The sequence below is a fragment of the Vibrio sp. LQ2 genome, from assembly GCF_023920125.1.
In the GTDB taxonomy this organism is placed as follows: Bacteria; Pseudomonadota; Gammaproteobacteria; order Enterobacterales; family Vibrionaceae; genus Vibrio; species Vibrio fluvialis.
This window is the reverse complement of the sequence record NZ_CP085308.1, coordinates 1,555,259-1,612,929: the sequence shown is the minus strand read 5'-3', so window position 1 is coordinate 1,612,929 and position 57,671 is coordinate 1,555,259. Positions and strand designations below refer to the sequence as shown.

Genomic DNA, 57,671 nt, shown 5'->3' with positions numbered 1-57,671 from the left:
GACAGCCTCCAGAGCACAGTATGCGTTGCTGCTGGATTGGAATGCATATTGGTGAACGAATGAACCTCTCATCATCAGAGCTCCATGATCTGTATTTTACGTTACTTCTCAAGGATGCCGGCTGCAGCAGCAATGCGGCGCGTATTTGTGAACTCTACGCCACCGATGATCTTACTTTTAAACAACGTTATAAAACGGTCGGTACAAGCCTGACGAGTGCAATTAATTTTGTACTAAAAAATGCAGGCTCAGGAGAACATTGGCATAAGCGTATCTCTACCACGATTGATATTTTGAAAAATGGTACAGATTACGCTCAAGAACTGATTCAAACGCGTTGTACAAAAGGGGCAGAAGTTGCTCGTGAGCTCTTATTCAGTGAAGATGTGGCTCAAGGTATACAACATTTGGATGAGCACTGGGACGGTTCAGGTCGTCCTGATGCGTTAATGCATGATCAAATCCCATTATTTTCAAGAATTGCCCTTCTTGCTCAAGTGATGGATGTTTTTCAACGTGAACATGATTTGAATATTGCATTTTCTGAATTAGAAAGTCGTTCCGGAAACTGGCTGGATCCTAACTTAGTGGCCATTGCTAAGCAGTTGAAAGACAATACTGATTTCATTAAGGCACTTAATGCCCCATCCATAGTCCCTTTTGTGCTCTCTATGTCCCCCGCCCAAGCGATGATTCCATTAGATGATGATTATTTCGATCGAATTGTGACGGCTTTCGGCAAAATCATTGATGCCAAGAGTCCTTTTACCTCCGGCCACAGTTCCAGAGTGGCTATTTTTAGTACGCTCATAGCCGAAGAACTCAAGGTCGACAAAGAGGATCGACTATGGCTAAAACGTGCCGCACTCTTACATGATCTAGGTAAACTAGGGGTAAGTAACACGATCTTGGATAAACCAGGAAAATTGGATGATGACGAGTGGGCAAAAATACAAAATCACGCAGTGTTCACCAGAGAGATCATTGAAAAGATATCCCCTCTAAAACAATTCGCCAAAATGGCAGCTGCTCATCATGAAAAGTTAGATGGCACAGGCTATCCCGATAAACTGGTTGCCGATGAAATCTCGATGATGACACGGATTATTACCACAGCAGATATTTTTGATGCCATTACGGCTGAACGCCCTTATCGAGGTGCTGTGCCAATTCCAAAAACTTTAGAAATCATGGAAGAAAATGTGGGTACAGCCATCGACCCATTGTGCTTTAACGCACTAAAAGCGGCACTAAACAAACTACCTGATAAGTATATGCAAGATATTGGTATGGGTGGGGTTCCCTCGTCACCGATGCTCTAGATGGATTTGAAAAAATAATGAATGAGCGCAAGTGAATACGACTACCTACTTGCGTCAGGCCTTTCCTTTTTACAAGTATGATTTCTTATAGATCAAACACCCATTAACAAAATGCGAACTAATGTTTACGCAGGCACACAATGGGACAAAGAAGAGTCAGCATAAAGCTGGACATTTGTGATAAAAATGCCTGCTTAACGTATGATACTTGAAGAATTTATCGAACAAAAACAACACAATGTCTAACATCACTACAAACACCACAATTCGCCAGCTCTGTTTCGGTCAACCGCAAGATTCATTGACGATTGAACAGGTACCTTTGAATTCGCTTGAAGAAGATAAAATCAGAGTAAAAATCGAAGCAACTAATATTAATCCAAGCGACTTGTTGTCTATACATGGTGTAGGTCAATACAGGCATAGTCATCAGCCGCCCCGAGTACCCGGATTTGAAGCTGTTGGACAAATCATCGTCTCCAACCATGCAGAATTTACCGTAGGGCAAAGAGTTGTCGTGGCTACCAGCGGTACTTGGCAGAAATATATCGATGTATCACCAGATAACCTCTTCATCATTCCGCCGCATCTGGACAACGGCTATGCGTGCCAGTTGTATATCAATGCGCTAACAGCGTGGGTTTTAACCACCGAAATTGCTCAGTTGAAGCAAGAAGATGTACTGATTATCAACGCTGGAAGTTCTGCAATAGGTAAAATTTTTGCACAGCTATCTTCATCGCTAGGGTTCACTCTTATTGTCGTAACGTCGAAGCCTGAAAATTATCCATATGATTCAAACCATGTAATAGATGCAAAAGTAGACCTACTCACTCAAATACAGCAACTTGATTTGCCTAGCCCAAATATTGCATTCGACGCTATTGGAGGCAAAAAAGGAACAGAACTGATTCATACCATCGGCGAGAATGGACGGTATATCAACTATGGAACTCTTTCTCTGGAGTTCTATCAGCCTCATTTCTTTGAGTATGCGAAGAACCTAAACATTGAATTCAGTACATTTTTCTTACGTTACTGGGAGAATGCTGTTGGTAAAGATATCCGACGTGAAAAATTTTCGATGATGCTAGACCATTTCATCACCAATGGAATACAACTAGATGTAGATCGTTGTATTCCATTGGAACAAATTCAGGACGCTATCAAGCTAATCGAGTCTAATTCTACGAACTTACATGGAAAAATCATTTTGCTACCAATGTAGTAGAGATATGACCATTTACGGCTAGTTATCATAGGAAAAAGTACTTTAAATTCAGAGGCGAGCCCCCGCCCCCATAACTGAGTATTTACGTTAAAACACTAAGGGCAAAAATGCTTTAGAGCGCAAACTTCGAATCGTTTTAATACTTTGAATTACTTCTTCATCATCTTTGCTAAATCAGCAAATGGGTTGTACGTTGCCCCCTGATGTTCATCTTCTCCGGGCTTTATTTCACTACCATGAAGTTCATATTCTAGGTATTTGCTATGCTCATGATCGTGGCAATAGAGGCACAACAACTCCCAGTTGCTACCATCTTCGGGGTTGTTGGTATGGTCATGATCTTTGTGGTGAACGGTTAATTCACGCAGGTTTGAATAGACAAACTCTCTGGCACACCTTCCGCATACCCAAGGGTAAAGTTTGAGTGCTTTCTCTCGGTAATCGGCTTCTTTACGTGCGTAACGGGCACTGGTTCCGTAATGATCTGAAGACATCTTTGCTCCTTAATGTGGTTAGCTACCGCTATAGTAACCACTTTTAGTATGACCCCAAATAGGTCAAATTACCGCTCTCAGAAATAATGATTCAAATAGGCACAACTTAAAATGGACTACAAACGACTCTCCCTCTGAAAACACAAATTCCTAAAACCAAGCAGCCACAATACAGAGAGAAACTCATGAACCGACCAGCGTGACCATCAAACGCTCCCAAAAAGTACATGGTACGCAGCCCCTCGAAGGCAAAGCCACGATGCCGAATTAGTCCGGAACCACAATCACACCCAGCTTCTCTAGCAGTTGCTCTTGCTGCCAATCGCAAATTTTTGCCCCCGTTAAATCCACTCTGCGGGGATCCAGCCCGGTCAGTTCAATATGGGTTAAATCGCACCCTTGGAAGCGCGCTTGTTCCCAGCAGTCCTCTGAAAATGAACCCCGGCTTAAATCAGACTCTTTAAAAGAAACCCCGTGCAAGTTGGCGCCAATCCAGCGGTTTTCAAACAGATCACATTTTTCGAGGCACTGACGTTCCAAGTTGGCATAGGATAAATTACATCCCGTGATGTAAGCGGAACAAAAAAACATTTTGTTCGAGACCTGATTAACAAAGCGGGCACGAGAAAAATTGGCACCTTTTAAATCACAATCTCTCAGTTCAATTCCAAAACAGTCCGCCCCGCTGAAATGAGCCATCGCCAATCGGCAGTGTTGAAAAGATGCATCTCTGAGATCGGCATACGCAAAATTGCATCCCTCCACATCGCTTTTCTCAATAAAGCTGCAATTGATGAATTTGGAATCACGCATGTCGGCGCGGCTAAAGTTGCATTGATAGAAGCAACAATCGTTGAAAACTAAGTTCGACAAATCCCGATTTGAGAAATCGGTGTGTTGGTAAGTGTGATGGTTTAATTTCATATTTCGCCCCCTAAGCCTGTGGAGTGCGCAGACTACCATGTGGGCATCAGTTCTCAAGAAAAACAACTCCTTGAAAAACAGTCATTTAAAACACCCTAAAATCGCCATTTAAGGCACCAAACTGGCGATTAGAGGCATGAATAAATGAAAACGGAAATGCAATTACCTGAAAAAAAGTTTCGTTCAATACAGGCGGATACAGACGGAATTCGAGTTTGATGTTTGGAGGAAAGGCTGCGCACCAGATCTCTATGGTGAGGTGCTTATCCACTATGTGCTTTTAGTCGTCTGTGTGGAGGGGTCGGTTTTGTGTGATGTGGTTTGTTGCGCTTTGGGTTTAACGAACCACGTGGCTTTGGTTAAAGCGCACCAGATACTCTTTGCTGGCACAAAGAGTATCCAGAAAGTGCCTTTTACTTCGCGGTCGCTGGCCGGGACGGTTTTAGGCGTTCCCGACGCCAAAAACCTAAAAATTCATCCATGAATTTTTCCCTGTTTGGGGGAATAAAGCTAACTCGCAACTGGACATTTTTGAGTTACCAACATTACCAATTCAGTAAAGTACGAATTAGTTAACGTATGGTAAAGAGACACCCTACTAGGGTATCTCTTGCATTGAAGTTTTGCAGGGGAATAAATTAAGTATAAGGGCTATTTCCCATCATCCCATGAGTTCAAAAAATCAGCTAATACATCGCCATGACAAGATTGAGGTTTACAAAAGCATCCTAACCTCTTTCCAGCAAGCTCATAAACTTTTGATTTATCTACGTTTATGAATTTGTCATAATCGAAGTCGTATTTATATTTTCTTATAACTTCATCACGATCATCACCGTCTTCAAACATTGAGTGAGGATTTCCCCAGTAAGATCCCCGACCTATGTATTCATATTTAGGAGTGCTTTTTTCAGCTTGATACTTTGTATCAGACTTAATGTTTATAACTCTTGTGATATTAATATGTATGAGTCTATGAGGAACTTTAGCACTCTTTAATAACTCTATTTCTGAGGGGAACTCTTCTCCGTCATCAAACACAATGGCATGAGTAATGTCATCACATGACCACGTAGACAATTGACGATAACGAATAGAATTAGAGTTAGAGTTCTCTGTGCAAAATATCTCTATAAACTGATTTGGGTCATTTGAGTAAACCAACTCAACATCGTCTAAGTTTGACGTTATTTTGCCCACTTTCCTTGCAAATTTTGCATAACAATTGAATAGTTGAGGGTATAAAACAAGTATCTTAGCCATTAGTACAAGTGCTTAACATTTAAGTTTAAATCAGTATGTTCATTTAAATACTCTACCACTAAGCGCCTATGACATAAATGTGGTTCATGCTCACTACACAATAGACAACCTTGATCAAGTAATGCTGGCTTAACTAAACGCTCAATATTACGTTTAGCCATTAAGTTCAGAAACTTATCCTCATACATTTGCCAAGACATATCCCCTTTTTTATAAGGGTTCAATATCTCCTTAGTTGGAGCAAGTTCAGGAACATGAACATATTTAGCACCGCAAAGCTCTCTTAGGAAAAACTTTAAATCGTCCCTTTTTGCAAAACCAGCAAGTTGAGAGACATTATTGAGTCGAACATCAATAAGAGTTTTAACTTCTGCCTTTTTCAAAAATCCGAAAAATGTTTCTGCTTTCTTTTGAGTAAATCCTATTGTGTAAATATTCATAATCAACCTAAAAAATTGTTGCTACAAGTTTATAGCAGTGCCCTTGAAAAGGTTCACCTAAGCTAACGCATAGAATGCCAGATGCTGGTAGATTATCTCTTACAATATCATCAAAACGAGGATCTGTTGCAGCAAGGTCATAATTTATACCGCCATAAGTAAAGGAAGCTCTCCGCTTACCATCCGCATTATGATAAAGACGTAAATCTTCAACTTGAACTAAATACAGTGATTGAGGAATTTGATACAAACCTGTTGTGATTAGAGCATGGTTAACTCTATCTCCTGCCCCCCAAAGGTTTAGTGGTGTATCTAATAATGTATGCAACTGCCGTATATCAAATGAATAGTGTTGAATCCAAACCTCACCATCGATCAAATAATTTTCAGGTTGATGAGGAAGAGGAGCAGGCTGAGCAAATCCCATCAGAGCTTTTTGAAGAGGTTTAACATTGAAAGTGCCATGTGGGTTTTGTATTTTAGCTTGTTGATGGCTTAACTCTGCTCCTTGGACTGTTGATACAGGTCTTATCCATCGCCTTGTGTTAACACATTTCCCTGCCACACAATGTTGACGATGCTTTACTGAATTAGCCAGTATTACGACTTCTGATTGAGGCATGCTCCCCCCTGATAGGATTAATCAATAGGCCATATGGTTTATTTTTACCATAGGTTTATAATCCTAACGCTGATCACTTTCTAATTTACGCAGTCCAAGAAGATGATTTAGTGGTGAATAGTCATACACAACCTTCTGCATTCAGAACACTTTTAGCTTTTCCCCTGTGGTTAAAGAGCCTTCCAGATATAAATCTTGCCGTTTGGGTATGTAATTTTGTAGATAAGCTTGCTCTTACTGTTCACAGCGACCTTGAGCGGAAGTAGCTGCATACGAATTTCTAGCATTAGAAAATATGGGTCAATATGATCGTAGTTATTTAGTGAAGAGTATCTACTCTGAACAGCTTTGGGGCAGAAACAATTTACGCCCTCTCTGAAACCACAAAATCAGGGTAAAAATTCAGGACGAATTTTTAGGTTTTCGGCGTCGGGAACGCCTAAAACCGCCCCGGCCTGCGACCGTTGAACAACAGGCACTTTCTGGTTACTCTTTGTGCCAGCAAAGAGTAACTGGCACGCTCACACAATGCGGAGCAAAACCACTGAACCGACCAGCGTGACAATCCACCACCTCCAATCACAAAAGAAAAAAGCCAGCACTATGCTGGCTTTCCCATTAGAAAATAACTGGATTACGGTTGCTGCTTAGTCGGCGCTAATGCAATCTCACGAATGCACACATTCTGCGGTTGCTGATACGCAAACACCACGGCTCTTGCGACATCATCAGCGTCGAGCACGCCGCCCATCTCTTGTTTCCACGCATCATAGCCAGTTTTGATCGCATCAGAAGTGATGTGAGACACCAGCTCGGTTTCAACCGCGCCTGGGGCGATGGTGGTTACGCGAACATTCGAGGCCGCCACTTCTTCGCGCACGTTTTCAGAAATCGCATGCACCGCGAATTTAGTGCCACAGTAGGCCGCGTGATCCGGGAAAGTTTTCTTACCCGCGATAGAGCTGATGTTGATGATAGTGCCGGTGTTACGCGCTTTCATCGGCGCGAGTACCGCTTGCATGCCGTTGAGCAGGCCAAGCACGTTCACATCAAACATGCGTTTCCATTCGCTGGCCTCTTGCGTGTCGATCTGCCCCAGCAGCATTACCCCCGCGTTGTTGATCAGTGCATCGGCTGGGCCAAACTCCGCTTCCGCACTGGCAATCGCCGCTTCAAACGACGCTTGCTCGCTCACATCCACGCGAGCGCACAATGTGTTTGGCAGGTTCAATGCTTCCAAACGTTCCACACGGCGAGCCAGCAGTAGCAATGGATGACCTTCCGCGCTCAGGCGACGCGCAATCGCTTCTCCAATACCAGAACTTGCCCCAGTGATGACGACTAATTTTTTCATGTTTGAATCCTCAATAAGACCTTGTGTCGTGTTGGGAGCTAGTCTATGAAAAAGTTTTTTGTTGATATATATCACCCTAGTTGAAACTCTGTTGTTATATAGCAACAATAAAGCGTGAACTGAGAAAAGAGAGCACCGATGCAAAAGCAGATCAATTTGGCGGATATCCGATCGTTCGTCCTGATCGCCCAACTGGGCAATTTCACCAAAGCGGCCGAAGCGCTGGACGTCTCGCGCTCTCACGTGTCGCGCCAAATCAGCCAGTTAGAGCAACAAATGGGGGTGACACTGCTGATTCGAACCACACGTTCGCTCAAACTCACTGAAGCAGGCAAAACGTTTTTCGCGCAATGTGAAGCGGCGCTGCACAGCATCGATCAAGCGGTGTTGGCGGCGGTCGACGACACCGAAGCCGTGCGCGGCCAAATTCGTATCAACAGTGTCGGCGGCTATTTGGGTGAAGAGATCGTCGCCGATTTGATCACGCAGTTTATGGCGCGCTACCCACACGTGCGGGTCGACTTGGATTTAAGCAGCCACCGCGTCGACTTAATTGAAGATGAGTTTGATGTCGCGTTTCGCATGGGCAAACTTGAAGACTCCGGCTTTGTGTCGCGCAAGCTGATGGATGTGGAGATGGGCACCTACGCCAGCCCAAGTTACCTTGATCGGCACGGCCACCCCACGCACCCGAAAGAGCTGGAACATCACCAATGTTTAACCGGTTCGGTCACGCGCTGGGCGTTTCAACACAAACAGAGTCACGAGTCGCTGGAGTGCCATATTCAAGGGCAACTGCGTTGTAAAAGCGGGCGCGTCATGATCAAAGGCGCGCTGGCGGGCAACGGCATCATTCGCGTGCCGGCGCTGTATTGTTTGCACGAAGTCACCAGCGGCGCGCTGCAACCCGTGTTCGATGATTGGAACATTCAAAGCGTCGAGTTCTCCGCGCTCTACCACCGTGACCGCTACCAGCCCAAACGCATTCGTACCTTCATTGAATTCACCAACCACTACTTCAGCGACCTACAAAAAACACTGCGCGATGGGTAAGGTGAAAAACGCTTGGCCACCACACAATAAAAGGTTCAACCGCCACTGAATCAGGTGAAAAATTCACAACGAATGTTTAGGTTTTCGGCGTCAGGAACGCCGAAAACTATCTCCTAGGAAACCAAACCAAACCATCGTCTCGGAAACCAAACTACCGCCGCCATCCCCATCACCGTATACAACAGCCATATCGGCATCATCAATAACCACTTCGCCAGCAACGCAATCGCATCGCCTTTGTAGGCAATTTTCGCCCCGCGCGCGGCCAATTTGGTGAACTTCAACGCCCCCAGATTATCCAGCAAACGCAGCCCGCCTTGGCCAAACGTGGCCGCCAGTTTCATGCTCTCTTTGCCCAGTTGTGCGGCGCGTGGTGTCATCGCCACCACCACATCGCCGCCGAGGTGATAAAGCGTGGCACTTTGTGAGCCAAACGCTTTGGCAAACGCTGCCATGCGGCTCAGTTCAGCGCTGTTTGTTGTGCGGCTGAGCAAACGAAATCCGCCGCGGGTGTTGGCGAGCGTGGTGACATCGCTCAGCATCTCCGTCAGCGCACTGAGGCTTTTCGATTGCTGCGCGATTTTGGCTTCTCGCACTAAGGTTTTCCCCAGCCAAGGCGGCAGTTTGCCTAACCGTTTGGCGGTTTTCAGCGCGACGATTCCGTTTTTGGTCGCGGTGGTAGCGACCAACGTCGGTGCGGCGACACCCGCAGTTTCGACGGTGCCGATGCCACTGGCAATCTGCGCGGCCGTGGCCACGAGGCCGAACGCCGACAATGCTACTAACGTTTCATCCACTTCTTCCCCTTGCAGATGATTCATGCCTTGCAAGGTGAGGTCACGAATATCACCAATCACCAGAAAATCGGTGGTTACGGCCGCAGCCTGACCGATGGCTTCGTCGCTGGTGCCGGTCAGTAAGCCTTCGCTGAGTTTGTCGAACTGATAACGCCAATCGCTGCGAATGCGGGTGATATCAGCATACAGCGCCTGCGCTTTCGGGTTATCACGCACATAGTCGTAATCCATGAAGAAGCCAAGGTAGCTGGCCGCATCGGCGTAACGTTGTTCCGCCAGCATTTGGCGTGTTTCCGGTAGCGGGTCAATGCGCCCCAGCGCGAGCACAGAAAGCTGCGCTTGCTGCCACAGCACGCCCGCTGAGATCAGCGCCAACACCAAAAGCGTGAATTTGAAAAGCCGTTTGAACATCGCGTACCGCCGTGAAAAACCCAGTTCCCCTATCCTAGCAACGATTTCGCTGTAGAGAAAAGCACGTCTGCGTCAGTATTTTTCCGCTGTGTTTACAATGTAAATCGCGTGGCGCGCTCACAGATTTCAGTCGCGGTTTGACGCCAAAGATTGAGCGCTGCGCAGCAAACTGATTGAATATCAGCATCACCTCGGTAAGGGATTCTTACATGTCTGACAAACTGTCGACTTCAGCGCTGGCCAAACTGCGCGGTATCGAAGCCAAGCAACTGTTCGCGGATTTAAAAAAAGCAGGCTACATCAGCCGTCATGACGAGCAATGGATTTTGACCGAACTCGGCGCGAAGTTTGGTGGCGAATACGTCCAGCATGCCAAATTCGGCACCTTTATTGTCTGGCCGGAGAATTTACTCATCGACATGGTGGCCACCAGCGGCAGCACACTCAGCGCAACGCAAGTGGGTGAGTACTTCAAACTCAACCCTAAGAAAATGAATCAGTTGTTCAGCGAACTGGGATGGATAAGCAAAAGTGATCTGGGCTGGGTCGCCACCGCCGCCGGCCTGCGTGCTGGCGCACAGCAGCGTGAAGGCAAAGCCTCAGAGCAAAAGTTTGTGGTGTGGCACGATTCGATTCGCCACAACCCGCACCTGCGTCAATCGGTGGTGGAGTTTCTTGGTCAGGATGCCGGTGAACAGGCGACCGACAAATCCTACTCCAGCTTTCGCCAGAAGTTCGAAGCCAAACACCGCACCCTCGATGGCCATTACGTGCGCTCGGTGGGCGAACTGCTGATCGATAACTGGCTGTATCTCGCTGGCGTGGTGCATGCCTACCAGCGCCCGCTGCCAATCGAAAAACCGCTGATGAGCGATTTCTACCTGCCGTCAGGCAATGTCTATCTCCAATACTGGGGCACCGACGGCGCGCCCATCAGCGACAAGCAGCGCGACGAGACCCGCGCCGTGTACGCTGACCACCAGTTCAAGCTGATTGAAATCACTCCCGAAGAGGTGCATCAGCTGGACGACATTCTACCCGCTCGGCTTCGTGAGCACGGCATTAAGGCTTATTGAGCGGATCGTGCGCCCGTAAATCCAGATGCGCTTTGATGCGTTGCAAGCCTTGCTTTAAGTCATCGCGCGATAACGGCCCGGTAAGTGAAATGCGAATTGCGTTGGGCAAGGGGTAAGAGCCGACGCGAAAGAACGCCGCATCACGCACAAACACGCCATCTTCGGCGAGCTGCTGTTTCAGTTCGCTCGCGGGGCAATGTTCCGGCAACGTGATCCAGCAGTTGAATCCGGGAATCGCACAGGTTTGGCGCTCAGGAAACACCGATTGCAATATCCGGTGGCGGGCGCTGAGTTCCAGAGCGATATCTTCATCGACTTGCTGCATCGCGCCATTGCTCAGCCAGCGACAAACCAAATCCACCAGAATCGGGCTGACGTGCATACACGATGCGCGCAGCGCTTTTTGCAGCGGCAGCTTGAGGTTGGTCGGCAGCACCATGTAACCGACGCGAATGCCACCAGCAAAATACTTAGAGAAACTGCCGATATAGAGCGTAATGTCCGGCGCAATGGTCACCAACGGCGAACGTCGATGCTCCGGCGGGCAATAGAGCACGTCGTCTTCAATGATCAAGACATCGAAACGGCGGCAGATTTCGATGATTTTCAGTCGCCGTGAATCGCTCAGTACCACACCTGTCGGGTTTTGAATTGCGGGTGTCATATAGAGCAAGCGCGGACGATGGCGCTGACAGTGCAGCAACAGATCGTCCGGCACTATGCCTTCGTCATCAACCGCCACCGGAATGACTTTGCGCTCCTGCTGAGTACAGGCATTGATGAATTCGCCGTAGCACAGCCCTTCGAGCAAAATGGTATCGCCACTGCGGGTGAGCGCTTGCAGCACTGTACTCAGCGCATGCTGGCCGCCGTACGTCCATTGCAATCTGGAGCGGTCAATATCGCACTGCCAACGCTGATTCACCCAGCGTTGCAGCGTGGCACTGTGGCCTTGCAAACCGTCGGCGGAGAAATAATCCAGCACCGCTTTTTGCGCCGTCGGCTGACTGGCGAGTTCACCCAAAGCCGCCATCAAATGGCGCTGCTGGCTAAGAATTAACGGGCGACACAGTGACAAATCCACGCCACCGCGCGACACCAACGGATGATAATAGTCCTGCTGCTCGTGGCTGCGATCTTTAATGTAGGTGCCGCTGCCCACCACGGGTACGGTGACGCCGCGCAGTTCCAGCTCCTGATAAGCACGCGTGATGGTGCCGACCGTCACGCCAAGTTTGTAAGAGAGCATGCGCTGCGACGGCAATTTACTGTGCGCTCGTAACTCGCCGCGCTCGACCGCTTCTTCAAACGCATCGGCCAACACTTTGTATTTCGGCCCCGCGCGGCCAGTGAGATCCGGTATAAACATTGTCACCATTGTCATCGATACACTTGCTTGGAAAGTTAAGCATATTCAAGGGTTGGCGGAATGTGAAATACAAAAGTGTCATGGTGACGCATAAACACTAGGGGTTCACTTTGCGGGCGGATTAGAGTGTGCGCATATCGTCAGTTAAAGGAGCTTAACTCTCATGTGGACCCTATTGCCTTCGTTGTGTCTGTTCGCGTTCATCACCGCCTTCACGCCGGGGCCGAACAATTTTCTGCTCGCCAGTTCCGGCTCTCAGTTTGGTCTGCGCCGCACATGGCATCACATTCTGGGCATTCGTATCGGTGTCAGTGGATTGATTCTGCTGAGTGCGGCGGGTGTCGGTGTGCTGGTGCAAGCGTATCCGCTCGCCTACTCGGCACTCAAATACTTCGGGTTTATTTACATGAGCTGGCTGGCCATCAAGCTGATTCTGGCGGGTGGCAATCTCAATAAAAGCCATGCGGCGCAGCCACTGACATTAGTTCAGGCAGCGCTGTTTCAACTCGGCAATGTCAAAGCCTGGGCGGCCAGCCTGACGGTGGTCGCCACCTATACGCTGCCGTCGCTGTATTGGGTATCAGTGCTATGGATTCTGGCCGCATTTACCGTGACCGGACTGGTGTGTAATTTATGTTGGGCGGGAATGGGAAAAGCGGCGAGCCTGTATCTCGACACGCCGCGTAAGATTCGAACCTTTAACTACAGCCTGAGCGGAATGACCTTTGCGACCATCCTGCCAGTGCTGTTTCAGGCTTAACGACGCTGGCCGTACCGTGCGCGGGCGGCCTCTTCTTTGGAGACGATCGTCTGGCCAATCGGGGCCAGCGAAATGACCGCCAGTTTGAGGTGTTGCAGGGCAAACGGAATGCCGATGATGGTGATAAAGCACGCCACCGCTGAGAGCAAATGACCAATCGCCAGCCATACCCCAGCCAGCAAGAACCAAATCACGTTGCCGATCACCCCAAAACCGCCGGTGCCGATGTCCTCTTTACCCGTCAGTTCGTCGCGGCCAATCGCCTCCTGACCAAACGGAAAGAAGGAAAAATTACCGATGACAAAACAGGCGCGCCCCCAAGGAATGCCGACAATGCTGATAAAAGCCAGCAAGCCAAAAAACCACCAGGCGAGGCCCATCATCACGCCGCCCAATAAAAACCAAATAATATTACCGATCGTTCTCATGTCTTCCTCTCAAAACACACGTTGATAATGCTCCACCGTGGGAAACGGATCATAAAAGTGATGAAGCAACGCGCGCCATTGCTGATATTCCGCTGACTGACGGAATCCTTCGGTATGTGCTTCCAGTGTCTGCCAGTTGACCAGCAGAATGTAGCGGCTCGGATTCTCTAAGCAGCGTTGCAACTGATGCGACACATACCCCGCCATGCTGGCGATAATTTGCTGCGCTTTAGCAAAACTCTGTTCAAACTGCGCTTCCTGTTCTGGTTTTACATCCAGAATCGCGACTTCCAGTATCATGGTTTTTCCTTAACGTAATATGAATGCGTCATTCAGTCGCAAATTTCAGCTTTTCAATGTGTTACATCAATCCTTTGCCGAGTGCAGTCAGACCGCTGAGCAAGCACAGCGACAGCGCACCCACGCGGATTTTCTCTTTCGGCAGGGTTTGAGTGGTTTTACGTGCCAGAGCGTAACCCAGCCACGCCGATGGGATCAGCGGAATGGTGATCAGCAGATGGTGCATGGTCAGAAAGCCCGCCGGGATCTGCACCATCAGTGAAATGATGGAGCTGAAGACAAAAAACGCCGACAAGTTGCCGCGCAGTTGGTTGGCTTCCTGATGCTGCAGCAGTAACGCCATCGGCGGGCCGCCAATCGCGCTGCTGGTGCCGAAAAAGCCGGAGAAGAAACCAGCAATACCCATGCGCGCGGGCGTCGGTTCAATGCGAAACGGCAGAAAACTCACCCCGACGGCAAACAGCACCAGCAAACCGAGCCACAACGCCAGCACATCGGTCGAGACCCACACCAGCAGCAAACCACCGGCAATCGAACCCGGCACGCGACCGATCAACGCCATTTTTAAACCGCCGATAGAGATGCTGCTGCGATGCTTCATGGCGCTCAACAAGGAGATGAACAACGCCACAATACAAATCGGGGCGGGAACGTAATCCGGCGAAACCATAAACAACAAAGGCGCAGCCACTACCGCCAACCCGAACCCAATTGCCGTCTGCACAAACGAGCCGACAAAAATAAGAAACATCGCAATGAGTACGGTACTGCTGAAATAGTCCATGATGACGCCTTATACCTTTCTGTTTTACAACGGCAGTAATGCTGACTGCCACCCCCATGGTTTGGGGGTTGGATTGACGGGCGAAAGCCCAAAGAGAATGAAAAAAGTCATGCAATTGCATGACTTTTGAACGTTAACAGTTTGCTGAATTTTCGCAATAAAAACGTTTCGCTGGCAGCCGGTTCACGCCGGGAGCAGGCTAAAGCCTTCATCCAACCAACCGGTCACGCCGCCAATCATTTTTTTCACCGGGCGTCCCAGTTTCGCCAAACGTATCGCCGCCTTTTCCGTGCCATTGCAATGTGGCCCCGCGCAGTAGACCACAAACAGGGTTTCTGGCGGGTAATCGGCTAAAGTGCGCTCATTAAGGCGCGGGTGGGGCAGGTTGACCGCGCCGTCAATATGCCCTTCAGCGAACAGCGCTTCGCCACGCACATCGAGCAAAATGAAGTCCTGCGTGTGGTTGGTCAGTGCGTGGTGTACATCCCAGCAGTCGGTTTCAAATTGCAATAAGGCGGAAAAATGAGCAAGTGCTTGCTCACTGCTGGCCGCAGGAATTCTCGATACCGCGCTCGACATAATGACTCTCCTTTTCATGATTGATGCGTCAGTGATGTGTAGTGTGCCGCACACTTTGCTCACGCAACACTGGCGCAAACGCCAATTATCGACAATATTACGTCAACACTCACATCACCTTTTCGTGCCAAAGGAAGCCCATGCGCCGCATCGCCATTCTCACTCACACTCACTGCTCGCTGTTTGAACTCGGCTGCGCCGTCGAGCTGTTTGCCCTGCCACGTCCGGAGATCGAACACTGGTATCACTGTGATGTGGTCAACCTTGAAGGCGAGCCATTTGACTCCACCGCTGGGGTACGAATTGAAGCCAAACGTGCTACCAGCCTGAGCGATTACGATACCTTGGTGATTCCCAGTTGGCCGACGCAGGACTCCCCTGTGCCCGAGCGACTTGCCAATGAAGTGCGCGCGTTTACCCAGGCAGGTAAGCGCCTGCTGACGTTTTGCTCCGGCGCATTTTTACTCGCTGAACTGGGCATTCTCGATGGCCGTCAGGCCACCACCCATTGGCGTTATGCTGAGCAGTTTAAAGCGCGCTTTGCCAAGGTCGATTACGTCGATGATGTGCTGTACGTGTGGCAGGATCCGATTGGCTGCTCGGCTGGCAGTGCCGCTGCGCTGGATTTGGGTCTGGCGGTGATTCGCCACGATTTCGGCTACAAGGTTGCCAATCAGGTGGCGCGGCGGCTGGTGATGTCGGCGCATCGCTCGGGCGGTCAGTCGCAGTTTGTTGAAGCGCCGATGCTGGCGGTGCCCAACCAGTTTGCGGGCGCACTGGACTGGGCGCAGCAGAACCTCACTGCGCCGCTTAATGTCGACCAACTGGCCGCGCGCGCCAATATGTCGCGCCGCACCTTTGAGCGAAAGTTTCGCGCCAGTTTTAACCTTTCGCCGAACGAGTGGCTGATTCAGCAAAAAATCGAGCGCGCTAAAGGGCTGCTGGAAGAAACCACGCTGCCGCTGGAACGCCTCGCCGAACAATCCGGCTTTGAAAGTGTGGTGACGCTACGCCACCATTTTCGCCGTTTACTCGGCGTATCGCCCAAACAGTATCAGCAGCAGTTTCTTCCCTAACTTATCGGCTAGTGCCTTTTGCATGAGAAGACAAAGAGAAAGTGAGTGCTCACAAATTATCCAATATCATCAGCGGCACGCGGTCGCTCAATGCGCGTAGCGCAATCCCATGCACCATGGCATCCGGCGCGCTGCACGCATCGCTGAGCACGCGAACCGAGTAATCGCTGGCCGCAGGCGACAGCGCGGTATGGGTGACGCAGTTTTGCGTCATCATGCCGCACACCACCAACTCACGAATGTTTTGCGCGCGCAGTACGTCACTTAAGGTGGTATTGAGAAAGCTGTCGGCGTGCTGCTTCTCCACCACAACGCTTGAAGGCACTTTGGCAATCAGTGCCGAATGCAATTTCACCCCTTCGCTGCCCGCTTTGAAAAAGGGTGCCTCTTCGCCGCCGACATGCTGTACCAATACGACAGACCAGCCGCGTTGCTGCGCGATATCTATTGCGGACAGTGTGTTAGCCAACGTCTGCTCAGCCAGATGCTGCGGATAAGCCCCTGCCGGGAAGTAGTCGTTTTGAATATCGATAACAATTAACGCCGTGTGACTCATGGTTTTCTCCTATTCTTGTTGGGATGAGTCCTGAGTATCCGCCGATTGCATTGTGTTGTTCAGAGTCTAAAATGACTTTTATCGAGCCAAAAACGACAGCAAGGATGTTTCGTGAACCGCATTCAGATTGCCATTATCGCCTACCCCGGTTGCCTGCTCTCTGCCGTGCATGGGCTGGAAGAAATGCTGTGGATGGCGAACCGCGCTTGCGCCGAACTGGAGCAGCCCTTTCAGTTTGACTGCCACCTGCTGCGCTGGCCGCTGGACGCCGCCACTCATGAAGATGTGCCTTACGCGGTGGTGGTGCTACCACCCAGTCGTGAACGCGGTTTTGACGTCAAAGCGCCGGTTGAACTCACCGACTGGCTGCAAACGCGTCATCAACAAGGTGCGATTCTCGCTTCCGCCTGTGCGGGCGTGTTTTTGCTCGCCGATACCGGTTTGCTGGCGCACAAAGTCATCACCACCCATTGGGGCTTGGCCGAACTGTTTCAGCAGCGCCATCCCCAGTTGCAGCTCAATACCGACGACATTCTGATCAACCAAGGCGACATCATCACCGCCGGCGGCATGATGTCGTGGATTGATTTGGGTCTTGAACTTATCGCGCAGTTTGCTTCGCCTGCCGTGATGCGTCAGGTGGGCAAATTGTTGGTGGTCGATACCGGCTCACGTGAGCAGCGCTACTACCAGCAGTTCACGCCCAGCTTTTTGCACGGTGATGAAAGCATCGTCGCACTGCAACATCTGATTCACCGCCGCTTTGCCGACAACTTAACCATCGTGCAGCTCGCCGAGCACGCCAGCGTCACCGAACGCACGGTGCAGCGCCGCTTCCTCAAAGCGACCGGGCTCAACCCGATTCAGTATCTGCAACGCGTGCGGATCCAAAAAGCTTGCGACTGGCTGGAATCCACCGCGCAGCCGTTTGAATGGATCGCCCATCAAATTGGCTACGAAGATGTCGGTGCCTGCCGAAAAGTGTTCATCAAAATCATGGGGTTAACTCCAAGCGATTTTCGCCGCCGCTTCGCGCCGTCCCACTATACGGTCGATACCGTGGCGCAAAGCGGCTGACAGTTTACCTTGATAAGGTGTTTTAAACTTCGCTACATTCATTTTTAAAACACCTTTTCATTTTTCACAAATCCTCTAAAATAGCGCCATTCTCCGGCGCTGAGCGCTTTCATTTTTGCAGGCACATTTCATGTCGAACCCCATTTCGCGCGCGATTACTTTGTTGGTACTGGCGAACTTGCTGGCCTCTTTTTCCGATGTGTCGCTTAAAGTGCTCAACGGCGAAGTGCCGACTTTCCAATATGTATTTATTCGCCAGTTGATCAGCACGCTGATTCTGCTGCCGTTGTGGCTGCGTATGCCGAAAGCTGAACGCATGCAGGGTGGAAAATGCTGGGTAACCTTCTCGCGTGCGCAACTTATCCTGCTGGGCAGCGCGTGCGCGATGATAGCGATCACTTACTTGCCACTCGCCACCGCCAACGCGATGTTCTACGTCGGCCCGCTGCTGATGCTGCCGCTGTCGATAACCCTGCTCGGTGAGCGCCCAGCAGTGAAACAGATTGTCGCCACTCTGATTGGCTTTGCCGGCGTGCTGGTGGTGCTACGTCCGGAGCAGTTTCACTGGGCGGCGATTGCGGGATTGGGCTGCGCGCTGTCGATGGGACTGGGGAATATTCTGATTCGCAAACTGCCCTCGGAGCAGCCGATGGTCGCGACTCTATTCTGGACTGGAGTGATGACGCTGCCACTGGCGCTGATTCTCGCGCTGCCACAATGGGCACCAATTTCCTGGCGTCATTTGGGCTGGATTGTGCTGATTAACCTGTTGGTACTGGGCTATCACGTTTTGGTGCTGCTGGCATACAAAGGGGTGGAAGCCAACCGCATCGCACTGGCGGAATATTCAGGCTTGGTGTTTGTCACCTGGTTTGGCGTGATGTGGTTTGACGAAGTGCCGGACGTGTTGACCGTGGTGGGCATCTTGCTTATCGTGGTGCCGATGATGCCGGTCAAATGGCGCCGGCTGTGGCGCGCCAGACAGAACAAAGCGCTCACGCAACAAGAGCTTTCTTAAATGCATTGAAGATTAAAAAAGCCAGCCGTTTCGGGCTGGCTTTTGGTTTTCATTTGGCCATAAATTGCTTGATATTAGTAAGCAAAACCAATGCGTTGACGTGGGTGCGCTGCGCTTTCCAGCTCATCGACCAACGCCGCGGCGTAGTCCGCCACAGAGATGCGGCTGTTACCTTGTGCATCGCTCAGCAGTTGGTCACCGCCAACGCGGTAAGCGCCCTGTTTTTCGCCCGGGAAGATTTCCGCCGCTGGGCTCATGAACGTCCAGTTCACTGAACTGGTGCTGGCTTTAAACACATCCAGCGCTTCGCCTTGTGCCAAGGCTTCAGCTTTATACGCTTCAGGAAAGTCCGGTACGGTCACCAGTTTTACGCCCGGAGCCACTTCGAGTGAACCCGCACCGCCGACCCATAGCAGACGCTCAACACCTGCTTGTGGCAGTTGTTCCAGCATCACGGTTGCGGTTTTCGCGACGATGTCGTGCGCGCCAGCTGCACGGCCACCAATGGATGCCACCACCACGTCGGCACCAGCGACTGCCGCAGCCAGGTCGCCACCCGCTTGCAGATCAAACTGGCGAACGTCCACGCCTTGTGCGCTGACTTTTGCCGGGTCGCGCACCACAGCAATCACGTCATGACCACGCGCTTGTGCTTCTTCAACAATGTGGCTACCAATCCAACCGCTTGCACCCAATACTGCTACTTTCATCTGAACTATCCTCATCTGGAATCTGAATTTTTCAATGGATGTTTCCAATCAACGGAGTCCAGTTTAGTTGCTAACCAAACCGTGAAAAATGCACAAAAAGGATGTAGATTGTTTCAATGTAAGTTACTAATTGGAGCCAACGATGGACAGACTGACCGCCATGCGCAGTTTTGTTGAAGTCGCTAACACCGGCAGTTTTACCAAAGCCGCGGACAACCTGAACCTCAGCCGGTTGCAGGTTACGCGCCATGTGCAGGAAATTGAGGACTGGCTCAAACAGCGCTTGCTGCACCGCACCACACGCAAAGTGAGCCTGACCGCCGCCGGAGAAGAGGCGCTGACCCGCTGCGAGCAAATTCTCGATCAGACCGCCGAGCTGGAAATTCGTGCGCTGGAGCAGTCGCAATCACTGACCGGCAGCATTCGTATTTCCGCCCCGATCGGGTTGGCGCAGCATCTGCTGCTCGACACCGTCGAAGCGTTTACCGATCTGCATCCGCAGGTGACGATTGATATTCTCGCCTCCGACCGCCTGTCGCAACTGGTGGATGAACGGGTGGATGTGGCGCTGCGCTTTACTCAGCAGCCGGACGAGAGTCTGATTGCCCGCCGCCTGATCCAGGTCGATACGGTGGTGTGTGCCTCGCCACAGTACTTGCAAACGCATGACCCCATCACTGAGCCTGCCGATCTCACCCGCCATAACTGCTTCGTGCATCTCACCAATCACACCTGGGATATGGTGCGCGACAATCAGCATTTCAGCGTCAAAGTCAGCGGTACGATTCGCGCCAACGACATGGATATTCTGCGCAGCGCGGCGCTGCATCATAAAGGCGTGGTGTGGCTGCCGTGCGATCTCGCTAACCCGTATCTTGCACGCGGTGAACTGGTCAAAGTGCTGGCCGATTATCACAGCCCGAGCAGTCATCTGTGGGCGGTGTATCTGTCGCGCAGTTATCAAACGCCATTGGTGCGTCAGTTCATCGATTTTGTCGCCGAGCTCTGGCAGGAAGACATTCGCGTGCCGGTTTAAGCGCCATCACGCAGAAAAACACACAATAAAAAAGGAAGCCGAATGGCTTCCTTTCGCTTTGAATACGCGTTGTTATGACTGAAAACGGCTGAGCGAAAACAGTGAGATATCGTGCTCCGTTTCACCGCGTACAGCCAAATCGCTGAGGATCTCACCAATCACACTGGCAAACTTAAAGCCATGGCCGGAAAAACCAGCCGCCACAATGATGTTATCGTGCTCTGGATGCGTATCGATGATGAAATTCTCATCGGCGGTCATGCTGTACATGCAGGTTTTTCCATACATCAGGCCAGACGTTTTGGGCATGACCGTCGCCAAAAAGCGCTCCAAATCGACGCTGTCAGTAACATTGTCGTAAGGGGCAACCGGCTGATCCGGGTCCTGCGCGTCACCACCATCGTGGCGACCGACTTTCAGCCCCGCACCGTCGATACTTGGGAAACCGTAGTAAATGCCTTGCGGCGAATCAAACGAGAATGCCGGGAACACGCCGTCACCATACAGCGCTTCGTCGGCTTCAAACCAGGCAAAGGTTTTGCGATTCGGCTGCATCGGCAGAGCAAAATCCAGCTTGTTCATCAGCTTGGTCGCCCACGCTCCCGCAGAGACAATCACTTTATCAGCCACGATCACTTTGTCGCCGCTGCGCAGCGTCACTTCGCCACCTTGGACTTCAATCTCTTCCAGCGGATGGTACGTCAGCAGCTCAGCACCGTGCTCCAGCGCCAACTGGCGATAAGCAGTGATACAGTCTTCACAACGCAATACACCCGAGGTCGATTCAAAACAACCGATGTAGCTCTCTGGCAGCGTGATGCCCGGAAAACGCTGGTGAATTTGTGCCGCAGTCAGCACTTCGATCGGCAACTGATATTTTTCCGCACTGGCGATGATCATCTGAATGAACGGCGAGGTGGCTTCACCCATATTAAGCACGCCAGTTTTGAGAAACAGCGTCTGGCCACTTTGGGCTTGCAGCTCTTCCCACAACGCCTGTGCGCGCAGTGCCAGCGGTACGTACTTTTCCCCTTCGCCGTAAGCGTGGCGAATAATGCGGGTTTCACCATGATGGCTGGCGTGGTGATGCGGTGGGTCAAAGGCGTCCATCATCAACACTTTTTTGCCCTGTCTGGCAAGAAAATAGCCTGCGGCCATGCCCATCGAACCGGCCCCAACGACCACAACATCGTATTTCACACCCACCTCTCCTTTGGCTGCTGAATTAAATACAAACGGCGGGTTGATGCCCGCCACTTGCTTTACTCTAACTGCCTCGTCCGGCAATGGATAATGAAAATTCTTCAGCTTTGCGCAAACAAACCGCAAATCTCAGCTAAAGCGCACACCGCTTGAGCAGTCGCGCTCGGGTTGCAAACCGTCAGCGCTGCGAACTGTTCACCAAGTCCCCCACCACGTGCGACACGTAGTCGGCTCCTTTGAGGATCTCATGAATGATTTCCGAGGCTTCGGCAATCAGGTCGGCGTTGCGCGTTGCCTGTTCGGTCACCTCCACCATGCTGCTGCGCACATTCCCCACCAGCTGATTATTGCGATCAACCATAGTGTTGATCTCCTCCGTCGAGCGGGTCGTGCGTGACGCCAGCGTGCGCACTTCGTCCGCCACCACCGCAAACCCGCGTCCGTGATCGCCTGCCCGCGCCGCCTCGATCGCCGCATTGAGTGCCAATAAGTTGGTTTGATCGGCAATCGATTTAATCGTGGTGACGATTTTCGAGATCTCTTCCGATTGGGTATTGAGATCATCCACCAGCCCCGACGAGCGTCGAATGTCTGAGGAGATTTTTTCTGAATTACTCAGATTCTGTTTCAGGATGCTGGCACCGCGTTCCGATACCTGGGCAGTTTCCACCGACGTGCTGTGCGCCACTTCCGCCGCTTTCTGGATCGCCAGTTGGCGCTCCATGCGTTCAGTAATATCGCAAGCGATCTTGGTGACTTTGATCACTTTACCGCGGTGATCAAACACCGGATTGTATGTCGCTTCGATCCACACGTTGTCGCCATTGCGACTCACGCGGCGAAACAAGCCATTTTTCACCTGACCATTTGCCAGGTCGCGCCAAAAGGTCGGGTTCTCTTTATAAAACTCTGGCGGACAGAAGATCTCGTGATGCTGGCCTTTGATCTCTCTCAACTCGTTGTAACCCAGCGCGTGCACAAAGTTGTCATTCGCGTCGATCACCCGACCATCGACGGTAAATTCAATCACCGCATTGGAGCGATGAATCGCTTGCAGCAAGGCTTTGTCGTCCACCGACTCTTCAAAATTCTGCGTGATGTCGTTGGCGATTTTCATGATGCGCACCACACGGCCATCCTGCTCAATCGGAATGTAGGTTGCTTCCAGCCACACATCATTACCTTGCTTGCTCTTGCGTAAAAAGGTGCCGCGCTGTGGTTTACCCTTGGCCAAGTCGCTCCAGAACTGGCGATATTGCGGTTTGTCCACCAGCTCAGGCGGACAAAACAGACGGTGATGCTGGCCTTTGATCTCATCGAGGGTATAACCCATGGTACTCAGGAACAGCGGGCTGGCATCAACCACTTCCCCCTCCGGAGTAAAGTAAATGGTTGCACATGAATTGGCGATACTCGACAGTTCAGCCTGTAGCGCGTTGATGATTTGATTATTGTTATCTTTAGGTTGGGTAACATTTTTACGAAACAACATACTCACTCCCTCGATTGACAAGCAGCGTAAGATTAAAAAACGCAGCAATCTGCTGCATAAAAAATGTGCAAAACTCCTACTAAAGTTAACCTTATTCTTCAATATATCAATTAAAGCACTTAAATCATTTCGTTCTATACACATGACCAATGTGTCATAACGCCCGCCCACCGAGGCGCAGAAACAGAAAAGCCAGCGACAAGCGCTGGCTATGGATGGTCACTTATGTGAACCCGGCCTCAGACGATGACTTCACCCAGTGCTGTCACGCTGGCTGCCGAGGTCTCCATCAGCACTTGAATGCCTTTTTCTTCCAGTTCCTGACGCACGCTGACCGGGAATGACGCATCGGTGATCACCGCGTCAAAACTCTGAATATCGAGGGCGTGAAAGGTGGCGATTTTGCCGTATTTGGATGAGTCGGACACCAGAATCACCTTCTGCGCCGCCGCAGCCACCGCTTTTTTAACAATCACCTTCGGCTCACTGGGGGTCGAGATGCCGCGCAGGTTCCATGACGAAGTCGACACGAACGCCACATCCACATTCATCCCCGCCAGAAAGTCCGACACCTTACTGCCCACGCTCGACTGGTTCTCGCGATCCACGCGCCCGCCGGTATGGTAAAGGTCGCTTTTGCTGTGATGAGTGAGATAAGCCGCAATCACAAAATCGTTGGTAATAAACAGCAGATCGTCGCGTGGAGCGAGTTGATGGGCAATTTCCAGCGTGGTGGTGCCGGCATCAAGATACACCGTGGAATTTTTCGGCACCAACTGGCTGGCAATGTGGCCAATCGCCGCTTTCTCGCTGGCATGTTGCGTCGCTTTGGCATCGTGGGACGGCTCCTGATGCAGCACCTTAGTGAGCTGCACGCCACCGGACACCGACAGCACCTTGCCCAGTTTTTCGAGTTTGGCGATGTCGCGGCGAATGGTCATGTGCGACACATCGAGTTGCTCAACCAGCTCGTTGATGCTGATAACTTCCTGTTGTGAAAGCAGTGACAGGATGGTTTTGTGACGTTCTGCTGGAATCATAATGACTTAGCCGTAGATGATAAGTGTGTTCATCTTACCAGCCATCCATCGATGTGTGAAGTTGTGTTAACTATTGTGAATTCAATCCGCTTTTGGGCACTAAACTGAGGGTAAGGAGTGTGAATTGCGGCTTAATTTTCACATTGTTGTTAGTGAATGGTAAATTTTGTGAGTTACCACACAGGATAATCGCGTAAAATTCACATATAATCACAACAAAGAACACAAATTAACATTTTAAAACACGTTTAGAGCGAGATAAGTGTATGGATAATCAAACAGTTAAGTCGGTAGCTGTGATCGGATTAGGCTCTATGGGCATGGGCGCCGCGAAATCCTGTGTTCGTGCCGGGCTGGATGTGTACGGCGTTGACCTTAATCCGGTTGCTCTGGAGACACTCGGCAACTACGGCGCGAAAGCGGTATCGAGCGACGCGAACCAATTTGCCAGCCAACTGGATGCAGTACTGCTGCTGGTGATCAACGCCAAGCAGGTGAAATCGGTGCTGTTCGATTCAGGTCTGGCCGCGAACCTCAAGCCTGGCACCGCTGTGATGGTCTCTGCCACGATCTCTGCTCAAGACGCAAAAGACATTGAAGCCGGCCTTAAGGCTCACAACCTGCTGATGCTCGACGCCCCCGTTTCTGGTGGCGCAGTCAAAGCGGAAGCGGGCGAGATGACCATCATGGCGTCCGGCAGCGAACAAGCCTTCGCAAAACTGGCGCCGGTACTCGACGCCACTGCGGGCAAAGTTTACAACATCGGTACGGAAATCGGTCTTGGCGCCACGGTGAAAATCATTCACCAGTTGCTCGCTGGCGTGCACATTGCCGCAGGCGCGGAAGCGATGGCACTGGCCGCGCGTGCCAATATTCCTCTCGATCTGATGTACGACGTGGTCACCAATGCAGCAGGCAACTCCTGGATGTTTGAGAACCGCATGAAACACGTGGTGGACGGCGACTACTCGCCTAAATCCATGGTCGACATCTTTGTCAAAGACCTCAATCTGGTCGCCGATACCGCGCAGGATCTGAAATTCCCGCTGCCACTGGCAAGCACTGCGCTCAACATGTTTACCTCCGCCAGCAACGCGGGTTTTGGTAAAGAGGACGACAGCGCCGTGATTAAAATTTTTGACGGCATCGACCTGCCTGGCGTGGAGAAATAATTATGTTGCTAGGAGTCATTGCCGACGATTTTACCGGCGCAACCGACATTGCAGGTTTTCTGGTGGAAAACGGCATGCGTACGGTGCAGCTCAATGGCGTGCCAGCGGGCGACACTCAAGTGGATGCCGATGCGGTCGTCATCAGCCTTAAATCACGCTCATGCCCGGCCAACCAAGCCGTCAGCCAGTCGCTGGCTGCGCTGTGCTGGTTACAGGCTCAGGGTTGCCAACAGTTTTACTTCAAATACTGCTCGACGTTCGACAGTACCGAGCAGGGCAACATTGGGCCAGTGACCGATGCCCTGCTGGCCGAACTGAATGAAACCTTCACTATCGTCTGTCCGGCACTGCCAGTGAACGGGCGCACCGTGTTCAACGGCCATCTGTTTGTGCTGGGTGAACCGCTGAACGAATCCGGGATGCGTCATCACCCGGTGACACCGATGACCGATTCGAGCGTCGTGCGCCTGATGAATCGTCAGTCGCAAGGCGAATGTGGTCTGGTGAACTATCAGGTGATTGAGCAAGGCGCCGATGCCGTGGTTGCCCGCTTTGCCGAACTGCAAAGCGAAGGCAAACGTTATGCTGTGGTTGATGCGATTAACAGCGCTCATCTGGTCACACTGGGTCAGGCCGCCAAATCGCTCAAACTCATTACCGGCGGTTCAGGTCTCGCCGCAGGTATCGCGCAAAACTGGGCCGACACACTGGCGGACCAAAGCGAAGCCAAATCAGCAGGCCTGCCGCAGCGCGCGCGCAGTGTGGTGCTGTCTGGCTCCTGCTCGCTGATGACCAACCAACAAGTGGCCCGTTATCAAACGCTGGCACCGCATTTTTCCGTCGATGTTGAAGCGTGTTTACGTGATGAACAGTACGTGCAGAATGTATTTGACTGGGTGACCAAACAGCTGGATGGCGACTACGCACCGATGGTATACGCCACCGCTGACGCCGAGCAACTCAAAGCCATTCAAGCGCAATACGGCGCGGCGGCATCAAGCGAAGCGGTGGAGCAGTTTTTCAGCCAGCTTGCGCACCAGTTGCAGGAGTTTGGCGTACAGAACTTTATCGTCGCGGGCGGCGAAACGTCCGGCACCGTGACCCAGAGCCTTGGCGTCACAGGTTTTCACATCGGACCGCAAATCGCTCCGGGCGTGCCTTGGGTCAAATCCATCGACGGTTCACTGTCGCTGGCGCTTAAGTCAGGCAACTTCGGCGATGAACGGTTCTTCGAAAAAGCGCAGGATTTTTATCTATGACAGAACAACAACTCAGAGAACAGATGGTCAGTCTGGCACGTTCGATGTTCGAACGCGGTTACGCCACCGGCGGCGCAGGAAATCTGTCGCTGAAACTGCCTAACGGCCATTTTCTTGCCACCCCAACCGGCTCATCTTTCGGCCGTTTGGTTGCTGATGAACTTTCAGTGGTGGATATCGACGGTAATCAGATCTCCGGCAAACGTGCGTCAAAAGAGATTGCATTCCATCTGGCGATTTACCGCAACAACCCGAAATGCAACGCGATTGTGCACCTGCATTCGACGTATCTGACGGCGTTGTCGTGTCTCGACAACCTCGATGCGGAAAACGCCATTCGCCCGTTTACGCCGTACTACGTGATGCGTATCGGCCAGTTACCGGTGATTCCGTATCTGCGTCCGGGTGAGCCACGCATTGCTGAAGAGCTGGGTAAACGCGCCGCCGATTATCGCGCCTTTTTACTGGCTAACCATGGTCCGGTCATCACCGGCACCGATATGGAAGATGCGGTCGATAACGCGGAAGAGCTGGAAGAGACTGCCAAACTGATGTTTTTACTTAACAATCACCCTGTTCGCTACCTGACCGATGCGGAAGTGGAAGACCTGAAAGGGAGAGGAAAATAATGGCCAAATTTGCTGCAAACCTCACCATGCTGTTCAACGAAGTGCCGTTTTTAGAGCGCTTTGAACAAGCGCACCGCGCTGGCTTTAAGGCAATCGAATTTCTGTTTCCGTATGCGTTCGAGCCACACGTGCTGGCAGAAAAACTGGAACAGTACGGCTTTGAGCAAGCGCTGTTCAACATGCCTCCGGGCGACTGGGACGCGGGCGAAAAAGGTTTTGCTGCCCTGCCGGGGCGCGAGCAGGAGTTCAAACAGAGCGTGACCACCGCGCTGATGTATGCCAAAGCACTGAACTGCAAAAAAGTGCACGCCATGTCGGGCATTATTAACCCTGCGTACAGCATGCAGCAACACATCGATACCTTTATCGCCAACATCCGTTATGCCGCGGATGCATTCGCCGAACATGGGATAGATGTGCTGATTGAACCACTGAACACCCGCGATGTACCGAACTACTTCGTCGCCCACCAGCGCCGCGCGGTGGAACTGATTCAGATGGTCGACCGTCCGAACGTGAAACTGCAACTGGACCTGTACCACGCGCAGATCATGGATGGCGATCTGGATGTACTAATCCGCGATTTAGCGCCGTTTACCGGCCACATTCAAATCGCGTCTGTGCCGGACCGCAATGAACCCGCCGGCGGCGAAATCAACTATCCGTACCTGTTCGATGTGCTGGACGACTCCGGTTACGACGGCTGGATTGGGTGCGAATACAAACCAAAAACCACCACAGAGCAGGGCTTGGCCTGGGTCAAACCTTACCTGTAACCCTTGTGAGCAATAGCAAAACGCCGCCTGCCTCAAAATCCTGAGGCAGTGGCCCTACACAATCTAAATATGGATAAATTATAAAAAGGACCGAAAGATGGACGCTGCTTTAATTGGAATCATCCTTGGGATCGTGGCCATGATGGTCATGATCATCAAGACTCGTATCCCTGTGGCACTGGCTATGATCATCGCCAGTATCATCATGGGTTTGTTTGCCGGCATGGCACCAACGGATCTGGTCAATGCGATCAAAGCCGGCTTTGGTGGTGTGCTCGGTGGTATTGGCCTGATCATCGCGTTTGGTGTGATCATGGGTGCCTGTTTTGAACGCTCCGGCGCTGCAGTACGTATGGCGAAAACCTTCGTCAAACTGTGCGGCAAAGGACGTGAGGACGTGGCGCTTGGATTCACAGGCGTGCTGGTCGCTATCCCGGTTTTCTGTGACTCTGCCTACATCATTCTTCATTCCCTTGTTCGCGCCATTTCGCGCAATACTGGCAAGTCCGCAGTCGGCCTTGGGGTAACGCTGGCTTTAGGCCTGCTGATCACCCATGCGATGGTGCCACCAACGCCAGGACCAGTTGCTGTCGCAGGCATTCTGAACGTAGACCTTGGCGTATACATGCTGTGGGGGCTGGTGGTGTCGGTTCCTATGATGCTGCTGTCTCTGTTCTACATCCGTAAAGTGGGCAAAGAGTACTACCGCGTACCAAACGGCGACAGCTGGATCACACGTGAAGCCGACTGGGCAAATCTGGAAGTTGTACAAGAGACCGACGAGCGCCACCTGCCAAGCAACTTCCTGTCATTTGGCCCGATTCTGATCCCGATTATTCTGATCCTGGTCAGCACGCTGACGCCAAAAGACGAATCGCTGTTCTATGCGGTGATTTCGCTGCTGGGTAACCCGGTGGTGGCGGTCGGTATCGGTGTACTGATGGCACTGTACGGCCTGACCCGTAACATTGAACGCAAAGACATGATCGGTTCAATGGACGATGCCCTGTCGACGACGGGTCTGATTCTGGTTGTGACCGGTTGTGGCGGAGCGATGGGGGCGGTACTGAAAGCCTCTGGTGCGGGTCCTCAGGTGGCCGAAGCGATTGCCAGCAGCGGTATTCCCCCTCTTCTGGTCCCACTGGCGATTGCCTCGATGCTGCGTCTGATCCAAGGTTCTGCGACCGCATCAATGATGGTAGCAGCCACCATGACACTACCGCTGGTGGAAACGTTAGGTCTGGATCCGGTATTCGTTGCACTAGCGTGCGCAGTCGGCCCGGTTGGCTTCTCGCACCTCAACGACTCTTACTTCCACATCATCAGCCGTACGCTGGGAATTACGGAATTGTCGGACCAACTGAAAATCTGGACAGTATCCTCAACCATCGCATGGGCAATTGGTGCCAGCATCGTCATGGCGCTGAACCTGATCTTCGGTAAAGCAGGTACCCTGCTGGACCCAATCGTACCGTTCGTTGTCCTTGCCGCCATCATGCTGTGGATGAAAGCCAAAGAGCCCAAGAAAGTGCTGAAAACCGCCAATTAAGCGCGCTTAGCACTCCACGTAAAAAGCCCCTTCCTCGGCTCAGAGTGAAGGGGCTTTTCTTTATTACATTCTGCGTTCACTGTGCCGATGGCAGCGCCAGCGTGTTCTTGAAACAATCGAGCAGCATATAAGAGTGCATGCCGGAAATGCAGCGCGTCTGAAAGGTTTCGTTAATCAGATGATTGAATTCCGTCATGCTGGCACAACTGACCTTGAGCGCAAAATCGTGCTCACCGGTAATCGAATAACATTCGTGAATGATCGGCGTTTGCTCAATCAGTGCCAGCAGCTTATGGCGTGCATCCGGCTCCGACTTGCTGTATTGCACCATCACCAGCGCATTGACATCAAACCCTGCTTTGGCGTTGTTAAGCACCACTGAATAGCGCTCAATGATCCCCGATTGCTCCAGCCGTTTCAGGCGACGAAAACATTGCGATGACGAGAGGTTAACAGCTTCGGCCAATTCCAGACGCGGGATACGGCTGTCTTTCACTAGTAACTCCAGAATGCGAACATCGAGGCGGTCCAGGGCTATGGAATGCACAATATTTTCCTTAATATCACTATTTATGCTTGGTTTATCGCATTAGCTTGTGCTTTTCAAGCGCAGATTGCTAAGAATTCAGCGTGACTTTATTCGTATGATTAGAACTACGATATTACCCAAGGAACGGAGCCACAATGAGCACACTCGACCTCAATTTTATTCGCCAGCAGTTTCCTGCGTTTGAACAACCTTCCCTGCAATCTCAGGCTTTTTTTGAAAACGCCGGCGGCTCGTACCTGTGCCGCCAGGTGCTGGATCGCTTCGACACCTACTTTCACCAGTTGAAAGTGCAGCCCTATTACCCCAATGCAGTCTCAGGTAAAGCCGGACAATGGATGGACGAGAGTTATCACGCGCTTGCGCCTTGGCTGGGTGTTTCCGCCAGCGAGATTTACTTCGGTCCGTCCACCTCACAAAACACTTATGTGCTGGCCAATGCCGTGATGGGCTGGTTGCAGCCGGGTGATGAAATCATCGTCACCAATCAGGATCACGAAGCCAACAGCGGCGCATGGCGACGTTTAGCTGAGCGCGGCATTGTGGTGCGCGAATGGTCCGTCAACAGTGCCAGCGGTATGCTGGAACTAGAGACTTTGACGCCACTGTTCAACGCCAACACCAAGCTGCTAACCTTTCCGCACTGCTCAAACCTATTGGGCTACGTGAATCCTGTGGCCGACATTTGCGCGCTGGCTCATCAGCACGGAGTACGCACAGTGGTTGACGGCGTCTCCTACGCTGGCCATGGTCTGCCGGATGTGCCTGCGCTGGGTACCGATATCTATCTGTTTTCCCTGTACAAAGTCTACGGACCGCATTTGGGAGTCATGGTGATTCAACCAGAGATGGCGGAAAAACTCAGCAATCAGGGCCACTATTTTAACGCCGGAATTCGCGAGAAAATGCTCTATCCTGCGGGGCCGGATCACGCTCAGGTGGCGGCGACAAAAGGGGTAGGTGAATACTTTTCGGCGCTGTATCAGCATCATTTCCCTGATGAACTCAATGCCATTGACGCGCACAAAGCACAGGCTGTACGCACGCTGCTGCACGATGCCGAACTGGCACTCCTGGAGCCGTTGATGACTTATTTGCGAGCGCACCCCGCGATTCGTATTATCGGCCCGGACACGCTTGAAAACCGAGCGCCAACGGTGTCGATCACAGTTGAAGGCCACGTGCCGCTTGATCTGGCAGAAACACTCGGTGAGGCGGGCATTTTGTGCGGCGCAGGCCATTTTTACTCCTATCGCCTGCTGCAAGGTATGGATATCAACCCAACGCTTGGCGTGCTGCGTTTTTCGATGGTGCACAACAACAGTCCTGAGGAAGTGCAGCGGTTAATCGACACGTTAGATGCTCTGCTGGCCGCGTAAACACCCCGTGCTGATTCACTGAACAATTGACCAAGCGATCAAAACAATCGCTTGGTCATCGCCGGGTTTACTGCGACAATAGCGGCGTTTCTTTATATTAAGGTTCATTATGAAACTTTTAGTTCGCAACCTGTCTCGTTCAACGACTGAACAGGAAATCCGCAAGCTGTTTTCAGATTTCGGCACAGTAAAAGAGTGTACGCTGGTTCTTGACCAGGAAACTGGCCAGTCAAAAGGTTTTGCCTTTGTCGAAATGCCAGATGCCGCAGAAGCCAAAACGGCCATCAATGCGCTGAACATGACAAGCGTGGCAAAAAGCAAAATCCGCGTGAAAGCGGCGCAGCAGTAATCTCAAATTCTGCCGAGAGAGAAGCCAACCATTCGGGTTGGCTTTTTTGTGTCTGAATGATGGGCTCAGGTGCCGCTGTCAGCCAGTTTCAGACGCGACAGCACGCGCTGTGCATTGGTGGAACAATCGACACCCTCCGGTCGCGATTCAATATCCTCGACAATACTCAGCAGATGCGCTTTGGTCTCAGCCAGTTTGGCCTGCAGTTGCTCAATATCGGCAATTTTGCTGCGTAGGCGCTCCACCAGTACCTCGCCCTGCCATTGCGTCAGATCCGATGGCAGCAGCGCACCGATTTCCTCCAAACTGAACCCCGCTTGTTGACCGAGCATAATCAGCTCCAGCGCCAGCACCGCCTCTTCGGGATAAGTGCGATAACCATTGGCGCGGCGCTGCACCATTTTTAGTAGTCCGGCACTTTCATAAAACCGAATGGCTGACGGAGCCAAACCCGTACGTTTAGCCAGCTCTCCAATCTTCATGTTGTTCATCCTGTGGTGACGATGAGTCATTATAAAGTTTAAGTGAACTTGAAGGTCAATGCTGTTTGAAGCCAACATTGTCGGTTTATTCAAGCAAATTATTGACACTATCAACAAAGCTTAGTTACTCTGCCCAAAATCATATCGTTGATAGAGTCAACATTATTAGGAAAGCACTTATGAACTCTGTGGAACAGATTCGCAGTGAACTGCGTTATCTGGTGCGTGAACTGGGATTATTGGACAAAAACTGCTGGAATTCGGGGCTGTCGCTCAGTCAGGCACACCTGCTGACCTACCTGAGTAAAAACGGCTCAACTCCGTTTTCCGAACTGTGTATTCAGCTCAACGCCGACAAAGCGTCACTCAGCCGCACCATCAACAAACTGGTCGAAAATGGCGACGTGCAGCCGATGCCGCACCCACACGACAAACGCCAGAAATATTACCAAATCACGCCAGCTGGCAGCGACACTCTGCAGTGCGCCAATCATGCCGCCAACCACGCATTGGGCGATGTGATAGATTCGCTGGCTGACGATGCACAAGCGGCAGTGCTCAATGGCCTGCGTACGCTGCGCCTGAGCGCCTTTCACCACAACACACGCCATCAGCAAGCCCGCGTACAAGTGGAGGCGTTAAATCCGGTTTATCGCGCCGAAGTCGAGCAGTTGGTGATGGATGTGTTTGCGCAGGAGCAGAATATTCCGCCAGCATTGATTCCATTTGCGAAGGACAGCGATGTGAAATGGTGGGTCGCGCGCTCCGGCGAGTACATTTTAGGCGTCGTCGCCGCTTGGCGTGAAGGTGACGCTTGGCACTGGGGACGCTTTGCCGTGAATCGTCAGTTTCGCGGTTTGGGAATTGGGAAATCGCTGGCGTTGGCCTCGCTGACAGAACTGCTTGCGACAGAGCCGGAAATCTTGATTGAAGCGCGCGATACCACCGTCAACATTGTGCGCCAACTCGGCGGTGAGGTACTGGGTGAAGCGTTTGATTTCTATGGCATGCCCGTCACGCCCATGCGCCTCACCGCCACCCGTTTTCATGCCACTCAGCAGCTGATGTGAGGCAGATACACGCTCTGCCTCTAAAGGATGGGGTAATATAGCTTCTGCCCCAGGCACACCGCCTGGCAGTGTGCCTGTTCAGTTACGCTTTGCGCGCCGACACCAGCACCAGCATCGGACGTTCCGCCTCTTCCGCCAGAGCAGGCATCGCGGCAATTTGCTCGGCGCTTGGTCCCCACTCTTCGATATGCTCAAGCACAAAGCCCGCCGCGATCAGAGCGTTGAGAATCGAGCCCAGTGTGCGGTGGTATTTGATGACGCCTTCGGCCAGCCAATTCGACACGCGCTGGCCTTCATCCTGATAGCGATTCACCGCCCACGAACGTTGACCATCGGTATCGGTGAGCCAGCCCTGACGCCGTGCGCAGGTAAAAATCGGGTGCTCCATGGAAAAGACCAACTGACCGCCGGGTTTCAGCGCCTGAAATACGGTGGTAAACGTTGGGTTGAGATCGGGCAGATAATGCAGCGCCAGCGAGCTGTATACGAGATCGAACTGCGCATTACCCAGCGTGAGGTGTTCCAGATCGCCGCGCTGATAATTAATGCGCGCATCCGCAGTCATGGCGTGCGCTTTATCCAGCATCTTTTGCGACAAGTCGATTCCCAGCACTTTGGCTGCGCCTTTGTCGGTCGCCGCGCGGCAAAACCAGCCGTAGCCGCAGCCCAAATCCACCACGTTTTTTCCGGTAAGATCCGGCAGCATCGCTTCAATCGATGCCCATTCCGGTGCGCCGTCGAGTCCAAACTGCGAGCGCGGCAACTGTGCATAACCGTCAAAAAACGCAGCATTATCATAAATATTCTGAGACATGGTCTTCATTCCTCAATCAATAAAAATCAGTGACCTCAAATGCGAGGCATAAAAAAAGCGAACCGGGCTGGCTGGCCCCGTTCGCTCGTGCTGCCGACAAACGGCAGAAACAACAAGGGCCACGGTGAAACCTCATCCGTAGCCCTTGTTTCGCTCGCTATCGATATGACGTGATCTCTCCGTAAAGAGATCAGTCAAAACCATAGCGATGAATTTGTCGAAATGTTTATTTCGTTGGCTCTGTCCAATGTTTCATCGCAAACAATTGTCAGAGCTCACTCGGGTCACTCGCTGATCCGAGGCGTAAAGCGGTTGCATGGTCGTTTTCTTCAACTTGCTGTTTATGAATCGGCGCTAATTTTAAGCCGTTCGGGCATAGAGTCAAGTGCGGTGACTTGGTCAAGATGCTCGGCACTTGCTCATAGCATGGCATCGCCCGCGATTTGCTGCTTCAACCACTGAATAAAACAGCGCACTTTGGGTCGCTGTAAATTCTTTTCCGGTAAACAAATAAAATAGGCGGCTTGAGGCTGAGTTTGCTGCGCATCAATTCGCACCAGTGTGCCGTTTTGAATATATCGCTGCGCCAAACTGTGCTTAATTAAGCCGACCCCTTGCATCGCCAAAGCGCTTTCCACCACAAACTGAGAACCATCAAATAATAGCGTCGGCTGCTTCACCGGTTGGTGATGCTCATTAAGCCACGTTTCCCATCGCATGTCGGTATGAATATCTTCAATCAGCGCGGCTTTCTGCAAATCCGCCAGCGTTTCAATACCGAGTTCCTGCTGATAATGAGGATGACAGACGGGATAAATCGCATCATCCATCAACCATTCACTATGCATACCAGCATACTGCCCTGAACCAAATCTCACGCACACATCCACGCGGGTGTCGTCGGGCGAAGTGAGGCGATTGGTGGGTTCAACCAATATGCTGATGTCGGGAAACTGAGCGCGAAACGCCTGCAATCGAGGGATCAACCAGTGATGGGCGAACGAGCTGGGCGCGGAGATGGAGAGCTGGTTGGGGCGCTCATCCGCCGTCAATGCATCTACGCCCGCCTGCAAATGGCGAAAGCCGAGTTTGACCTCTTGATAGAGGTTTTCGCCGCTGGGCGTCAGGCCGATGGTGCGATGATTGCGCGTAAACAGCGACGTGTCGAGCGTGGCTTCAAGTTGGCGGATTTGCTGGCTCACCGCCGCAGGGGAAACACATAAATCCTGAGCCGCCAATTTAAAACTGCCCAATTCGGCAGACTTATAAAAATAGAGCAATCCTTGCAGGGGCAGGTGACGACGTTTCAATTAACTCAGCCTTAATCAGAGGTAAGGAATGATCGTTTGCCAGATTAACACCGATTCATAAAGATACGAAACCAAGATAAGCCGCGCTGCTGATTGTCACGGGGGAACGACAAATTCATCCCTCCATCATGAGTCATCTCATAATAAGGATTCGTTTTGTATCGCAAACCATTCAGAAATAACGTCGCCCCGATCTCAGGGAATATTTTCAATCGCGTTGATTGTTATTTTCCTATCGCATCAAACAGGAATCGCACTTTAACGCCATCGGAGGCGAAACAATGAAAACCCTTAGCACTCGCTTGCTGCTGCTCTCGTGTTCACTGGTGTTGATGGCGCAAATGTCCACCACGTTGTACTTACCCGCGCTGCCCTTGGTGGCGAGCGAGCTCAACATCAGCCGCTACGGTGCTGAACTCTCGATGTCATTGTTTGTGTTCGGCGCGGCGCTTCCTGTCATTTACTGGGGCCATGCCGCCGAAAAGTACGGCCGCAGGCCCGCGCTCTCGTTGGCATTGCTGCTGTTTATTGGTGCTTGCTTGAGTCTCTACGTGGCTCAATCGCTGACCCAGTTATTGCTAGCACGCGTGATACAAGGCGCAGCCGCTGGCGGGGCCGCAATCATTGCTCGAATCGTGATTCGGGATTACTGGAGCGGTGACGCGTTGGCGCAAAAACTCTCGCTGTTATCAATGGCTTTTATTGCCGCCTTGGGCCTGGGGCAGTTTGTGGGGGCGATGCTCACGCGCTACAGTGACTGGCGCGTCGGCTTTCTGCTGCTGGCGTTGATTGCCCTGCTGGCGCTGCTGACCACCTCTCGTTTCCCACTCAAGGGGCCTGCGCAACCCCAGCACACACCTGGCGCCAGCACCCACTACCTGACCATTCTTCAAGACAAGGGATTTCTTGTGCCTTGTGTTCAAGGCGGCTTGGGCTTTGCTACGATCGTCACGTTGCAGCAAGCCAGCCCGTTTGTCTTTGCCGAAACGCTGCACCTTTCGAGCCAGTGGTTTGGTGTATTTGGTTTGGCGATAGGCTTGGTTTACCTGCTGGGCTCACTGCACGTGAAGCGCTACGTGACTCAAATCGGCAGCCAACCAATGCTGCGTCGCGGCGCCTATTGCGTGGCGATGGGTGCCCTGTTGATGTTAGGCCTGTGGCTGCTGAGCGATATGTTGCCACCGCACGCCCTGACTGGCGGTTATCTCGCGCTGTACTTGGTGATCATTTGGGGTCAAGCGGTGATTTTTCCCAACAGCATGTCGCTGGCAGCAAGCCATTCAACGCACAGCGGCGCACGCAGCATCGCCCTGTGCGGTTTCTTGCAACAATCGATGGCGGGCGTGGCGGCTATGCTGGCCGGGGGCGCAACTCAGAGCCACAGTTGGGTGTTTGGGGTGGCCATCATGAGCGTGGTGATCGTCGGACTCACCAGGAGCAACCCGAAGGTACACGCTTGTCAGTCATAACATCGTGAAGTGAAGAAGAAAGAGAAAGCAGTTCGCGCGATCGTCAATAGTCAACCACGCCAAGCGTCCAGCATTGCACCGATAGCGGCGCAATGCTGGCTGAGATTAGTCTTGCGGCATCCGTTTACTTTTCGGAACGTAGTTCAGAATCGAGATTGGCACTGGTTTTTTCGGTTCAAATCCTTCCACCACACGACGCTCAATCAAGTGGCCCAGACGGCTTTCAATCATGCACAGGTTTTTGAAGTTGTCTTTGGAGACAAACGAAATCGCCTCGCCTTTGGCGTTTGCACGGCCCGTACGACCAATGCGGTGCACGTATTCGTCCGCCGGGAATGGTAAATCGTAGTTCACCACGCGAGAGAGTTCGTGAATGTCGATACCACGCGCGCCAACACCAGTCGCGATCATGTACTTGATTTTGCCCGCTTTGAAATCTTCCAGCAGTTGCACGCGCACAGCCTGACTACGACCACTGTGGAATGCTTCCGCCGTAATACCACGTTTTTCCAATTGGCTCGCCAGTTTTGCTGCACCATGTTTGGTTTCGATGAAAATCAGCGCCTGATCCCAGTTATTTTCGGTGATCAGATGGCTCAGCAACGCGGATTTTTTGTCTTTATCGACCGTGATCAGCCACTGCTCGATGTTCGATTTTGATGCCTGATTCGCCGCAATACTGATTTCAAACGGGTCGTTCACCGCGGTTTTCGCCAGATCGCGCACCTTGTGCGACAACGTGGCAGAAAACAGCAGGTACTGCGCATCCCGAGGCAGGCGATCGATGATTTTGTTGATCGATTCGATAAAGCCCATGTCGAGCATGCGGTCGGCTTCATCCAGAACCACCATTTCCACTTCTTCGAAGTAAACGGCGCGCTGACCGTACATGTCCAGCAAACGCCCCGGCGTCGCCACCAACACGTCCACACCCTCAATCAGACGCTGTTTCTGAGCCTGCTCTTCCACACCACCATACATCGCCAGCGTCGTCAGTCCGGTGTGTTGGCCGTACTGCGCCACTTTGTCTGCCACCTGAATCGCCAGCTCGCGAGTCGGCACCAAAATCAGGGCACGAATACGTTTTTTACGTTGCGTTTCGCGTCCTTGCAGTTTGTGCAGAATAGGCAGCACGAAACTGGCGGTTTTACCCGTCCCGGTTTGCGCCGCAGCGATCAAATCCTGCCCCTGCAAAATCACCGGGATGGCTTTGGTTTGAATGGTGGTTGGCTTTTGATAACCGAGTTCTGCCACTGCTTGTGTCAGGGCTTCACTCAGTCCAAGTTTGGAAAATGACATGAACAGACTCTGAATTGGTAACCGTTAAAGTAGAGCATGCTCTACCACAGCGCGGAATTCTAGCATGATTGCACAACGAGACAATGATTGCTGACCAGATTCGCCCTATGTAATTCGTCTTGTGCATATGCCAAAGGACGACAACATCACACCGAGTGAGGATAACCAGCAGGAGAAAAAGGAGTCACTTTACCTGAGGTAATGTTTGCAAAAGATTCTTGACTGCTGCCACGACATCATTCGCGGTAATGGTCTGAATGGTACCCTGAGGTTGCGCCACCAGCATGGTAGCGAAATCGGAAATAGGGTCGCAGTTCGCGCGCCATTGTTCATCGGCTCTCATGATTAATGTCGGCACCTCAAGCGCCGCAGCAATGTGTCCCATAGAGGTATCTGTCGTCAGGACCAACGCCATTTCGCGCAGCCAGTCGCCAGCATCGCTGATTGACGATGAACGGATGTAATGAACACGCTCTTCATGCGCATAAGCCGCCAACTTGGCACGGTTTTCAGGTAAATCAAATACGCACACCTGAATACCCAGCGACTCCAAGCCAGTCAAAATAGCACTGGTTTGTTCGTCACTCAGCGTGTTTCCTGTCTGTGAACCACACGGATTGAACAACAGTTTGATACCTGACGGCAACGAACGGTCTTGATCATGTACTCGCGGCAGATTGAGATTGAACGCTAACAGCTCAGGTTCCTTCGCCTCCAGATCACTCAGAATGCTCATCATGCGGCGAGTAAAATGCGGAGCCTGATGTTTGTCTTTACCGACAACCCCATCAAAAATGTTGAGCGCAAACGGGTCTATCTTCTTGGCCAGAGTTTCCTGCAGATAGGGCAAGCTGAATTTGCCTTTCGCCGCCAAGCGGTTGATACGCCATAACTCAACCCAGTTGCTGCGTTCACCCAAATAGACAACTTTATCGAAGTGCTGTTCATACAACGTCTTTCTCACACGATGTTGTGCAAGTGCTCGCTGCGGTTTTAAACCGAGATCTAATAACCAGCAGCGGCTCACCGCCGGGTGATAGCGGATGATTTCATGATTTCTGGAACTGCAAAGCACCTCCAACTGCCAATCAGGAAAAGACTGTTTCAACGCGCTAAATAATGGTGCCGTCATCACCATATCGCCAATCGCGTTATATGGGATGAGTAAAACTCTTGGCTTTGCAGAGGCCTTGGACGCTGAAAATCTTGGCTTACCAATGAAGTAAATACTCCATTTAAACAAAAGCTTAAGTAACATAAAAAGGGGGAATTCCAAGGCAAAAAGGGTTAACAAAAAGAAACGCCATACATGGGGGAATTACCATGTTTTATCCAGAACATTTTACAAACAGAAACGATATCCACAATAAAAATTTCTAAGCCTAGTCAAACTAAAGACAGAACTTCTGATTTTCGTGGCTCGTTCTTAACTTTCAGTAAGACCGAGAAATGGCATGAACGTTCGTTGATATTTCTGTTTAATGACAGTAATTGCTGATCTGAACTGGATAAGATAGCCAGAAACGGGAAGGTTTGGGTAAGAATCACGTCAAAAAAGGCGCGAATCATCGCGCCTTTACAGTGTAAAGCGGCTTATGCCAATTTGAGATCAAACTGCATGCGGTACTGCACCATATCCTCAATGGTCAGAACTGGCATGTTGTGCAGCTTGCCAAATGCTACGATTTCAGGCGTTTTAGCCATCGTGCCGTCTGGATTGGTGACTTCGCACAGAACACCTGATGGCATCAGACCCGCCATCTGCATCAAATCCACCGTACCTTCGGTATGACCACGACGCGCCAACACGCCGCCTTTGCGTGCGCGCAGCGGGAACACATGTCCTGGGCGCGCTAAATCGTCAGGTTTCGCGTTCGGGTTGATCGCCGTTTTGATGGTGGTCACACGGTCTTTTGCAGAAACACCAGTAGTCACGCCGTGGCGCGCTTCGATGGTCACGGTAAACGCAGTTTGGTTTTTGCTGTCGTTCACTTGCACCATGGGTGGCAGTTCCAGCTTGTTGGCCTGTTCATCGGTCAGACACAGACAGACGATGCCGCTGCATTCACGGATCATCAGTGCCATTTGTTCCGCGGTCAGCGTTTCTGCTGAGTAGATGATGTCGCCTTCGTTTTCACGATCTTCATCGTCGAGCAGCAACACACCGCGGCCTTCGCGCAGCGCTTGCAGTGCATTTTCAACACGGGTGATTGGGTCGCCGAATTCGGCAAGTAGCGATAACTGATTCATGGTTACTCCTAATAATGACCAGAATCAGGGCTGTTATGAGGGATCAAAAGCCAAAACCAAGTGCACCAAATCCTAGGCGTGAGGGAACCTCAAACCGTCAGGCTGGTGTGTTTGTCATTCTCTCTCATCCGGACTGTAACCGTCGGCTCTGGCGTCTCACCAGATCTGCTGACCTCGACGAATCGAGCGCTCGTGGGCTCACCCTGTTGGGTATACCACCGGTGGGGAATTTCGCCCCGCCCTGAGAATACGTTAAAAATAGTAAGCCGCTACGTTCAGCATAGCGGCCTGAGGTATGGTAGTGCTTTCATAGACGATTGAAAAGCACCCGTGGCGCAAATGGTGTAAAAAGCGCCGCGTCTCGATCAAAGCGAGCGATTTAACGCAGAACGAAGCGTCCGAGCAACTTGAGCCACAGCTTGCGATGGTTAAGTAACCAGCGGCTACGTGGCAGTTTGCTGAAGGAATGCAACACGGTTTTGGCATGTGAAAACGTCTGGAATCCTTCAAGGCCGTGATAATGTCCCATCCCCGATTCCCCCAAACCGCCAAACGGCGCATCATCGGCCGCGACGTGCAACAGGGTGTCATTAATCGCCACACCGCCACTGTGGGTGCGTTTAAGCACATAATCAATGATGTCCTGATCGTCACTCATCACATACAGCGCCAGCGGTCGCGCCTGCGCATTGACGCGTTCGATGGCTTCTTCAATGGTGCGGTAACCGACTAACGGCAAAATAGGACCGAAGATCTCTTCTTGCATCACTCGCATCTGATCCGTCACTTTGCTCACCAGTTGTGGCGCCATCTGACGTTCAGCCAAGTCAAGTGTACCAGTCAGCGAGCTTACCTCAGCGCCTTGCTGACTTGCATCATCCAGCAGCGCCTGCAGCCGTTGATGCTGCGCCTGATTGATGATGTGTGTGCAATCGAGTTTGCCCTGCTTGCTGACAAAACGTTTGGCAAAGCGGCGCAAATAGAGTTCGGTAAAAGGGGCCACCTGCGCTTCTGGCAGCATCACATAATCGGGCGCAACACAGATCTGGCCGCTGTTGGTGGCCTTGCCCAACATGATGTTGTCTACCGCACGTGGAAGATCGGCATCGGGCGCGATGATGACCGGAGATTTGCCCCCTAACTCCAGCGTAACTGGCGTGAGATTGTGCGCAGCGGCAATGGCCACTTTGCGCCCAACCGCCGTGGAACCAGTAAACAGCAGATGCTGGAATGGCAATGCACTGAAAGCCGCGGCAATCTCCGCCTCTCCTTCCACGCATTGGGCGATATCGCCCAGTGACGCCACAATACGTCGCAGCACCTGATTGGCCTGCGGCGTGTGTTCACTGAGCTTTATCATGACCTGGTTGCCGGCTGCGACCGCGGTCACCAGCGGTGCCAGGCTCAGCACCACCGGAAAATTCCACGGCACAATAATGCCGACCACACCCAGTGGCTGATAGCGCACACAAACGCGCGAGGGCGCCAGAATCAGCCCCGTTTTACGTCGCTGCGGTTTCATCCAACGTTTGAGAGATTTGAGGGTGTAATCGAGATGACTGACCGCTGGCACGATGTCGCACAGCAAAGTGTCAAAACGGCTGCGATAACCAAAGTCACGGCTCAGGGCCTCCACTAAAGCACTCTGCTCGGTGAGCAGTGCCTGCTTGAGCGCCACCAGACGCTGCTGGCGTTTTTCCAGTGAAGGGGACGGGTCGTTGGCAAACTGAATGGCTAAACGACCAAACTGAGCGGATAACAGGGCCTCCTCACTAAGAGGTTCGGTGACCACATCGGCTAACTGCGCCATAGTCTCTCCAAAGTTACAGGTTGTGAAGCAGCTCCGGGTTGATGCCAAAGCTGGTCTTATGTTCTTCAATCACAAACTCGCTGCGAGTCTGGATCACGCCCGGTAGGGTACCCAATTTCCCTGACATAAACGCCTGATAGGCCTTCATGTCTTTAACACGTACTTTAATCATGGTGTCGAAATCCCCGGACAACGAATAACACTCTTCGATTTCCGGCACATCGCGCACCGCTTCAGCAAAGCGTTCAAAAATTGAAAAGCTGGTCTGGTCAAGACGGATATGAATGAATACCTGAACGTCCAATCCGAGTTTTTCCGCGTTCAACTCCGCATGATAGCCTTTGATGTAGCCCTCTTTTTCCAGCCGTTTCACCCGATCTGAACAAGGGGATGTGGTGAGATTGACCATCTTGGCCAGTTCCACCACTGGCAAACGTCCTTTGTCGTGCAGAATGCGCAGAATTTGTTGGTCTACCCGGTCTAAATGCATAATGTTCGAATTCCCTGTGAGACATCATTTGCGACATACAATACTGACTAATCCGCTCAGGAAGAAACGTTTCAATACGGGTTGTGATTGCGTTCACAGTGAAAAAATAAAGGGCATCGTCAGATGCCCTTAGTTGTTTACGGTAAATCAAAGTCTGAAGCGGGAAATTTCCTGATCCAACTCCTGCGCCAGATTGTGCAGCTCTTTGGCCTGCTGCACCGCATCCTGAGCGTCGCTCGCTAGCGCGTCACTCACTTCGCGCACCGACTCCGTGTTGCCGTTAATGTCTGCTGTTACCAAGGATTGCTCCTCTGCCGCCGAAGCAATTTGTGTCGCCATGTCGCTGATCAGTTGAATCGCTTCACTGATCGCCTGCAGGCTTTCCCCCGTTTGATTGACATCGCTGACACTGGTTTCCACCAGCTTATGGCTTTCCGTCATCACCGACACCGCATTTGAAGTCACTTTCTGCAAACCGGCGATCTTGGTCTGAATTTCTTCTGTTGAGGCATGAGTACGCTGCGACAGCACGCGAACTTCATCCGCCACCACCGCAAAACCGCGCCCCTGCTCGCCTGCCCGCGCAGCTTCAATCGCAGCGTTGAGCGCCAATAGGTTGGTTTGCTCAGCAATCGCACGGATGGTGGACAAAATGGTTGAGATTTCGTTGGCATGCTCTTCCAGCTCGCCAATGATGTTGACCGCGCCCGTCAGCTCTTGAGCCAACTGGTCAATAGAGTGCTTACTCTGCTGCATTTGCTGGTAACCCTGCGCGCCGAGCTCAACCGATTGGTTGGCATTTTTCGCCGTGTTGTCAGCATTGCCGGCAATTTCCGCCGTCGCAGAAGCCATTTCAGTCACTGCTGTCGCCACCATGGTGATCTCATCTTGCTGGGTACGGATGCGCTCGCTGCGCTGACCTGCTGCGCGCGCGGCATGGTTCGCCCCTTCGTTCAGAGCAACCGATACATCACGCACGTTTTTCACCATCACGTGCAGGCGATCGACGAACTTATTGAACTTGTCCGCCAACATGCCCACTTCATCGTCACTTTTTACGGTCAGACGGCGGGTCAGATCGCCATCACCTTCAGCGATATCTCCCAATGCCGCAGCGATGTTGCTCAGCTCATTCAGTTGACGGGCCACAAACCACGAGGTGGCTAAGGCCATGACCAACAGAATCACCAGACCAATCAGGGTTTGTGTCATCAGCATCTGATTTAACGGCTGCTCCAGCACGGCTTTGTCCATCACCATCACCAGCATCCAGTCGGTATTGTCGATGCTTTGCGCCATCAGCAGCTTGTCCTTGCCGTCAATCGACATCGGCAGCAGATGGTGATCATTCGCCGCCCCCTGCAGCGCGGCTATGCTCAAGCCAGAGGCGATATCCTGAGTCGGTTTGAGGATCAGGTCTTTGTTCGGGTGAGCAACAATTTTGCCTTTCTGATTGACCAGAATGGCGTAACCTTTGCCTGGAACTTCAATCGCCAGTACGTCTTCAATCAACTTATTCAGTGCCAGGTTGGACGCCGCTACGCCGATAAACTGACCATTGACGCGTACAGGCTCTGTCAGCGTCACCACCAGCGTCTGCATGGTCACACTCACATACGGTTCCGTTGTGGTCGGCTTGCCTGCGGCTTTGGCTTCTTTGTACCAGCCGCGCTCGCGTGGGTCGTAACCCGCTTTGTTAAGGGAAGGATCCTGACGGAACATCTCTCCTTGCTCGTTACCGTAGTAACTCAGGCCAAATGAACCGGACTCGAGGGTTTGGCGCAGATGTGGCACCAAATCAAGATTCGGATTGCGTTCAATTTCTTCGCGCAACCCTTTCAGAGCATGCTGTTTGGTGGCAAACCAGTCACCGATCCCCTTGGCATGCGCCTGCAGTGTATTGCGGCTTTCACTTTCGATGGCACGCCAACTGTCTTGCTGGAAGGTTTTATAACCCGCGACCACCAATGCGATTGCGGTCAGCGCGATCGCAATCACCACAGAGAAAACCATTTTTCTCTTTAAACTTAACTGCATGAATGGGACTCCTTCGTCGTATCCACAGGTGAATTCCCTACAGATTAGCTGAACGAAGAGAGATTACCTTGCGAAAGTTCCCATTACGGGACAAGAAGTCGGCTGTTGCATCAAATCGGTGATCTGCTGCCCATTGTGTTGAAGAGACAAATAAAAAACTCCCGTGACAACCACGGGAGTCATCAAACTGACACGAATTTAAATCACTCTGGCTCGAGAGAAATCAGCCGCTGATAAATCGGATTGTTGATTACAAACGCGGCAGAAACCCTGTTTCTCCATTTTGTAATAATGCTCACCGTGCATCAGTGCAGCCATGAATTGCTGAAAACCCTGCCAACCCGTCGTCGGTTCCGTCTGACAACGCCTCATTACAACTTTGTGCGGTGTGGTTTTTCGACAACAGTTGCAATACGCTTCTGGCATGGTGGGTCCTCCTGTTTGAGCCTTTCTATTGACAATTGACGCATTTTGAATCGGTTGGTTCCATTGTCCCAAACTTTAGTTTTAAGTTTGTGACTGGGATTCAAAAAATAACACCCACTTTCGAGTGAGTTTCTGCTATTGCATTGCCATGACACAAGCACAAAAAAGCCCCACATTGGTGGGGCTTTGTTCAGTTATGCAAACTGTTTGTCAGTTAGTCCAGCTCAACAAGATGCTTCTTGAAGGTAAGGTGCTGCTTCTTCACTGCTTCTTCAGGTTCACCCGTCAGCAGGCTAACCGCAACAATCGCGATGGTCGAGAAGATGATTCCCGGTACGATTTCGTACACGTCATACCAACCACCTGATAGCTGTTTCCACACGACGATAGTGATGCCGCCGATCACGATACCCGCCAACGCGCCGTTACGGTTCATGCGCGACCAGTACAGGCTCAGTACCAGTGCCGGACCAAATGCCGCACCAAAACCTGCCCATGCGTAAGACACCAGACCCAGAACCGAGCTGTCTGGCGTCATTGCCAGGATCAGCGCAATAATAGAGATGATGATGACCGCCGCACGGCCAACACGCACGATCTCTTCTGACGTCGCATCTTTCTTATACACTTGCTTGTAGAAGTCTTCGGCCAGTGCAGAAGAAGAAACCAGCAGCTGAGAGTCCGCCGTACTCATGATTGCCGCCAGAATCGCTGCCAGCAGAATACCGGCCATCACTGGGTGGAAAATCGCGTTCACCAGCAGCATGAAGATTTTCTCGCCGTCGTCCAGCTGGATAGAACCGTCGTTGGTCACGTAAATCAGACCAACCAGACCCACCAGCATCGCGCCCGCCATTGACAGACCGGTCCAGATAACCGCAATGCGGCGTGCTGTGGTCAGATCTTTGTTCGAACGAGTCGCTTTGAAACGCGCCAGGATGTGTGGCTGACCAAAGTAACCCAGACCCCACGCAACCAGCGAGACGATCGCCACCGCAGACAGCGGCTGGCCTTTCACGTCATTCCACATGGTCAGCAGTTGTGGGTTAATTGCCAAAAGATCGTTGTCCAGCTTAGTGAAACCACCATTCATGGCTGCGATAGGTACGATCATCAGTGCCGCTGCCATCAGCAGACCTTGCACCAAGTCGGTCCAGGATACCGCCAGGAAGCCGCCGAACAATGTGTAAGAAACCACACACACCGTACCCACGATAACTGCTGTGCTGTAATCCAGACCGAAGACTGTTTCAAACAGTTTACCGCCTGCCACCAGACCCGAGCTGGTGTAGAAAAGGAAAAACAGAAGAATGAAAAACGCTGAAATCGTTTGAATCAGTTTTGAATTGTCGTTGAAACGACGAGACAGGAATTCAGGCAGCGTCAGGGCGTCAGTGGTAATACTGTAGGTGCGCAGACGCTTAGCTGTGATCAGCCAGTTTGCCCAAGTACCCACCAGCAGGCCACCCGCCAGCCAGAACGCTTCAATACCGGCCGCGTATGCGTAACCCGGCAGACCAAGCAGCAGCCAGCCACTCATGTCAGATGCACCCGCAGAAAGCGCTGCAGGCCATGGGCCTAAAGAACGGCCGCCCAAAAAGTAATCAGCTGAGTTTTTCGTTCGCTGATATGCATAGACCCCAATCGCCAACATCAAAATGAGGTAGACGATAAATGTGGTCGTAATAGCAAAGCTATTTTCCATTGATGTGTCCTCTTATATACGATCGCCTTCCATGTCCCCCCACAAGGTGCGGGGGGAGAACTACAGAAAGGATTAGTGGGCCTCGTTCCCAAGCTCAAGCAAGGTCGCGTTACCACCCACTGCTGTTATATTTATTGTGCGCGTACGTTCGGTAATAAAACGCAGCGATAAGTGTGGATCATTCGCCACCGGGAGTGCGGCAAAATCCGTTTCAGACACCAGGCTAACAATTGCGCCTGAGCGTTTGGCTAGTTGACGGTTGATTGTGCGTTCAACCGACGTATTACCGACATAACCCATGCAGCGAATATCCGATTCCATCAATTGATGATAGGCGTCGAACGTTGCAAACTGCAGCAGGTTAGCCGGGAGCGTTGACTGCTCGTAAGCAGCCGACAGAGCGGACGTCAGCTCAGCATCGTCACTACAGAATACGACGCTGTTGCCTGCGACCAGCGCAGCACACAATTGAGCTGCGACCGCCAGTTTTGCTTCATTACTGCTGTCATCCTGAACGATGAGGGCAACACCGCGCCCTGCAGTATAAAGCTCGTTGGTTTCTCCAGTGGGTCCAACTAATTGGTGCGGTTGCGCCAATAAAGCTGAAGCCTGTTGAAGTTGGTAAGAAATCACTTTTGCCAATGCTGGCATAGCGCTTTCTAAATTGTGTTTCAATGACAGCAGTGCCTCACATTTTGAGTCAAAGCCAGTCAGATTCCAGTTTTCCCAAGCCGAAAAAGCGTCAGAAAAACGAGTTACTTGATGCACCATAGTTAGCCTCCTTCGCTGAACGGATTAGCTGTACTGAACTTGAGTGAAACGGTACAGGTAGTGTGGACCACCTGCTTTTGGTCCGGTGCCGGACAGGCCCTGACCACCAAACGGCTGCACACCGACGACCGCACCAACTTGGTCACGGTTGATGTAGCAGTTACCCACACGCGCGTGTTTTTCAATCCAGCGATAGGTCGTTTCGTTACGGCTGTGGATCCCCATGGTCAGACCAAAACCGGTATCGTTGATTTGCTGAACCACCTGCGCCAATTCACTCGCTTTGAAGCGAACGATGTGCAGGATTGGGCCAAACTGCTCTTCGGTCAGGCAGTCGATACCCGAGATTTCAAACGCAGTCGGCGCAACGAAATCACCGTATTCACACACCTCGCCCAGTTCCAGTTGTGCCACTTTCTTCTGCGTTTTGGTCATGCGTTCGATGTGCTCAAGCAGACCTTGCTTAGCTTTCGCATCGATCACCGGACCCACATCCGTGTTGTGCAGATAAGGAGTACCGACAGAAAGCTCCTGCATCGCGCCCTGAATCAGGGTAATGATGCGATCGGCAACGTCTTGCTGAACAAACAGCACACGCAGTGCTGAACAACGCTGACCCGCCGACGCAAAGGCAGAGCGCAGAACGTCACGCACCACTTGCTCAGGCAGCGCTGTACTATCCACGATCATCGCATTCTGACCACCAGTCTCCGCGATAAACGGCACAGGATCAGCATCGCGCTCAGCCAACGTTTGGTTGATGCGCTGCGCTGTCGCAGTGGAACCCGTAAACGCCACACCAGCAATGGCCGCGTGTGACGTCAACGCCGTACCGATTTGCGAACCGCGACCAGGCAGTAACTGAATCACGCCGCCAGGGAAACCCGCTTCCAGCATCAGTTCGACAGCGCGCGCTGCGATCAGGCTGGTTTGTTCTGCAGGTTTGGCCACGACGGTGTTACCCGCAACCAGTGCGGCACTGATTTGGCCTAGGAAAATCGCCAGCGGGAAGTTCCACGGACTGATACATACGAATACACCGCGGCCCTGACGAGCAACCTGACGGCTCTGGCCATCAAAGCCCTCTACCGAGAACTCGCCCAGTGTGTCTACGCGTTTGGCGTAGTAACGACAGAAGTCGACCGCTTCGCGCACTTCATCAATGCTGTCGTGAATGGTTTTACCCGCTTCCTGATGACAAATTGCCACCAGTTCAGCCAGATTGGCTTCCAGCAGGTCCGCCAGTTTGTCCAGTTTCTCAGCACGCGCTTGTGCCGGAGCTTGGTTCCACTCAGCAAATGCAGCATGTGCGGTTTCGATCGCTGCGGAAACATGATCATGGCTAGCATGGAAAACCTGGCCCACTTCGATGCGACGATCATACGGCGCTTTAACCAGTTCTGGCTGGCCAGCTGCCTTGATCATGCTTTCGAACTGAATCTCGCCGTTAATGATCGGCGATGCTTGCCATTGCTTGCTCAGGAACGCATTGACCTGCTCTTCAAATGGTTTCGCTTCACTCTCGATGTCGATGTTGACACCGTACGAGTTGCTGCGCTCAGCAAAAATGCGTGAAGGCAGAGGAATCTTGGTGTTGTTCAACGTATCGAACGCCAGCAACATGTCCACCGGATGTTGAGTCAACGTGCTGATTGGGCAGCGCGCATCCACCAGACGGTGTACGAATGAGCTGTTCGCGCCGTTTTCCAGCAGACGACGAACCAGATACGGCAGCAGATCTTTGTGGCTACCCACGGGTGCGTAAATACGCACAGATTGCTTGTATGCCGCCATGACGTGGTTGTAGAGCGCATCGCCCATACCGTGCAGGCGCTGAAATTCAAAGTCTTTGTGCTGCGCCATCACCGAGATTGCGGTTACGGTCTGCGCATTGTGGCTGGCAAATTGTGGGAACAGATTGCCGCGCACGCTTTCGCTCAGCAGGAAGCGGGCACACGCTAGGTAAGAAACATCGGTCGCTTCTTTGCGGGTGTAAACCGGATAACCGGTGTAACCGCTCTGCTGTGACCATTTGATTTCGCTGTCCCAGTACGCGCCTTTTACCAGACGCACCGGAATCAAATCGCCCTGCTCTTTCGCCAGCGCAGTCAGCCAAACCAGGACTGGCAGGGCACGCTTTGAGTACGCCTGAACCACCAGACCAAATTTGCCCCAGCCTTTCACTTTCTCGCTGCGGTAAACTTTTTCAAACAGTTCCAGTGACAGTTCCAGACGATCCGCTTCTTCTGCGTCGATCGTGATCGCCACATCCAGCTCCATCGCACGATCCAGCAGTTGGATCAGCGTGCTGTACAGCTCAGTCATTACGCGGTCGCGATTTGCCACTTCATAACGTGGGTGCAGCGCGGAAAGTTTGATCGATACTGATGGTGCCGGGCTGGTGTCCAGGCCATATTTGTCGCGGCCAACCGCCTCAATCGCCATCAGGTAATCTTTGAAATATTTGTTCGCGTCTGCCGTGGTCAGCGCCGCTTCACCCAACATATCAAATGAGTAGGTGTAGCCTTTATCGCGCATCGGGCGACCATTTTTCTGCGCTTCGGCAATGGTGCGACCCAGAACGAACTGGTGACCCATGATCTTCATCGCCTGATGCATCGCTTTACGAATCACCGGCTCACTCAGCTTGTTCACCAAGCGGTTTACCGCTTGAATCGGGCTGGTGCCTTCTGCATCGGCCAGACCAATCACTTTACCGGTCAGCATCAAACCCCAGGTGGACGCGTTAACGAACACCGAATCTGAGCTCTTCAGGTGAGATTTCCAGTCTGCCACGCCCAAGCGGTCACGAATGAACGCGTCAGCGGTTTCAGTATCCGGAATACGCATCAGCGCTTCAGCCAGACACATCAGAAGAATGCCTTCCTGAGTATCCAAACTGTACTCAAGAAGCAGGGCGTCGATCATCTGAATCGACTTTTTGTCCTTACGAATTGCTTCGATAAGTTCAGTGGTTTTGACGGCCATCGACGATTTTTCTGCATCGCTTGGGGTCGCCAAAGGTAAAAGCTGCTCTAGCCATTGGGATTCGTCCACCATGTAAAGTGGCGAGATCTTTGACCACAGCTTGCTAAGCGGCTGCTCAACAAACTCTGCTTTCAACACATCTGTTGCTGTAAACATGCGTTTTCCTCAATCTCACACCCGAGATTCAATTGGGTCGGGTTTCCTACAATGACTGGCAGTGTATTTTGAGCGTGTGAAGAATACTTGTCAAAAACTCCGAGCTTTTTGCCAAAAACTCGGTTTTTTAACAAAGCAAAAACAGAATCACATCAATTTAGATAAAATAAAATGCTGTTCATTTACCAATTTTCGCAAATAAATAACCCGAGAGTGCATAAACAGTCTCGGGTTATAGAATAATTCTCATTAAAATTCGCGATATTCAGCGTTTAGTTGCGGCACATTTTTTTGTACTGAGAAGGAGAGACCCCTTGCAGGCGAGAAAAGGTGTGGGTAAAGGTACTCTGGTTGGAGAATCCGCTCAGTTCGGCAATCTGGCCGAGCGTCAATCGGCCCTGTTCAATCATCAGTTTGGCCATATCAACACGCTTGCCCAGCACATACTGGTGCGGCGTAATGCCCATCTGCTCTTTAAACAGCATATGAAACTGGCTCTCGCCGAGAAACACGCTGCCCGCGAGCTGTGCGACGGAAATGCGGCTGCTGATGTGCTGTTCGATGTAGCGATCGATCGCCTCCAGATCAAATCGCGACTCACGGCGATGAGTTTCGAAGGCGGAAATATGACGCTGCAACAAAGCAAGCACCGTGTCACTACAAGCCCGGCTGAGCAGCATATCTTCCGGGCTGTTCTGCATTTCCTGCACCAACATCTGCACCAGTTTCTGGATCTGACCATCCAGCTGGAAATAGACATCGGCGTTAGAAAGATCGTTGATCTTCTGCAACATCAAAGGATCATCGTTGCTCGGCAGTGGCATGTTCAGTACCAGAATATCCGACTGACCAATGATGCCGCCAAATGCGTGATCGGATCCGGACGTCACCACGCAGCCCTGCCCCGGGCCGACGATATTCCCCATCCCACTGACTTCAAATTCAGCCTGACCTTTTAAGCCGATAACAATCTGGGTATAGCTGTGATCGTGACAGTGCATGTGGGAAGGCAAGGTCACCAACTCTGCCGGACGAGGCGACAAAAGTTTGGCTCTTTGCTCTAAAATGGACGGATTGTGAGAAGATAATGTACTCATACTGGTTTCACCTCACGATGACAGACCTGCATGGTATAACAATTTCGCCTCGAGCGAAATTACCCGCCACTCAAGATGCGTTATAGAAAACCATGTGCATAATTGTGCTGGCCCGGCATGAAATTCCGGCCAAATTCACACTTCGGAACAATGATCAAGTGCACATAAATTACGGTCAATGTGTATTCAATTGAAAAACGTCAAACCAGATCAGAAATCGGTGCTTGCATATTTCGATAATCTGCTCAAAATGGAGCTTGAGAAATAGAAGACTCACAAAATCAGTGGCCTATTGTCCAGATTTTGTGATTTTATTGTAATAGAAATAGCTTTTGCATTATGTAAACCAGCGTATCCATCGCGCTGTCAAAAGTTTGTCTTTTCCCACTGACCTCAGTGGAACCACATCAATTTGTTGCAGGGACCTATGATCAGACATCGCCTCCCAGCGCTACTGCTTGCGCTAAGCCCTATTTGGGTATCTGCATCGGTGTACGCGGATGAAGTTACACAGGTTGATCCTGTTACCGCTATCGATGAGAAAATCAGTACAAAACAGAGCGAGATCGATTCCATCGCGTCTGAGTACGACGCCGAAGGCTCTAAGCTTCAACAGCTGAAAAACGAACAAAGTCGTTTACAGCGTGAAAGCGATGAGTTGGATGCGAAACGTAACCGAGCTAAGTCGGCACTGGACAAACAATATAGCCGCCTTCTTGAAGATCCAGATACAGACTTAGTGACTTTCCAGAAGAAATATCAGGAAAGCTGGAGCGCGGTGAAAGAGAATCAGTCTGAAGCACTGACGAACGATCAGGCCATTACCGAAAGCGAAATGCGTCTGTCACAAATCAAGCAGAAGCAAGCACGTCTGAAAACCGAATTTGCCAACTTGGAAGAAAGCAAAATCGAAGCGCGCGTAAAACGTCTGGATGCGGAACTGCGCGAAAGCGATGTGTTGGAAACCAGCTACAAAACAGCGTGTTCTACCACTATGACGCTGGGTGAATGTTCAAGCCAGGGTCAACATCTGACGAAACAGAAAGCAGTGAAAACGTTCCGCGCCAAACTGCTGGATAACCTGACTGAGTCCGTGATTGCCAAGCAGAATCTCAACGGTGTGGAACTGAACATTCACGTTCAGGAAAGCCAGATCATCCGCAGCGGCTTTGAAGGCAACAACGAATACTTTACGCAAATTCAGGCTCAGCTACAGGCAAAACCAGAGGCAGTGGCTGCATGTAAACTGCTGAACGTCTCAAGCCGCTACTGTCTGAAAGGCTCTTCTGATGAGCAAACGACCAAGAAAGACAAGCAGTGGGCGAATGTCACTGTACGTTCTGATCAGTACAACGATTCAGTCACCATCAACGGCATCAACTACGGCAGCACGCCAGTCGAAATCGTGCTACCAGCAGGCCGTCATCAGGTGACAGTTGCCAAAGACGGTTATGAAACTTACAACCGCGTGATTACCGTCAATGGTAATGACACGGTTTGGGTGAAGCTTCGCCCGAACAAAGACAGCTAATCATCCCTTGCGGCTCTGATTTGGTGTCGAATTTCACAAAGCTGTCGTTTAAACGCCATTTTGTCACTAAGTTATTGAAAGATGACTTCTGACAAAATGGCGTTTTCGTTTAGAATGCTGACAGGTTTTTTCAAACATTTAACTGAAGTAGACAACCATGCGACAAGGTTTACCCGCTCTGTTATTCGCACTCTCGCCATGCTTACTGGCAGTGCCCGCGATAGCTGAAGACACGGCACCCGCCACTGTTATGGCTATCGATGATGCACTGTTTAGCAAGCAATCAGAGTTGCAGGACGCTAAAAAGGCTACCCAGACTCAGCAAACCGCTGTTGATAATCAGCAAGCTGAACTGGATCGCCTGAATAAACAAACGCAAAGCTTGGACGCGGCGCTGAAGACAGCCAAAGCGAACCTCGAGCGTGATTACCAGAAAATGATTGATGAGCCAGAGCTGGATATTACAGGCTCTCAGAATGCCTATCAGGCAGCCTGGTCAGCCATCAAACAGAATCAGAAAGCACGTTTGGAAGCCGGGCAGAAACTGCAGGAGCAGCAGGCAGCACTGGCTCAGACCCAAGCTGCGCAGCAGGTGATTGAGCAGAGTATTGCCAAGCTTGATCAAGACAAACTGCGCGCACGGGTTGAACGTCTGCGTTCTGAGCTCAATCGCACTGGTGAGCAAAAAGTCAGCTTCACCAACGCGTGTAGCGCCGATATGACGTTGGCGCAATGTGCCAAACAGACCACTGATCTGGCGTTGCAGAAAGCCGTGAAACAGTTCCAGGCCTGGCTGATTGATGAAACCAGCGAAGCGGCGGTAGTGAAACAGCATCTGGCTGACGTGTCGCTCAATATCCACGTACTCAAACACACCACGACAGATTCTGGCTTCTATGACGGCAGCAAGTTTAAAACCGCTATCGACACGCAACTGGATGCCCGCCCGGCAGAAAACACCCCCTGTAAGCTGCTGAATGTCGATTCACAATACTGTTTTGCGCCGGGTGAAAACGCTCAGACCAGCAAGCAAAAAGAAGTGGCGTGGGTGAACCTGGCCATTCGTTCGAATCAGTACAACGACAAAGTGTCGGTTGATGGTGTCAGCTACGGCAGCACTCCGGTCGAAATCATGCTGCCGGTTGGCAATCACATGATCACGGTGGAAAAAGAAGGCTACCGTTCATTCCATCAGGAACTGAGCATCAATTCCGATCACACCTTACGTGCGGTGCTGCGCGAGCAGGCCAACATTCTTAAGCAGGGCTTTAAGTTTGCAGACTCGCTGAAAGGCAACATCAAGGCGCCGGAAATGATAACGTTAGTGAGCGGAGAATACCTGCTGGGTGAAAACGCATCGCGTCAGGTTCGCCTTGATCATGCTTTCGCAGTCAGCGCGACACCGATTACTGTCGGTGAGTTTGAAACCTTCGTCAATCAGACTGGATACCAAACCGATGCTGAGCTGCAGAACGTTTGTATCGCAGTCAACAATTCCGAAGTAACGCCGATTCCAGACAGCTACTGGCGCAACCCAGGCTTTAAACAATCGGCGCAATCTCCGGCCGTGTGTATCAGCCAGAACGATGCCAACGCGTATGCGCATTGGCTATCAAAACAAACCGGCTTTACCTACCGTCTGCCTAGTGAAGATGAGTGGGAAGTGGCCGCCCGTTCCGGCAGCAAAACCAGTTACTGGTGGGGTGATAACTTCGGCAGCGGTCAGGCCAACACGGGCTGGGGTGGCACACCTTGGTCAAACAAGAGCACATCACCAGTCCGCTCATTTGAACCGAACCGCTTAGGTTTTTATGACGTGGTCGGCAACGTTTGGCAGTGGACCAATGATGCACGCGGTTTAGCAAAAGGTGGCGCCTGGAGTTTCTCTCCGGAAATGGCCAAAGCAGAAAGCGAATTGTTTATTTCGCCGTCTGCGGCCGCGAACTATGTCGGTTTCCGCATACTTCGCGAACTTTAACTGCAGGTTTTTCTCAAAAGGGGGGATTTCCCCCCTTTTGCGTTTCTGGCCGCTTCAATATAGTTAGCTCAAGCACTGGGTAACACCTAATGCCCGGTATCTTATTGATACCTCTGTGTTTTCAGCAGACCCTCGCTGAAATCATGGAACCTCTTCTACACGTCGACAAGATATGTTTCTTGTATTTATTGCCAGCCCGTCTTCAGGCTGGCTTTTTTTCGTCCTTTTCCCCGAAAATCACTGCATTTCGTTGCTTACAACCGTATTGCTGCTTGATATCATAAGTCGCGTTGTACTTGAGGAAATATGTGTGTCTACTCATCTGACTGCCGAACAAATCTTACTGTTTAAACAATTGCCCGGTTATTGGGGCTGCAAAGACTTAAACTCGGTGTTTGTCTACGCGAATGATGCGTATGGTGAGCTGATCGGTGTCGATTCCGCCGAAGAGTGTGTCGGTCGCACCGATTTCGAAATGCCAAGCCCAACGGTCGCCTGTGCCGGGGATTTTCAGGAACAGGATCGCTATGTGATGGAAACCGGGCGCTCACTCAAGGTACTCGATATACACCCCTATCCCGATGGCCGCTGGCATGCCCACATTTTTACCAAAAGCCCATGGCGCGATGCCGAAGGCAGGATTCAGGGCACCATTTTCTACGGCCAGGATCTGACGGACACGGCGATTTTAGAAGTGGGACACTGGGTATGCCGGGCTACGGGCCTGACATCACCCTTCAAAACGTCCAACAGCCACAACACGACCCAACTACCGAAACTGACAACTCGTGAATCTGAGACGCTGTTTCTGATGCTGTATGGTAAAAAACCACAGCACATTGCGCGCGTGATGGGAATTTCAATCAAGACAGTCGAAGGTTATGAAGCGCGATTGCGCAATAAGTTTGGTGCTCACAGCAAAGAAAACTTGCTCGATCTAGCGCTGGATTTGGGTTTTGGTTCGGTGATTCCGAAAACGCTGCTCAAAACGCAGTTGTCGGTGGTGCTGAAAAACGAACACGCCGCATAAAGCGGCGTGTCTGGTGTCATCTTCGCAGATTAAGGTGCCAGGCGATCCACATCCCAGCCAGCATCCGCTTTGCTGTAAATAAAGCGGTCATGCAAACGGTGTTCACCGCCCTGCCAGAATTCAATGCTCGACGGTCTGATACGGAATCCACCCCAGAAGCTCGGTACCGGAATTTCACCTTTCGCGAATTTCTGTTTCAGTTCCAGATACTTACCTTCCAACACACCGCGAGCAGAAATACGGCTGCTCTGATGGCTGGCAATCGCTGCGATCTGGCTCTCTTTGGGACGAGAGGTGAAGTACTTCATGTTCTCCAGCGCACTCAGCTTTTCTGCCGTGCCAGTGATGTGTACCTGACGCTCAAGCGGATGCCAAGGGAAATGCAGGCTCACTTTGCTGTTGTGCTGAATATGCTGCGCTTTGCGGCTGCCGAGATTGGTATAAAACACAAAGCCGTCTTTATCGACGTTTTTCAGCAACACGATTCGTTGAAATGGCTGGCCGGTTTCATCCACCGTGGCCACGGTCATAGCGGTCGGGTCTGTTAACTTGGCATCAATCGCCTGCTGCAGCCAAAGGTTGAACTGATCAATCGGGTCAGCAAGCAAATCCTTTCTGCGTAAACCACCTTGAATGTATTCGCGGCGAATATCTGAAAGATCCATTTCTACTCCTCATTATTTTTTGCCGATTGTGCGCTTATACGCCTCAGAACTCAAGCCGCAAGCCGCCAAAAAGCGCACGCGCTCTATCTCTCATAACCGTTAATTTTCGGATACTTATTCGGCCAGCCATCACAGCGAGGAATAAGAAAACGTCTAAACTGTAATGACAAGTCTCGGCGACTTGCCGTCTCGTTTTTTCTCACACACGCAGGATCGCG

The 57,671-nt window shown here is 51.5% G+C and carries 54 protein-coding genes and 1 riboswitch (1 of these 55 cut by a window edge); of the genes, 21 read left to right on the top strand and 33 right to left on the bottom strand.

Going from position 1 to position 57,671, the window contains the following annotated elements; genetic code table 11:
• Both LGV68_RS07535 and LGV68_RS07530 read left to right on the top strand, forming a co-directional pair.
• Positions 1-1,322, top strand: the 3' portion of a protein-coding gene (locus LGV68_RS07535) for an HD-GYP domain-containing protein (protein ID WP_024375387.1). Its footprint begins 82 nt before the window's first position; 1,322 of the gene's 1,404 nt are visible here — the last part of the coding sequence; the start codon falls outside the window, past its left edge; it ends in the stop codon at positions 1,320-1,322.
• 238 nt (positions 1,323-1,560) lie between these two features.
• Positions 1,561-2,550: a zinc-dependent alcohol dehydrogenase family protein gene (locus LGV68_RS07530; protein ID WP_171934461.1), complete on the top strand. Its 990-nt coding sequence runs from the start codon at positions 1,561-1,563 to the stop codon at positions 2,548-2,550.
• 152 nt (positions 2,551-2,702) lie between these two features.
• On the opposite strand, the gene LGV68_RS07525 is transcribed toward LGV68_RS07530, so the two are convergent.
• The 6 genes from LGV68_RS07525 to LGV68_RS07500 form a co-directional block, all read right to left on the bottom strand.
• Entirely contained in the window at positions 2,703-3,047 is a 345-nt protein-coding gene (locus LGV68_RS07525) for a YajD family HNH nuclease (RefSeq protein WP_020328762.1), read from the bottom strand.
• Between the two features lie 267 nt (positions 3,048-3,314).
• Positions 3,315-3,971 (bottom strand): Qnr family pentapeptide repeat protein, encoded by a 657-nt coding sequence (locus LGV68_RS07520; RefSeq protein WP_222737555.1) that lies wholly within the window; start codon positions 3,969-3,971, stop codon positions 3,315-3,317.
• A 651-nt stretch (positions 3,972-4,622) separates the two neighbouring features.
• Positions 4,623-5,234: a DUF4326 domain-containing protein gene (locus tag LGV68_RS07515; protein WP_222737554.1), complete on the bottom strand. Its 612-nt coding sequence runs from the start codon at positions 5,232-5,234 to the stop codon at positions 4,623-4,625.
• Positions 5,234-5,674, bottom strand: coding sequence for a DUF488 domain-containing protein (locus tag LGV68_RS07510; RefSeq protein WP_222737553.1), 441 nt, complete (start codon positions 5,672-5,674; stop codon positions 5,234-5,236). The genes LGV68_RS07515 and LGV68_RS07510 overlap by 1 nt, the downstream gene beginning before the upstream one ends.
• A gap of 7 nt (positions 5,675-5,681) precedes the next feature.
• Positions 5,682-6,296: a hypothetical protein gene (locus LGV68_RS07505; RefSeq protein ID WP_222737552.1), complete on the bottom strand. Its 615-nt coding sequence runs from the start codon at positions 6,294-6,296 to the stop codon at positions 5,682-5,684.
• A gap of 634 nt (positions 6,297-6,930) precedes the next feature.
• Positions 6,931-7,650 carry an SDR family oxidoreductase gene (locus LGV68_RS07500; protein ID WP_222737551.1) on the bottom strand — a complete coding sequence of 240 codons (720 nt, stop codon included), beginning with the start codon at positions 7,648-7,650 and terminating at the stop codon, positions 6,931-6,933.
• 138 nt (positions 7,651-7,788) lie between these two features.
• On the opposite strand from LGV68_RS07500, the gene LGV68_RS07495 reads away from it, so the two are divergent.
• The gene (locus tag LGV68_RS07495; protein ID WP_222737550.1) at positions 7,789-8,703 is read left to right on the top strand and encodes a LysR family transcriptional regulator; all 915 of its coding nucleotides are present in this window, start codon (positions 7,789-7,791) and stop codon (positions 8,701-8,703) included.
• 113 nt (positions 8,704-8,816) lie between these two features.
• Here the strand turns inward: LGV68_RS07495 and LGV68_RS07490 are convergent, their stop codons facing one another.
• Positions 8,817-9,911, bottom strand: a complete 1,095-nt coding sequence (locus LGV68_RS07490; protein ID WP_252536435.1) for a hypothetical protein — start codon at positions 9,909-9,911, stop codon at positions 8,817-8,819.
• Positions 9,912-10,120: 209 nt separating this feature from the next.
• Here LGV68_RS07490 and LGV68_RS07485 point away from each other — a divergent pair, with 209 nt between their 5' ends.
• Positions 10,121-10,987, top strand: a complete 867-nt coding sequence (locus LGV68_RS07485; RefSeq protein WP_158145959.1) for a glycerol kinase — start codon at positions 10,121-10,123, stop codon at positions 10,985-10,987.
• Here the strand turns inward: LGV68_RS07485 and LGV68_RS07480 are convergent.
• Positions 10,974-12,356 carry a PLP-dependent aminotransferase family protein gene (locus LGV68_RS07480; protein ID WP_020328750.1) on the bottom strand — a complete coding sequence of 461 codons (1,383 nt, stop codon included), beginning with the start codon at positions 12,354-12,356 and terminating at the stop codon, positions 10,974-10,976. The two genes, LGV68_RS07485 and LGV68_RS07480, sit on opposite strands and share 14 nt — an antisense overlap.
• A 163-nt stretch (positions 12,357-12,519) precedes the next feature.
• Between LGV68_RS07480 and LGV68_RS07475 the strand changes: the two genes are divergently transcribed.
• Entirely contained in the window at positions 12,520-13,116 is a 597-nt protein-coding gene (locus tag LGV68_RS07475; protein WP_024375393.1) for a LysE family translocator, read from the top strand.
• Here the strand turns inward: LGV68_RS07475 and LGV68_RS07470 are convergent.
• The 4 genes from LGV68_RS07470 to LGV68_RS07455 form a co-directional block, all read right to left on the bottom strand.
• The gene (locus tag LGV68_RS07470; protein ID WP_020328746.1) at positions 13,113-13,544 is read right to left on the bottom strand and encodes a YccF domain-containing protein; all 432 of its coding nucleotides are present in this window, start codon (positions 13,542-13,544) and stop codon (positions 13,113-13,115) included. The two genes, LGV68_RS07475 and LGV68_RS07470, sit on opposite strands and share 4 nt — an antisense overlap.
• Positions 13,545-13,553: 9 nt before the next feature.
• Positions 13,554-13,844 (bottom strand): antibiotic biosynthesis monooxygenase, encoded by a 291-nt coding sequence (locus LGV68_RS07465; protein WP_020328745.1) that lies wholly within the window; start codon positions 13,842-13,844, stop codon positions 13,554-13,556.
• 61 nt (positions 13,845-13,905) lie between these two features.
• Positions 13,906-14,628 (bottom strand): sulfite exporter TauE/SafE family protein, encoded by a 723-nt coding sequence (locus tag LGV68_RS07460; protein WP_020328744.1) that lies wholly within the window; start codon positions 14,626-14,628, stop codon positions 13,906-13,908.
• A 183-nt stretch (positions 14,629-14,811) separates the two neighbouring features.
• The gene (locus LGV68_RS07455) at positions 14,812-15,207 is read right to left on the bottom strand and encodes a rhodanese-like domain-containing protein (protein WP_158125954.1); all 396 of its coding nucleotides are present in this window, start codon (positions 15,205-15,207) and stop codon (positions 14,812-14,814) included.
• Between the two features lie 140 nt (positions 15,208-15,347).
• On the opposite strand from LGV68_RS07455, the gene LGV68_RS07450 reads away from it, so the two are divergent.
• On the top strand, positions 15,348-16,283 hold the full coding sequence (locus tag LGV68_RS07450; RefSeq protein WP_222754452.1) for a helix-turn-helix domain-containing protein: 936 nt from the start codon (positions 15,348-15,350) through the stop codon (positions 16,281-16,283).
• Positions 16,284-16,332: 49 nt separating this feature from the next.
• On the opposite strand, the gene LGV68_RS07445 is transcribed toward LGV68_RS07450, so the two are convergent.
• Positions 16,333-16,839, bottom strand: a complete 507-nt coding sequence (locus LGV68_RS07445; protein ID WP_222754454.1) for a cysteine hydrolase family protein — start codon at positions 16,837-16,839, stop codon at positions 16,333-16,335.
• A gap of 111 nt (positions 16,840-16,950) precedes the next feature.
• On the opposite strand from LGV68_RS07445, the gene LGV68_RS07440 reads away from it, so the two are divergent.
• Positions 16,951-17,916, top strand: coding sequence for a helix-turn-helix domain-containing protein (locus LGV68_RS07440; protein ID WP_222754456.1), 966 nt, complete (start codon positions 16,951-16,953; stop codon positions 17,914-17,916).
• Positions 17,917-18,046: 130 nt separating this feature from the next.
• The gene (locus LGV68_RS07435; protein WP_047462232.1) at positions 18,047-18,934 is read left to right on the top strand and encodes a DMT family transporter; all 888 of its coding nucleotides are present in this window, start codon (positions 18,047-18,049) and stop codon (positions 18,932-18,934) included.
• 74 nt (positions 18,935-19,008) lie between these two features.
• Here the strand turns inward: LGV68_RS07435 and LGV68_RS07430 are convergent, their stop codons facing one another.
• On the bottom strand, positions 19,009-19,644 hold the full coding sequence (locus LGV68_RS07430; RefSeq protein WP_252536433.1) for an NAD(P)-dependent oxidoreductase: 636 nt from the start codon (positions 19,642-19,644) through the stop codon (positions 19,009-19,011).
• A 142-nt stretch (positions 19,645-19,786) separates the two neighbouring features.
• On the opposite strand from LGV68_RS07430, the gene LGV68_RS07425 reads away from it, so the two are divergent.
• Complete coding sequence (locus LGV68_RS07425) at positions 19,787-20,680, top strand: LysR family transcriptional regulator (RefSeq protein ID WP_252536431.1); 894 nt, start codon at positions 19,787-19,789, stop codon at positions 20,678-20,680.
• 72 nt (positions 20,681-20,752) lie between these two features.
• Here LGV68_RS07425 and solA read toward each other — a convergent pair whose 3' ends face one another.
• From solA to LGV68_RS07410, 3 genes are all read right to left on the bottom strand, one after another.
• Positions 20,753-21,880 (bottom strand): N-methyl-L-tryptophan oxidase, encoded by a 1,128-nt coding sequence (gene solA, locus LGV68_RS07420; RefSeq protein WP_158145953.1) that lies wholly within the window; start codon positions 21,878-21,880, stop codon positions 20,753-20,755.
• 181 nt (positions 21,881-22,061) lie between these two features.
• Positions 22,062-23,375 (bottom strand): PAS domain-containing methyl-accepting chemotaxis protein, encoded by a 1,314-nt coding sequence (locus LGV68_RS07415; protein ID WP_055452524.1) that lies wholly within the window; start codon positions 23,373-23,375, stop codon positions 22,062-22,064.
• Positions 23,376-23,614: 239 nt separating this feature from the next.
• Positions 23,615-24,415 (bottom strand): DeoR/GlpR family DNA-binding transcription regulator, encoded by an 801-nt coding sequence (locus tag LGV68_RS07410; RefSeq protein WP_158129483.1) that lies wholly within the window; start codon positions 24,413-24,415, stop codon positions 23,615-23,617.
• A 266-nt stretch (positions 24,416-24,681) separates the two neighbouring features.
• Between LGV68_RS07410 and ltnD the strand changes: the two genes are divergently transcribed.
• The 5 genes from ltnD (at position 24,682) to LGV68_RS07385 (ending at position 29,800) form a co-directional block, all read left to right on the top strand.
• Positions 24,682-25,587, top strand: coding sequence for an L-threonate dehydrogenase (gene ltnD, locus LGV68_RS07405; RefSeq protein WP_055452525.1), 906 nt, complete (start codon positions 24,682-24,684; stop codon positions 25,585-25,587).
• Positions 25,588-25,589: 2 nt separating this feature from the next.
• Positions 25,590-26,846, top strand: coding sequence for a 3-oxo-tetronate kinase (gene otnK / locus LGV68_RS07400; RefSeq protein ID WP_252536429.1), 1,257 nt, complete (start codon positions 25,590-25,592; stop codon positions 26,844-26,846).
• Complete coding sequence (locus LGV68_RS07395; RefSeq protein WP_000139626.1) at positions 26,843-27,475, top strand: aldolase; 633 nt, start codon at positions 26,843-26,845, stop codon at positions 27,473-27,475. Before otnK ends, LGV68_RS07395 begins: the two co-directional genes overlap by 4 nt.
• Positions 27,475-28,251 (top strand): 2-oxo-tetronate isomerase, encoded by a 777-nt coding sequence (gene otnI, locus LGV68_RS07390; protein ID WP_252536428.1) that lies wholly within the window; start codon positions 27,475-27,477, stop codon positions 28,249-28,251. The genes LGV68_RS07395 and otnI overlap by 1 nt, the downstream gene beginning before the upstream one ends.
• Before the next feature lie 97 nt (positions 28,252-28,348).
• On the top strand, positions 28,349-29,800 hold the full coding sequence (locus LGV68_RS07385; protein ID WP_024373731.1) for a TRAP transporter large permease subunit: 1,452 nt from the start codon (positions 28,349-28,351) through the stop codon (positions 29,798-29,800).
• Positions 29,801-29,876: 76 nt separating this feature from the next.
• Here LGV68_RS07385 and LGV68_RS07380 read toward each other — a convergent pair whose 3' ends face one another.
• Positions 29,877-30,347, bottom strand: coding sequence for an Lrp/AsnC family transcriptional regulator (locus tag LGV68_RS07380; protein WP_222802525.1), 471 nt, complete (start codon positions 30,345-30,347; stop codon positions 29,877-29,879).
• Between the two features lie 137 nt (positions 30,348-30,484).
• Between LGV68_RS07380 and LGV68_RS07375 the strand changes: the two genes are divergently transcribed.
• Positions 30,485-31,726: an aminotransferase class V-fold PLP-dependent enzyme gene (locus LGV68_RS07375; protein WP_252536426.1), complete on the top strand. Its 1,242-nt coding sequence runs from the start codon at positions 30,485-30,487 to the stop codon at positions 31,724-31,726.
• Positions 31,727-31,835: 109 nt separating this feature from the next.
• Entirely contained in the window at positions 31,836-32,075 is a 240-nt protein-coding gene (locus LGV68_RS07370; protein ID WP_020328725.1) for an RNA-binding protein, read from the top strand.
• A 65-nt stretch (positions 32,076-32,140) separates the two neighbouring features.
• Here the strand turns inward: LGV68_RS07370 and LGV68_RS07365 are convergent, their stop codons facing one another.
• Positions 32,141-32,557 carry a MerR family transcriptional regulator gene (locus tag LGV68_RS07365; protein ID WP_047462256.1) on the bottom strand — a complete coding sequence of 139 codons (417 nt, stop codon included), beginning with the start codon at positions 32,555-32,557 and terminating at the stop codon, positions 32,141-32,143.
• A gap of 179 nt (positions 32,558-32,736) precedes the next feature.
• Between LGV68_RS07365 and LGV68_RS07360 the strand changes: the two genes are divergently transcribed.
• Positions 32,737-33,627, top strand: a complete 891-nt coding sequence (locus LGV68_RS07360) for a GNAT family N-acetyltransferase (RefSeq protein WP_252536425.1) — start codon at positions 32,737-32,739, stop codon at positions 33,625-33,627.
• A gap of 82 nt (positions 33,628-33,709) precedes the next feature.
• Here the strand turns inward: LGV68_RS07360 and LGV68_RS07355 are convergent, their stop codons facing one another.
• Positions 33,710-34,441, bottom strand: coding sequence for a class I SAM-dependent methyltransferase (locus LGV68_RS07355; protein ID WP_252536423.1), 732 nt, complete (start codon positions 34,439-34,441; stop codon positions 33,710-33,712).
• Positions 34,442-34,860: 419 nt separating this feature from the next.
• Complete coding sequence (locus tag LGV68_RS07350; protein WP_222750422.1) at positions 34,861-35,751, bottom strand: LysR substrate-binding domain-containing protein; 891 nt, start codon at positions 35,749-35,751, stop codon at positions 34,861-34,863.
• A gap of 281 nt (positions 35,752-36,032) precedes the next feature.
• Here LGV68_RS07350 and LGV68_RS07345 point away from each other — a divergent pair, with 281 nt between their 5' ends.
• Entirely contained in the window at positions 36,033-37,220 is a 1,188-nt protein-coding gene (locus LGV68_RS07345; protein WP_252536421.1) for an MFS transporter, read from the top strand.
• Between the two features lie 105 nt (positions 37,221-37,325).
• Here the strand turns inward: LGV68_RS07345 and LGV68_RS07340 are convergent, their stop codons facing one another.
• From LGV68_RS07340 to LGV68_RS07290, 11 genes are all read right to left on the bottom strand, one after another.
• A complete protein-coding gene (locus tag LGV68_RS07340) occupies positions 37,326-38,519 on the bottom strand; it encodes a DEAD/DEAH box helicase (RefSeq protein ID WP_165881656.1) in 1,194 nt (397 codons plus the stop codon).
• Between the two features lie 184 nt (positions 38,520-38,703).
• Positions 38,704-39,651, bottom strand: coding sequence for a glycosyltransferase family 9 protein (locus tag LGV68_RS07335; RefSeq protein ID WP_165881655.1), 948 nt, complete (start codon positions 39,649-39,651; stop codon positions 38,704-38,706).
• Positions 39,652-40,112: 461 nt separating this feature from the next.
• Positions 40,113-40,769, bottom strand: a complete 657-nt coding sequence (ribB, locus tag LGV68_RS07330) for a 3,4-dihydroxy-2-butanone-4-phosphate synthase (RefSeq protein WP_020328717.1) — start codon at positions 40,767-40,769, stop codon at positions 40,113-40,115.
• 112 nt (positions 40,770-40,881) lie between these two features.
• A riboswitch (FMN riboswitch) is annotated at positions 40,882-41,022 on the bottom strand.
• A gap of 126 nt (positions 41,023-41,148) precedes the next feature.
• On the bottom strand, positions 41,149-42,579 hold the full coding sequence (locus LGV68_RS07325) for a coniferyl aldehyde dehydrogenase (RefSeq protein WP_252536419.1): 1,431 nt from the start codon (positions 42,577-42,579) through the stop codon (positions 41,149-41,151).
• A gap of 13 nt (positions 42,580-42,592) precedes the next feature.
• The gene (locus LGV68_RS07320) at positions 42,593-43,069 is read right to left on the bottom strand and encodes an Lrp/AsnC family transcriptional regulator (RefSeq protein WP_020328715.1); all 477 of its coding nucleotides are present in this window, start codon (positions 43,067-43,069) and stop codon (positions 42,593-42,595) included.
• A gap of 147 nt (positions 43,070-43,216) precedes the next feature.
• On the bottom strand, positions 43,217-45,106 hold the full coding sequence (locus tag LGV68_RS07315) for a methyl-accepting chemotaxis protein (RefSeq protein WP_032081630.1): 1,890 nt from the start codon (positions 45,104-45,106) through the stop codon (positions 43,217-43,219).
• A gap of 198 nt (positions 45,107-45,304) precedes the next feature.
• On the bottom strand, positions 45,305-45,532 hold the full coding sequence (locus tag LGV68_RS07310; RefSeq protein WP_020328712.1) for a hypothetical protein: 228 nt from the start codon (positions 45,530-45,532) through the stop codon (positions 45,305-45,307).
• 214 nt (positions 45,533-45,746) lie between these two features.
• Positions 45,747-47,237, bottom strand: a complete 1,491-nt coding sequence (gene putP, locus LGV68_RS07305) for a sodium/proline symporter PutP (RefSeq protein WP_020328711.1) — start codon at positions 47,235-47,237, stop codon at positions 45,747-45,749.
• A 72-nt stretch (positions 47,238-47,309) separates the two neighbouring features.
• Positions 47,310-48,008: an aldehyde dehydrogenase family protein gene (locus LGV68_RS07300; protein WP_020433195.1), complete on the bottom strand. Its 699-nt coding sequence runs from the start codon at positions 48,006-48,008 to the stop codon at positions 47,310-47,312.
• Positions 48,009-48,032: 24 nt separating this feature from the next.
• The gene (gene putA / locus LGV68_RS07295; protein ID WP_252536417.1) at positions 48,033-51,152 is read right to left on the bottom strand and encodes a bifunctional proline dehydrogenase/L-glutamate gamma-semialdehyde dehydrogenase PutA; all 3,120 of its coding nucleotides are present in this window, start codon (positions 51,150-51,152) and stop codon (positions 48,033-48,035) included.
• Positions 51,153-51,424: 272 nt separating this feature from the next.
• A complete protein-coding gene (locus LGV68_RS07290; RefSeq protein WP_020433197.1) occupies positions 51,425-52,249 on the bottom strand; it encodes an AraC family transcriptional regulator in 825 nt (274 codons plus the stop codon).
• A gap of 427 nt (positions 52,250-52,676) precedes the next feature.
• Between LGV68_RS07290 and LGV68_RS07285 the strand changes: the two genes are divergently transcribed.
• The 3 genes from LGV68_RS07285 (at position 52,677) to LGV68_RS07275 (ending at position 56,788) form a co-directional block, all read left to right on the top strand.
• On the top strand, positions 52,677-53,780 hold the full coding sequence (locus LGV68_RS07285) for a PEGA domain-containing protein (RefSeq protein WP_222727269.1): 1,104 nt from the start codon (positions 52,677-52,679) through the stop codon (positions 53,778-53,780).
• Positions 53,781-53,937: 157 nt separating this feature from the next.
• Complete coding sequence (locus tag LGV68_RS07280; RefSeq protein WP_252536412.1) at positions 53,938-55,758, top strand: SUMF1/EgtB/PvdO family nonheme iron enzyme; 1,821 nt, start codon at positions 53,938-53,940, stop codon at positions 55,756-55,758.
• Between the two features lie 310 nt (positions 55,759-56,068).
• Positions 56,069-56,788: a helix-turn-helix transcriptional regulator gene (locus tag LGV68_RS07275; RefSeq protein ID WP_020328703.1), complete on the top strand. Its 720-nt coding sequence runs from the start codon at positions 56,069-56,071 to the stop codon at positions 56,786-56,788.
• 29 nt (positions 56,789-56,817) lie between these two features.
• Here the strand turns inward: LGV68_RS07275 and pdxH are convergent, their stop codons facing one another.
• Positions 56,818-57,453 carry a pyridoxamine 5'-phosphate oxidase gene (pdxH, locus tag LGV68_RS07270; RefSeq protein WP_020328702.1) on the bottom strand — a complete coding sequence of 212 codons (636 nt, stop codon included), beginning with the start codon at positions 57,451-57,453 and terminating at the stop codon, positions 56,818-56,820.
• Positions 57,454-57,671: the final 218 nt, after the last annotated feature.

Coding starts and splice junctions, on each gene's coding strand:
- LGV68_RS07530 (WP_171934461.1), top strand. CDS start 1,561: ATGTCTAACATCACTACAAACACCACAATTCGCCAGCTCTGTTTCGGT.
- LGV68_RS07525 (WP_020328762.1), bottom strand. CDS start 3,047: ATGTCTTCAGATCATTACGGAACCAGTGCCCGTTACGCACGTAAAGAA.
- LGV68_RS07520 (WP_222737555.1), bottom strand. CDS start 3,971: ATGAAATTAAACCATCACACTTACCAACACACCGATTTCTCAAATCGG.
- LGV68_RS07515 (WP_222737554.1), bottom strand. CDS start 5,234: ATGGCTAAGATACTTGTTTTATACCCTCAACTATTCAATTGTTATGCA.
- LGV68_RS07510 (WP_222737553.1), bottom strand. CDS start 5,674: ATGAATATTTACACAATAGGATTTACTCAAAAGAAAGCAGAAACATTT.
- LGV68_RS07505 (WP_222737552.1), bottom strand. CDS start 6,296: ATGCCTCAATCAGAAGTCGTAATACTGGCTAATTCAGTAAAGCATCGT.
- LGV68_RS07500 (WP_222737551.1), bottom strand. CDS start 7,650: ATGAAAAAATTAGTCGTCATCACTGGGGCAAGTTCTGGTATTGGAGAA.
- LGV68_RS07495 (WP_222737550.1), top strand. CDS start 7,789: ATGCAAAAGCAGATCAATTTGGCGGATATCCGATCGTTCGTCCTGATC.
- LGV68_RS07490 (WP_252536435.1), bottom strand. CDS start 9,911: ATGTTCAAACGGCTTTTCAAATTCACGCTTTTGGTGTTGGCGCTGATC.
- LGV68_RS07485 (WP_158145959.1), top strand. CDS start 10,121: ATGTCTGACAAACTGTCGACTTCAGCGCTGGCCAAACTGCGCGGTATC.
- LGV68_RS07480 (WP_020328750.1), bottom strand. CDS start 12,356: ATGTTTATACCGGATCTCACTGGCCGCGCGGGGCCGAAATACAAAGTG.
- LGV68_RS07475 (WP_024375393.1), top strand. CDS start 12,520: ATGTGGACCCTATTGCCTTCGTTGTGTCTGTTCGCGTTCATCACCGCC.
- LGV68_RS07470 (WP_020328746.1), bottom strand. CDS start 13,544: ATGAGAACGATCGGTAATATTATTTGGTTTTTATTGGGCGGCGTGATG.
- LGV68_RS07465 (WP_020328745.1), bottom strand. CDS start 13,844: ATGATACTGGAAGTCGCGATTCTGGATGTAAAACCAGAACAGGAAGCG.
- LGV68_RS07460 (WP_020328744.1), bottom strand. CDS start 14,628: ATGGACTATTTCAGCAGTACCGTACTCATTGCGATGTTTCTTATTTTT.
- LGV68_RS07455 (WP_158125954.1), bottom strand. CDS start 15,207: ATGTCGAGCGCGGTATCGAGAATTCCTGCGGCCAGCAGTGAGCAAGCA.
- LGV68_RS07450 (WP_222754452.1), top strand. CDS start 15,348: ATGCGCCGCATCGCCATTCTCACTCACACTCACTGCTCGCTGTTTGAA.
- LGV68_RS07445 (WP_222754454.1), bottom strand. CDS start 16,839: ATGAGTCACACGGCGTTAATTGTTATCGATATTCAAAACGACTACTTC.
- LGV68_RS07435 (WP_047462232.1), top strand. CDS start 18,047: ATGTCGAACCCCATTTCGCGCGCGATTACTTTGTTGGTACTGGCGAAC.
- LGV68_RS07430 (WP_252536433.1), bottom strand. CDS start 19,644: ATGAAAGTAGCAGTATTGGGTGCAAGCGGTTGGATTGGTAGCCACATT.
- LGV68_RS07425 (WP_252536431.1), top strand. CDS start 19,787: ATGGACAGACTGACCGCCATGCGCAGTTTTGTTGAAGTCGCTAACACC.
- LGV68_RS07415 (WP_055452524.1), bottom strand. CDS start 23,375: ATGTTGTTTCGTAAAAATGTTACCCAACCTAAAGATAACAATAATCAA.
- LGV68_RS07410 (WP_158129483.1), bottom strand. CDS start 24,415: ATGATTCCAGCAGAACGTCACAAAACCATCCTGTCACTGCTTTCACAA.
- ltnD (WP_055452525.1), top strand. CDS start 24,682: ATGGATAATCAAACAGTTAAGTCGGTAGCTGTGATCGGATTAGGCTCT.
- otnK (WP_252536429.1), top strand. CDS start 25,590: ATGTTGCTAGGAGTCATTGCCGACGATTTTACCGGCGCAACCGACATT.
- LGV68_RS07395 (WP_000139626.1), top strand. CDS start 26,843: ATGACAGAACAACAACTCAGAGAACAGATGGTCAGTCTGGCACGTTCG.
- otnI (WP_252536428.1), top strand. CDS start 27,475: ATGGCCAAATTTGCTGCAAACCTCACCATGCTGTTCAACGAAGTGCCG.
- LGV68_RS07385 (WP_024373731.1), top strand. CDS start 28,349: ATGGACGCTGCTTTAATTGGAATCATCCTTGGGATCGTGGCCATGATG.
- LGV68_RS07375 (WP_252536426.1), top strand. CDS start 30,485: ATGAGCACACTCGACCTCAATTTTATTCGCCAGCAGTTTCCTGCGTTT.
- LGV68_RS07370 (WP_020328725.1), top strand. CDS start 31,836: ATGAAACTTTTAGTTCGCAACCTGTCTCGTTCAACGACTGAACAGGAA.
- LGV68_RS07365 (WP_047462256.1), bottom strand. CDS start 32,557: ATGAAGATTGGAGAGCTGGCTAAACGTACGGGTTTGGCTCCGTCAGCC.
- LGV68_RS07360 (WP_252536425.1), top strand. CDS start 32,737: ATGAACTCTGTGGAACAGATTCGCAGTGAACTGCGTTATCTGGTGCGT.
- LGV68_RS07355 (WP_252536423.1), bottom strand. CDS start 34,441: ATGTCTCAGAATATTTATGATAATGCTGCGTTTTTTGACGGTTATGCA.
- LGV68_RS07345 (WP_252536421.1), top strand. CDS start 36,033: ATGAAAACCCTTAGCACTCGCTTGCTGCTGCTCTCGTGTTCACTGGTG.
- LGV68_RS07340 (WP_165881656.1), bottom strand. CDS start 38,519: ATGTCATTTTCCAAACTTGGACTGAGTGAAGCCCTGACACAAGCAGTG.
- LGV68_RS07335 (WP_165881655.1), bottom strand. CDS start 39,651: ATGACGGCACCATTATTTAGCGCGTTGAAACAGTCTTTTCCTGATTGG.
- ribB (WP_020328717.1), bottom strand. CDS start 40,769: ATGAATCAGTTATCGCTACTTGCCGAATTCGGCGACCCAATCACCCGT.
- LGV68_RS07325 (WP_252536419.1), bottom strand. CDS start 42,579: ATGGCGCAGTTAGCCGATGTGGTCACCGAACCTCTTAGTGAGGAGGCC.
- LGV68_RS07320 (WP_020328715.1), bottom strand. CDS start 43,069: ATGCATTTAGACCGGGTAGACCAACAAATTCTGCGCATTCTGCACGAC.
- LGV68_RS07315 (WP_032081630.1), bottom strand. CDS start 45,106: ATGCAGTTAAGTTTAAAGAGAAAAATGGTTTTCTCTGTGGTGATTGCG.
- LGV68_RS07310 (WP_020328712.1), bottom strand. CDS start 45,532: ATGCCAGAAGCGTATTGCAACTGTTGTCGAAAAACCACACCGCACAAA.
- putP (WP_020328711.1), bottom strand. CDS start 47,237: ATGGAAAATAGCTTTGCTATTACGACCACATTTATCGTCTACCTCATT.
- LGV68_RS07300 (WP_020433195.1), bottom strand. CDS start 48,008: ATGGTGCATCAAGTAACTCGTTTTTCTGACGCTTTTTCGGCTTGGGAA.
- putA (WP_252536417.1), bottom strand. CDS start 51,152: ATGTTTACAGCAACAGATGTGTTGAAAGCAGAGTTTGTTGAGCAGCCG.
- LGV68_RS07290 (WP_020433197.1), bottom strand. CDS start 52,249: ATGAGTACATTATCTTCTCACAATCCGTCCATTTTAGAGCAAAGAGCC.
- LGV68_RS07285 (WP_222727269.1), top strand. CDS start 52,677: ATGATCAGACATCGCCTCCCAGCGCTACTGCTTGCGCTAAGCCCTATT.
- LGV68_RS07280 (WP_252536412.1), top strand. CDS start 53,938: ATGCGACAAGGTTTACCCGCTCTGTTATTCGCACTCTCGCCATGCTTA.
- pdxH (WP_020328702.1), bottom strand. CDS start 57,453: ATGGATCTTTCAGATATTCGCCGCGAATACATTCAAGGTGGTTTACGC.